At 62.0% G+C, this 57,671-nt stretch carries 39 protein-coding genes (1 of these 39 running past the window's edge); 14 read left to right on the top strand and 25 right to left on the bottom strand.

Features of this window, described 5'->3' with window-relative positions; genetic code table 11:
• A protein-coding gene (locus tag HMPREF2894_RS00210) for a flavodoxin domain-containing protein (RefSeq protein WP_049327782.1) crosses the window boundary here: on the top strand, nt 1-513 show its 3' portion. The gene continues 60 nt to the left of window position 1, outside the view; the window shows 513 of its 573 coding nt (coding positions 61-573); its start codon lies beyond the left edge, outside the window; it ends in the stop codon at nt 511-513.
• Between the two features lie 629 nt (nt 514-1,142).
• Nucleotides 1,143-3,089: a GH25 family lysozyme gene (locus HMPREF2894_RS00205; RefSeq protein WP_070677280.1), complete on the top strand. Its 1,947-nt coding sequence runs from the start codon at nt 1,143-1,145 to the stop codon at nt 3,087-3,089.
• 954 nt (nt 3,090-4,043) lie between these two features.
• Here the strand turns inward: HMPREF2894_RS00205 and adhP are convergent.
• The 6 genes from adhP to HMPREF2894_RS00175 all read right to left on the bottom strand — a co-directional run bounded on the left by adhP (nt 4,044) and on the right by HMPREF2894_RS00175 (nt 13,963).
• A complete protein-coding gene (gene adhP / locus HMPREF2894_RS00200; protein ID WP_012903352.1) occupies nt 4,044-5,084 on the bottom strand; it encodes an alcohol dehydrogenase AdhP in 1,041 nt (346 codons plus the stop codon).
• A gap of 422 nt (nt 5,085-5,506) precedes the next feature.
• Nucleotides 5,507-6,889, bottom strand: coding sequence for a phosphoenolpyruvate synthase (locus HMPREF2894_RS00195; protein ID WP_070605398.1), 1,383 nt, complete (start codon nt 6,887-6,889; stop codon nt 5,507-5,509).
• 323 nt (nt 6,890-7,212) lie between these two features.
• Nucleotides 7,213-8,256, bottom strand: a complete 1,044-nt coding sequence (lgt, locus tag HMPREF2894_RS00190; RefSeq protein ID WP_070677277.1) for a prolipoprotein diacylglyceryl transferase — start codon at nt 8,254-8,256, stop codon at nt 7,213-7,215.
• A complete protein-coding gene (trpA, locus tag HMPREF2894_RS00185; protein ID WP_012903349.1) occupies nt 8,256-9,110 on the bottom strand; it encodes a tryptophan synthase subunit alpha in 855 nt (284 codons plus the stop codon). Before trpA ends, lgt begins: the two co-directional genes overlap by 1 nt.
• Nucleotides 9,110-10,444 (bottom strand): tryptophan synthase subunit beta, encoded by a 1,335-nt coding sequence (trpB, locus tag HMPREF2894_RS00180; protein WP_070666365.1) that lies wholly within the window; start codon nt 10,442-10,444, stop codon nt 9,110-9,112. The genes trpA and trpB overlap by 1 nt, the downstream gene beginning before the upstream one ends.
• 219 nt (nt 10,445-10,663) lie before the next feature.
• Nucleotides 10,664-13,963, bottom strand: coding sequence for a chromosome segregation SMC family protein (locus HMPREF2894_RS00175; protein ID WP_083309892.1), 3,300 nt, complete (start codon nt 13,961-13,963; stop codon nt 10,664-10,666).
• A 321-nt stretch (nt 13,964-14,284) separates the two neighbouring features.
• On the opposite strand from HMPREF2894_RS00175, the gene HMPREF2894_RS00170 reads away from it, so the two are divergent.
• The 3 genes from HMPREF2894_RS00170 (at nt 14,285) to HMPREF2894_RS00160 (ending at nt 19,693) form a co-directional block, all read left to right on the top strand.
• Nucleotides 14,285-15,337 (top strand): 3-oxoacyl-ACP synthase III, encoded by a 1,053-nt coding sequence (locus HMPREF2894_RS00170; RefSeq protein WP_049352453.1) that lies wholly within the window; start codon nt 14,285-14,287, stop codon nt 15,335-15,337.
• A gap of 84 nt (nt 15,338-15,421) precedes the next feature.
• The gene (locus tag HMPREF2894_RS00165; RefSeq protein ID WP_070677274.1) at nt 15,422-18,418 is read left to right on the top strand and encodes an alpha/beta fold hydrolase; all 2,997 of its coding nucleotides are present in this window, start codon (nt 15,422-15,424) and stop codon (nt 18,416-18,418) included.
• A 33-nt stretch (nt 18,419-18,451) separates the two neighbouring features.
• The gene (locus tag HMPREF2894_RS00160; RefSeq protein ID WP_070677271.1) at nt 18,452-19,693 is read left to right on the top strand and encodes an NAD-dependent epimerase/dehydratase family protein; all 1,242 of its coding nucleotides are present in this window, start codon (nt 18,452-18,454) and stop codon (nt 19,691-19,693) included.
• A gap of 131 nt (nt 19,694-19,824) precedes the next feature.
• Here HMPREF2894_RS00160 and mutM read toward each other — a convergent pair whose 3' ends face one another.
• From mutM to murA, 14 genes are all read right to left on the bottom strand, one after another.
• Nucleotides 19,825-20,907 carry a bifunctional DNA-formamidopyrimidine glycosylase/DNA-(apurinic or apyrimidinic site) lyase gene (mutM, locus tag HMPREF2894_RS00155; protein WP_070677268.1) on the bottom strand — a complete coding sequence of 361 codons (1,083 nt, stop codon included), beginning with the start codon at nt 20,905-20,907 and terminating at the stop codon, nt 19,825-19,827.
• A 75-nt stretch (nt 20,908-20,982) separates the two neighbouring features.
• On the bottom strand, nt 20,983-21,672 hold the full coding sequence (gene rnc / locus HMPREF2894_RS00150; protein ID WP_070677266.1) for a ribonuclease III: 690 nt from the start codon (nt 21,670-21,672) through the stop codon (nt 20,983-20,985).
• Nucleotides 21,673-21,688: 16 nt separating this feature from the next.
• Nucleotides 21,689-21,892 carry a 50S ribosomal protein L32 gene (rpmF, locus tag HMPREF2894_RS00145; protein ID WP_005505656.1) on the bottom strand — a complete coding sequence of 68 codons (204 nt, stop codon included), beginning with the start codon at nt 21,890-21,892 and terminating at the stop codon, nt 21,689-21,691.
• A gap of 30 nt (nt 21,893-21,922) precedes the next feature.
• Nucleotides 21,923-22,531, bottom strand: coding sequence for a YceD family protein (locus tag HMPREF2894_RS00140; protein WP_012903341.1), 609 nt, complete (start codon nt 22,529-22,531; stop codon nt 21,923-21,925).
• Between the two features lie 222 nt (nt 22,532-22,753).
• Nucleotides 22,754-23,230, bottom strand: a complete 477-nt coding sequence (gene coaD / locus HMPREF2894_RS00135) for a pantetheine-phosphate adenylyltransferase (protein ID WP_012903340.1) — start codon at nt 23,228-23,230, stop codon at nt 22,754-22,756.
• 132 nt (nt 23,231-23,362) lie between these two features.
• Nucleotides 23,363-24,016, bottom strand: a complete 654-nt coding sequence (gene rsmD / locus HMPREF2894_RS00130; RefSeq protein WP_070677263.1) for a 16S rRNA (guanine(966)-N(2))-methyltransferase RsmD — start codon at nt 24,014-24,016, stop codon at nt 23,363-23,365.
• Between the two features lie 105 nt (nt 24,017-24,121).
• Entirely contained in the window at nt 24,122-27,745 is a 3,624-nt protein-coding gene (locus tag HMPREF2894_RS08885; RefSeq protein WP_083309891.1) for an ATP-dependent DNA helicase RecG, read from the bottom strand.
• Nucleotides 27,742-29,025 (bottom strand): DAK2 domain-containing protein, encoded by a 1,284-nt coding sequence (locus HMPREF2894_RS00120; RefSeq protein WP_070677260.1) that lies wholly within the window; start codon nt 29,023-29,025, stop codon nt 27,742-27,744. The genes HMPREF2894_RS08885 and HMPREF2894_RS00120 overlap by 4 nt, the downstream gene beginning before the upstream one ends.
• Before the next feature lie 264 nt (nt 29,026-29,289).
• A complete protein-coding gene (locus HMPREF2894_RS00115) occupies nt 29,290-30,645 on the bottom strand; it encodes a thiamine-phosphate kinase (RefSeq protein WP_070677257.1) in 1,356 nt (451 codons plus the stop codon).
• Nucleotides 30,646-30,723: 78 nt separating this feature from the next.
• Nucleotides 30,724-32,514 (bottom strand): hypothetical protein, encoded by a 1,791-nt coding sequence (locus HMPREF2894_RS00110; RefSeq protein ID WP_070677254.1) that lies wholly within the window; start codon nt 32,512-32,514, stop codon nt 30,724-30,726.
• A 530-nt stretch (nt 32,515-33,044) separates the two neighbouring features.
• On the bottom strand, nt 33,045-34,163 hold the full coding sequence (locus tag HMPREF2894_RS00105) for a D-alanine--D-alanine ligase family protein (RefSeq protein ID WP_070677251.1): 1,119 nt from the start codon (nt 34,161-34,163) through the stop codon (nt 33,045-33,047).
• A gap of 226 nt (nt 34,164-34,389) precedes the next feature.
• A complete protein-coding gene (locus HMPREF2894_RS00100) occupies nt 34,390-35,508 on the bottom strand; it encodes an NAD(P)H-dependent glycerol-3-phosphate dehydrogenase (RefSeq protein WP_070642638.1) in 1,119 nt (372 codons plus the stop codon).
• Nucleotides 35,509-35,619: 111 nt separating this feature from the next.
• Nucleotides 35,620-36,477 carry a lysophospholipid acyltransferase family protein gene (locus tag HMPREF2894_RS00095; protein ID WP_049347432.1) on the bottom strand — a complete coding sequence of 286 codons (858 nt, stop codon included), beginning with the start codon at nt 36,475-36,477 and terminating at the stop codon, nt 35,620-35,622.
• Nucleotides 36,477-37,910 carry a UDP-N-acetylglucosamine 1-carboxyvinyltransferase gene (gene murA, locus HMPREF2894_RS00090; protein WP_049347430.1) on the bottom strand — a complete coding sequence of 478 codons (1,434 nt, stop codon included), beginning with the start codon at nt 37,908-37,910 and terminating at the stop codon, nt 36,477-36,479. Before murA ends, HMPREF2894_RS00095 begins: the two co-directional genes overlap by 1 nt.
• Before the next feature lie 691 nt (nt 37,911-38,601).
• On the opposite strand from murA, the gene HMPREF2894_RS00085 reads away from it, so the two are divergent.
• A complete protein-coding gene (locus tag HMPREF2894_RS00085) occupies nt 38,602-40,050 on the top strand; it encodes a transcriptional initiation protein Tat (RefSeq protein ID WP_070677248.1) in 1,449 nt (482 codons plus the stop codon).
• 154 nt (nt 40,051-40,204) lie between these two features.
• On the opposite strand, the gene leuD is transcribed toward HMPREF2894_RS00085, so the two are convergent.
• Nucleotides 40,205-40,798: a 3-isopropylmalate dehydratase small subunit gene (gene leuD / locus HMPREF2894_RS00080; protein ID WP_005505627.1), complete on the bottom strand. Its 594-nt coding sequence runs from the start codon at nt 40,796-40,798 to the stop codon at nt 40,205-40,207.
• A 26-nt stretch (nt 40,799-40,824) separates the two neighbouring features.
• On the bottom strand, nt 40,825-42,267 hold the full coding sequence (gene leuC / locus HMPREF2894_RS00075) for a 3-isopropylmalate dehydratase large subunit (protein WP_049356655.1): 1,443 nt from the start codon (nt 42,265-42,267) through the stop codon (nt 40,825-40,827).
• Nucleotides 42,268-42,677: 410 nt separating this feature from the next.
• Between leuC and HMPREF2894_RS00070 the strand changes: the two genes are divergently transcribed.
• Entirely contained in the window at nt 42,678-43,574 is an 897-nt protein-coding gene (locus HMPREF2894_RS00070) for an IclR family transcriptional regulator (protein WP_371325804.1), read from the top strand.
• Between the two features lie 127 nt (nt 43,575-43,701).
• On the opposite strand, the gene HMPREF2894_RS00065 is transcribed toward HMPREF2894_RS00070, so the two are convergent.
• Both HMPREF2894_RS00065 and HMPREF2894_RS00060 read right to left on the bottom strand, forming a co-directional pair.
• Nucleotides 43,702-45,579 (bottom strand): GTPase, encoded by a 1,878-nt coding sequence (locus HMPREF2894_RS00065; protein ID WP_070677241.1) that lies wholly within the window; start codon nt 45,577-45,579, stop codon nt 43,702-43,704.
• Nucleotides 45,580-45,627: 48 nt separating this feature from the next.
• Nucleotides 45,628-47,526 carry a dynamin family protein gene (locus HMPREF2894_RS00060; RefSeq protein ID WP_070677238.1) on the bottom strand — a complete coding sequence of 633 codons (1,899 nt, stop codon included), beginning with the start codon at nt 47,524-47,526 and terminating at the stop codon, nt 45,628-45,630.
• Nucleotides 47,527-48,177: 651 nt separating this feature from the next.
• Between HMPREF2894_RS00060 and HMPREF2894_RS00055 the strand changes: the two genes are divergently transcribed.
• The 7 genes from HMPREF2894_RS00055 (at nt 48,178) to epsC (ending at nt 55,775) form a co-directional block, all read left to right on the top strand.
• Complete coding sequence (locus HMPREF2894_RS00055) at nt 48,178-49,005, top strand: DUF6318 family protein (protein ID WP_246826987.1); 828 nt, start codon at nt 48,178-48,180, stop codon at nt 49,003-49,005.
• 267 nt (nt 49,006-49,272) lie between these two features.
• Nucleotides 49,273-50,439 carry a DUF6318 family protein gene (locus tag HMPREF2894_RS00050; RefSeq protein ID WP_070677232.1) on the top strand — a complete coding sequence of 389 codons (1,167 nt, stop codon included), beginning with the start codon at nt 49,273-49,275 and terminating at the stop codon, nt 50,437-50,439.
• A gap of 293 nt (nt 50,440-50,732) precedes the next feature.
• Nucleotides 50,733-51,590 (top strand): DUF6318 family protein, encoded by an 858-nt coding sequence (locus HMPREF2894_RS00045; RefSeq protein WP_070677229.1) that lies wholly within the window; start codon nt 50,733-50,735, stop codon nt 51,588-51,590.
• A gap of 106 nt (nt 51,591-51,696) precedes the next feature.
• On the top strand, nt 51,697-52,662 hold the full coding sequence (locus HMPREF2894_RS00040) for a DUF6318 family protein (RefSeq protein WP_070677226.1): 966 nt from the start codon (nt 51,697-51,699) through the stop codon (nt 52,660-52,662).
• Between the two features lie 117 nt (nt 52,663-52,779).
• Complete coding sequence (locus HMPREF2894_RS00035; protein WP_070677223.1) at nt 52,780-53,556, top strand: DUF6318 family protein; 777 nt, start codon at nt 52,780-52,782, stop codon at nt 53,554-53,556.
• 400 nt (nt 53,557-53,956) lie between these two features.
• Entirely contained in the window at nt 53,957-54,892 is a 936-nt protein-coding gene (gene cysK, locus HMPREF2894_RS00030; protein WP_005505601.1) for a cysteine synthase A, read from the top strand.
• 298 nt (nt 54,893-55,190) lie between these two features.
• Nucleotides 55,191-55,775 (top strand): serine O-acetyltransferase EpsC, encoded by a 585-nt coding sequence (gene epsC / locus HMPREF2894_RS00025; protein ID WP_005505599.1) that lies wholly within the window; start codon nt 55,191-55,193, stop codon nt 55,773-55,775.
• A 234-nt stretch (nt 55,776-56,009) separates the two neighbouring features.
• Here the strand turns inward: epsC and gndA are convergent, their stop codons facing one another.
• Nucleotides 56,010-57,482, bottom strand: a complete 1,473-nt coding sequence (gene gndA, locus HMPREF2894_RS00020) for an NADP-dependent phosphogluconate dehydrogenase (protein WP_070677220.1) — start codon at nt 57,480-57,482, stop codon at nt 56,010-56,012.
• Nucleotides 57,483-57,671 lie beyond the last annotated feature (189 nt).

Genomic DNA, 57,671 nt, shown 5'->3' with positions numbered 1-57,671 from the left:
ACCTGGCTGGCAGAAGATCTGCGTGCACTCCCGCAGGCCCCCGAGGTTGAGACTGTCCCCGCCTCCAAGGTCACCCCCGAGCAGGCTGAGGCATTCGACGCTTTCGTCATTGCCGGCAGCGACTACGGTGGATTCCTCAACGGCGCACCGGCACTTCGCAAGAAGATTCTGCCGATTATTGCGCCCAAGAAGAACCGCACCGCATTCTTCACCGTCTCCTTCACCGGTGAATACTCCAAGAAGCTGCTGGACAAGGCCGTCGCCAAGAGCTACACCCCCGAACTGACCGAAGGTCGCCCCGTCTACCACCTGCGTGGCGGCATCGACTTCGACAAGATTTCGCTGGCTCACAAGACCGCCCTGAAGGGCCCGGTGCGCGCATGGCTCATGGCTAACCCGCACCCGAACGAGGGTATTCAGCAGATGCTCGAATGCTACAAGACCGGCAAGGCTGAGTACATCGATCGCGAGACCCTCAAGCCGCTGGTCGAGGACATCGCAAAGTTCCTCTAAGCCTTTCGGGAAACACAAGCTTTCGCCTCTTCCCACCCGTCTCTTTCAGCCGGACATCAGAACCTGAAGGAGCGGGCGGGAAGAGCCGAGATAAACGTGCCAACAGGCACCATATACGTGGTCGATGACTCTTCATCTCTCCTGCATCGACCATGCAACTCCGGGTGCCGGTGCGAGGCCGCGCCAGATACAGTACCCGGAACATGAGGGGTGGGTCTTTGTGTGTGCGGCCCACCCCTTTCCTTATGCCCGCAAGCCAAAGCCCCTGCAGCGTCCCCTCCGACAGAGCAGTCCACAGAATGAAATTCGCAATGCCCCGGCGTGTCACCCACCTAAAATTTTTCGCAAAAAACTGAGCCCATAAATGCACCGACAAGCCGCAAAACTAAACAGGTCCCCCAAAGACCCCAAATTACTGTGCACTCTGCGAAAGATATGCCGCCAGAATGACATGCCAAATCATTGCGCACAGCGGTGCAGGTACCGTACGCTGTTAGCTGTGTCAGCCGCTTGACATACCCGGCAGCCGACACACACATCACTTCAACTACCCCACATATTCACTCGTGTCAGAAGCCCCCACACAGGGCCACATCGACACATCCACCTCTCAAACACAGGCAAAATCTATGAAGAAACTCCAGACTGCCGCACGCTCCGCGGCAGCCCGCTCCATCATGGCGTCCGCAGGTGCACTCTCCCTCGTCGCCGCATCCCTCACCTCCGTTCCCGCAGCCTTCGCCGCCCCCAGCGCGAGCGCAGCCACAGAGGTCAACCTCGGCGCATCCTACGAGGAGCTCAGCTACGCCCCCGCCCCGGATGCATCCCTGGTCGAACGCTCCAACCCCGCCATGGGTGCGGGCGAGCGCGAACGACTGGGCACCGCGAACGCACGCACCGGAGCCACCTCCCCCGCTTCTACCGCAACTCTGAGCGGTATTTCCGCAACCCAAAGCTCCGCGCAGGGTCTGGGAGCTGGTCGAGCTCCGGCAGCCGGTCAGGCACTGGCACCCGGTCAAGCGCTGGCACAGGGCCGCTCCGCATGGACCCCGAGCGGCGGCACCCTCGGCATGGATGTCTCCTCGCACCAGCAGAACGTGGACTGGGCGAGCGCCTACGCCGCAGGTTCCCGCTTCGCCTACGTGAAGGCAACCGAGGGCGGCTACTACACCAACCCCTACTTCGGTCAGCAGTACAACGGTTCGGCACAGGTCGGCATGGTGCGCGGCGCCTACCACTTCGCAAACCCCCGCACCTCCTCGGGCGCCGATCAGGCACGCTACTTCGTGCAGAATGGTGGCGCGTGGACTGCCGACGGCAAGACCCTGCCCGGCCTGCTGGACATCGAGTTCAACCCCTACCCCGCCTACGGCAACACCTGCTACAACATGACCCCGGCGCAGCTGACCGCTTGGACCCGCGACTTCGTGGACACCTACCGTTCGCTGACCGGTCGCGCCCCGATGGTGTACACCGCAACCTCCTGGTGGTCGCAGTGCGTGGGTTCGCAGCAGTTCGGCGCTCTGCCACTGCACCTGGCGAGCTACTCAACCGTGGTCGGTGCAATTCCGGCGGGTTGGAGCGGCTACGACATTTGGCAGTTCACCGATTCGGGCCCGTTCGTGGGTGATTCGAACTTCTTCCCCGGCACCGTGAACGATCTGAAGGTTCTGGCGAAGAACCCGAAGGCTGTGCACCGCAACTGGTCGAACGGCCAGGACCGCGCAGTTGAGGACCGTGCGGCAGAAGACCGCGCGGCACAGGATTCGAACGTGGTGACCACCGCAACCGGCTCCATTGATATTCGCACCGGCATCGGTAACTTCTGGAATAAGAATCGTTCCTTCTACGGCAACCCAATCGGCACCGAATACACCCTCGGCAACGGCGTGTACGCGCAGAAGTTCACCAACGGCAAGACCATCTACTGGACGAACTCCCACGGCTCGCACTGGCTGGTCACCAACGGCGGCCTGGATCATAAGTTCCGCTCGGACGTGGCACGATTCCGCGGTCTGACCACCAACGAGGAAACCCGCTCCGACACCATCGCGGTATCCTTCGCCAACGGTGAGGGCGCCTACTGGTCCAACGCCTACGGCACCCACATTATCAACGAGCGCGGCTCCATCTACGCGACCTGGCGTGCAGCTGGCATGAGGGGTGTGCCCACCACCGATGAGCAGAACCTGGGCAACGGCCTCATCAAGCAGGAGTTCACAGGCAGCACCACCTACGTGTGGTCCGCACGGACCGGCACCCACCGCATGCACACTGGCGGCGCGTTCTACCACCGCTTCCTGCAGCACCGCGGCACCTGGGGTGCCCCGGTGACCGACGAAACCGCCACCTCCACGGGTGCTCAGGTGCGATTCGCCTCCGGCAAGGTGCTGCTCTGGTCGGATGCGTACGGTGCGTACGAGACCAACGGTAACGGCGCAATCTTCAAGCACTGGGAGAAGAATACCGCCCGTTACGGTGCGGCACGCGGTGACGAATCCTACGTGAACGGCGTGTACTACATGGACTTTGAGCGCGGCACGATCCGCTGGACCGCGCAGCGTGGAATCTACTAAACAGCGTGGAATCTACTAAACAGCGTGGAATCTACTCAACAGCACGGCAGCTAATAAACACTACAACGTGCATATAAAAACGAGGGGCACCTGGCAGAGGTGCCCCTCGTTCTTTTGCTACAGGAAGCATCTTCTGAACAACACAAAAATCAAGATGCGTTCTGCAGCGGGTGGGTTACCGAGTGAGTAGAGAACCCGGCTATGTTACCCGTGCCGGCAGGTAAATTTATAGCGTGGCGGGTGTGCCGCCTCGAAGTCATGCAATGTCCTAAAAGCCCCGGATTAGTGTGGCGGACATAGTCCCCATTGACTATGTCCGTGGGGCCCACACTAATCTTGTGAGACCTCACCCCGAAGGTGTCTAGAGGGGCGCCTGACCGGAAGTAAGGACTCAACGGTGAATAACGGCACGGTACGAAGATGCTGAAATTCACCCGGGTATGGCGTTCCGGGAGAAGGAATCGATATCTAGGAGGGCCGAAACCTTCACACGTCATATCCCGTTACATCTAGGGTAGGTGTAGGCGCACGCGAAACCTATCTCTTCGGCAAATATTACGCCTCAACCAGTGGTTGAATGTTTACAATACAAGTATGCATTTTGAGGCCTATAGATGTCAAACAAAATGCTATATTGAACTAATTTAGTGAGAATTTTGAGATAATCCACCGGATATTTCAAAAATAAATTCCCACATATATTACGTTTAGGTGCCTAGTACTCACAGAGGAATTCGGCTCCTCACGATAACGACTCTCAACAACCCGGAGCCCTAAAACGCCGCATTAAAAACACTAGGACGCACCCCGCGTCGTATGCACAGCAGAAAGAGTACCCCTACTCCCCCGCCACACGGGATGCGCCCTAGGCGCTATAACCATCGAAACTACCGGCAAGACCCCAGCCGAGTGAGATCTTGAAGCCCTACCGGGCGCCTCGAACCATCCGCTAGCTTAGAGGCTAGCGAAGTCCAGAACCATACGGCCGGTAATCTTACCCGCCGCCATTTCCTCGAAGACAGCCGGTGCCTCGTCAACCTCACGCAACTGAACCACCGGAACCACGATGCCGTCAGCACCGAACTGGAACGCCTCCGCCAGATCCTGACGGGTACCCACCAGGGAGCCCACCACGCGGATGCCGTCCAGAATAATCTTCACAATGGACAGCTCCATCATCTCCGAAGGCAGGCCAACAGCCACCACGGAACCGCCTGCGCGAACCGACTCAACAGCCTGGTTGAACGCAACCTTCGACACCGCGGTCACCACAGCAGCGTGAGCGCCGCCGCCGGTCAGCTCGCGAATACGAGCCGGAACATCCTCAACCTCACGGCCGTTGATGACGTGATCAGCACCGGTCTCACGAGCCAGAGCCAGCTTGTCGTCGTTGATATCAACAGCAATAACCTTGGCGCCGAAAACCTTCTTAGCGTACTGAACAGCCAGGTTACCCAGACCGCCAGCGCCGTAAGCAACCAGCCACTGACCCGGGCGAACCAGCGACTCCTTGATTGCCTTGTAGGTGGTCACACCAGCGCAGGTAATGGAGCTTGCCTGTGCCGGGTCAAGACCCTCGGGAACCTTCACAGCGTAATCAGCGGTCACCAGAGTGTACTCACTCATGCCGCCATCGACCGAGTAGCCTGCATTCTTCACCGAACGGCACAGGGTCTCACGGCCCGAGGTGCAGTACTCACAGTGGCCGCAGCCCTCGAAGAACCAAGCCACCGACACGCGATCGCCTTCCTTCAGGGACTCAACACCCTCACCGACCTTGACGACACGACCAATGCCTTCGTGGCCCAGAATACGACCCGGAACCTCACCGAAGTCACCGGAAGCCACGTGCAGGTCAGTGTGGCACACGCCCGAGTACTCAATCTTCACGAGCGCCTGGCCGTGACCGACAGCCGGAACGGGAACCTCACGGACAACAACCGAACCGTCAACCTTCTCAGGGACAACAACAGCCTTCATGGTTTCCTTGCACATGATCTAAACTCCTTAGTCATCGGTGGTCGCGCTCAAACCGCAATCTGTAATCTGCGCTGTGCAACCTAGCGGGGTGAGCGCGCGTATTCTTTACATTTCCACCGTAAAATGAGGAGCCCCCAATCTAAAGGACCTTCCCCGAATATGACAGAGGGGTTAGATAGAGGCATTCTCACGAGCAAGGATGATCTTTCGATAAGGTCTATTCCGACCAATGCGCTAAACCGCCAAAGGTTGATATGACGCTATGACGAAACAACACAGAAGATGAGAATGCCTCCCAAATAAGCGGTTTGGGAGGCACTCAGAAAAAATTTAAATATTAAGTTTGAGGCGCATACCACCCTAAAGAAAGGGTTCAATCTACACCTATACGATTCCTACAGGCTTATAGGAACTCTTAACCGATGAGACTTAGCTGCCTAGAAGCAGAAAGCAACCTCAATATAGCCAGCGCCGCGCTCACCCGGACCATTCGGAGCGTTCAACGCCCACCCCAGATCCATGATGCGCACCGTAGAATCCATGAACGTACCGCCGCCAGCGCCACCGCCAGCCAGCTGCACCGAACCCACCGCATAGCGGGCACGAGCCGAATCGTTATTCCACTTCTGCGACACCACACGAGCCGAAACGCTCAACGCAGCACCGGAGCCGCCGCCGCCATAACCGGCGCCACCGCCTCCAGAAACCACAGACTGGTAGCCGTTAAACAGCTCGCCAGCGTTCGACGGGCGGTTATCGGTACCCTCCGGAGTCTGATCCCACTGGTACGAATAGCTCGCCACACCATCGGCGCCCTTCGCGCGGAAACCGCTCGCACCCGCCGCACCGGCAGTCGCAGTGCTCACCAGCTTCTGGGTGGAGGTGCTCGAAAAACCAATCACCGAACCATCAACAGTCGGCGGGTTCAGCTTCTCACCGCCAGCACCGCCCACACCACCGGCGGCACCCGAACCCGGGTTCACCGTCAGAATCGGCTCAGACTGCGCCTCATACGAGGTGAAACCAACAAAACCGGGCGAACCGTCGCCGTCACCCGAACCAGCGCCACCACCGGTGCTGAACTGGTGCTCGCCACCGGAGCTATCAAGCGAATAGTGCGCAGTTGGGCGCACAGCACCCGCATTCGCGGGGTTCGGCAGAACCGTCGCATACGACGCCAGCACACCGGCACCGCCGCCGCCGCCGGCAACAATCATCGGCACGCCATCCACCTCAATAGCGGACGAACCACCGCCGGACGCCGAATACAGCACAGCGCTCATGCCGCCGCGACCGGTCACACCGCCAGAAATGCGGGTCAAAGCATTAATCGCAGAAACAACATTCGCGGGAACCGGCGAAGAAGCCTTCGAGGAGCCGCCCACACCGTAGCCGTCGCCGCCCTCAGCGGGCTTCAGCTCACCATTACCGATACCACCCGAACCGGCAGTCAGAGTAATAGTCTGGCCGCCGCGCACAGCCATAGAACCCTCCACCATGGCACCGGAACCGGCATCAGCCACAGTGTAGTTCGTGCCACCGGCACCGCCCACAGCGGTAAAACGCATACGCTTAGCGCCCGCAGGAACCGTCAGCACGGCAACCTTCTTTACGCCGTCACCGGCAGTGATCATCGTCGAATCCTCGTAAGGTCCGGTGCACTCGCCTTCCTCATCAGAAGCCGCATACGCCGGAATCACCGACGACGCCACAACAACCGGGGCAGCCCACGCCGCACCAGCCACAAGACGACGACGGGTCAGACCCGGACGAGAAGAAGGAGAAACGGGGCGCGAAGAATCGCCGGCAGAAGAGCTCACGATAAAAATCCTGTACGTTGAGTGGGTGTTTCTAAACGCAGACGCGACGGGCACTCAAAGAGCCTCATACTCCTTACACGGAGCCTCATGCCCCTTACGCGGGTGCCCGCCACACGCAATACCTCTATTATGCCTTCTCAACAGCCCAAATCCGTACAGGGTCCCGGCGCATGCCACCATGAGAACATCCACCAGCAAGAAGCAGACAGCAAGCACAAATAGCGGGCATAAAAAACCGCCGGACGGGGGCACTCCCCCATCCGGCGGTTTTTCTATGAAATTTAGATGGAGCTAGAAGATGAAAGCTAGGAGCCCTTTGTCAGCTAGGAGCCCTTCGTCGAAGACTCAGAAGAGTCAGAATCCTCGGCGGGCTCTGCCTTCTCAGATGCCTTCTCGGATGCCTTCTCGGATGCCTTCTCCTCAGCGCCCTCTACAGACTCATCTGCGGCAGGCTTCGGAGCGAACTCCGCCGGAGCCGGCTCAATACCTGCAGCAGCCTTCGCCGCAGCACGACGACCAGCCACCACAAAACCAGCAGCACCCAGCAGAACCAGCAGCAGAGCAGTCCACACGTGAATACGAACGCCCCAGAGCATCTCCGAGGTATCAATACGCAAGAACATCTCAATGAAGAGGCGACCCACACCGTAGTAGAACACGTACAGCCACAGGGTCTGACCCAGCTTCAGCACGCCCTTACGGCCCAGCCACAGCAGCAACGCCACACCCAGCAGGTTCCACAGCGACTCGTACAGGAACGTCGGATGGAACAGCGTACCCGCCGGATACTGCGACGGAAAATTACCGCTCGACGCGCTAATCTCCAAGCCCCACGGCAGAGTCGTCGGCTTGCCGAACAGCTCCTGGTTGAACCAGTTACCCCAGCGGCCAAACGCCTGAGCCAGCAGAATACCCGGCGCTACCGCATCCGCAAAAGCAGGGAAATTCATGCCATAGCGGCGGCAACCATACCAGGCGCCCAACGCACCAACCGACACGGCACCCATAATGCCGATGCCGCCCTCCCAAATCTTCAGGAAAGCCCACGGATCAGCAACATTCGGACCGAAATAGCTACCCGGGTCAGTAATCAGCACATGGTAGGCGCGGGCACCAATAATACCCGCCGGAATAGCCCACATCGCCACGTCAAAAACGCGCTCAGGGGTACCACCCGCCGCCTTCCAACGGCGAGAACCCAGCCACAAGCACACCGCCATACCCGCAAGAATACACAGGGCATAGAAATGCACACGGAACGGACCCAGCTGCAGGTACGAAACGCTCGGCGAAGGAATCGAACCCAGCGGAATCGAAGCCAGCACGTTAGCTACCGGCACGCTCGCCAGCGACAGCACATCAGACATTAGCCTTCACGCCCCGCCAGCTCACGGGTCAGCTTAGCCACCGCCTCAACACCGCCAGAAGCCAAAGCCTTCACTAGCGCAGTACCGACAATCACGCCGTCCGCATACTCGCCAATCTCCTCAACGTGGGCACGAGTCGAAACGCCCAGACCCACGCACGCACGAGGCGCACCGGCAGCCTTAATGTCCGCAACCAGGGTGCGAGCCGCCTCCGACACGGAGGTGCGGGCACCGGTCACGCCCATCACCGACACGGCGTACACGAAGCCGCTCGACGCCTTCGCAATAGTCGCCAGACGCTCCGGCGAAGAAGACAGAGCAGCCAAGAAAATACGGTCCAGACCGTACTCATCAGAAGCTTCAAACCACGACGACGCCTCATCAGGCACCAGGTCCGGGGTAATCATGCCCGCACCGCCGGCAGCCGCCAAATCACGCGCAAAATTCTTCACACCGTACGCCAGAACCGGGTTCCAGTACGTCATCACGACAACCACCGCGTCGGTCGCCTCGGTAATGCGGCGGACCGCCTCAAACAGCTGAGGAAGCTTGAAACCGTTCTCCAGCGCCACGCCGGTAGCCTTCTGAATCACCGGGCCATCCATGACCGGATCAGAATAAGGCACGCCCAGCTCAATAATGTCCGCGCCGTTATTGCCCAGAGCAATCGCCGCGTCAATCGACTCGTCCAGGGTCGGGAAGCCCACCGGCAGGTAGCCAATCAGCGCCGCACGGCCCTGCTTCTCGCACTCAGCCAGACGAGCCGCCAGAGGCGACTGCGCATTCGGAGCGGGGAAAGAACCATCCAGCACCGTAAAAGGTGCCGCCTGAGAAATAGCGTCCTGGTAGCTCATTACTTAGCCTCACTTTCAGCCTGTGCGTTCTGTGCAGCGGATGCGGCAGCTTCCTTATTACCGGTCATCAGGGTCGAGGACGGAATCGCCTTACCCAGACCGAACCACTTCAGCGCGGTCTCCATGTCCTTATCGCCACGACCCGACAGGCAGACAATCATCGTCTTCTCACGTGCCGCCTCCGGATCCTCAGCAGCCCAACGCTGGCACACGCGCAGCGCACCGGCAAGGGCGTGCGAGGACTCAATCGCCGGGATAATACCCTCGGTGCGGCAGAGCAGACGCAGAGCGTCCATCGCCTCGGTGTCAGTCACCGGCTCGTAGGTCACGCGACCAATATCGGACAGGTAGGAGTGCTCCGGACCCACGCCAGGGTAGTCCAGACCAGCCGAAATCGAGTGGGACTCAATGGTCTGTCCGTCCTCGTCCTGCATCAGGTAGGTCATCGCGCCGTGCAGCATGCCCGGGCGGCCCAGAGTAATGGTCGCCGCGTGACGGCCGGTCTCCACGCCGTCGCCGCCAGCCTCAAAACCGTAAATCTCAACCGTTGCATCGTCCAAGAACGCGTGGAACAGACCGATCGCGTTCGAACCGCCACCCACGCAGGCAGCAATACCATCGGGCAGGCGGCCGGTCTCAGCCAGAATCTGCTCGCGCGCCTCAGAACCAATAGCGTCGTGGAAGAAACGCACCATCGCCGGGAACGGGTGCGCACCCGCAGCGGTACCCAGCAGGTAGTGGGTGTTCTCAACGTTCGAAACCCAGTCGCGCAGCGCCTCATTAATGGCGTCCTTCAGGGTGCGGGAACCGTTCTGAACCGCAATCACCTTCGCGCCCAGCAGCTGCATACGAGCCACGTTCAGCGACTGACGCTCGGTGTCTTCCTCGCCCATGTAGACCACGCACTCCATGCCGAACAGGGCCGCAGCGGTCGCAGTCGCAACACCGTGCTGACCCGCACCGGTCTCAGCAATCAGGCGGGTCTTACCCATGCGCTTAGCCAGCAGAGCCTGACCAATCACGTTATTAATCTTGTGGCTACCCGTGTGATTCAGGTCCTCACGCTTGAGGAACACACGCGCACCAGCATGCTCAGAGAACTTCGGAACCTCAGTCAGCAGCGACGGACGGTTCGAATACTCAGCAGAAAGACGCTGGAACTCGGCAATGAACTCGGGGTCGTTCTTCGCCTCATTAAAGGTTGCCTCCAGCTCATCCATGGCGGCAATCAGCGACTCGGGCATCCACCGCCCGCCGTACTCACCAAAATAGGGGCCGGGGGCATTCTTCAACGACTCGCCGTTGAGGAAAGCATCTGCCAGGTTCTCGCTCATCACTATTCCTTCCCTGGATGGTTGCCGCCGGATGCGCACCGCGGGTAGGGCGGGGCATCAGGCCTGATCACAGCGAAACACCACGCCAACCGCGAATAGGTGGGCGGTGTTCGCACATATCCCCCTATAGTACCCGGGCACGGGCAGTGAACAGTACCCCGGGGTGCACATGACCATTCCTAGGACATGTGACGTTCGCCGGGGTGGGCACGCGGCGGGCTACAGCAGCTCGCGCAACTCCTCCATCTGCTGAGAAAGCACCATCGACACACCACCGCGCATCGACACCCCGTACAAGGTCTCCGCAATCTGCATCGTGCGCTTCTGATGCGTCACCACAATCAGCTGCGAACGCTCCCCCAACTCACCAATTACCTGCAGCAGGCGCGAGAGGTTGCGGTCATCCAGCGCCGCCTCAACCTCATCGAGGGCGTAGAACGGCGACGGGCGAGACATATAAATCGCAATCAACAGCGCCAGCGAAGCGAGCGAACGCTCACCTCCGGAAAGCAGCGACAGGCGCTTAACCTTCTTACCCGCCGGGCGCGCGTGAATCTCCACACCCGAATTCAGCGGATCGGACGGGTCGTCCAGCTCAAGGTGGCCCTCGCCTCCCGGGAACAGGGTCTCAAAGATGCGGCGGTAGTGGGTGTTAATGTCCTCCATTGCGGCGGTGAACACCTCCGCAATGTGACTGCTAACCTCGTCCATGACCGTGTTCAGGTCGCGGCGGGTCGCCTTCAAATCCTCAATCTGCTGGTTCAGGTAGGCGTGGCGTTCAGACAGCGCCTCGTACTCCTCCAGCGCCAGCGGGTTAATGGCGCCCAGCGCCTCCAATTCGGCGCGGGTTGCCTTGAGGCGAGCGCGCACGCTCTCGGTGGAGGCTTCGGTAGTCTCTGATGCCGTTTCGGTAGCAGTATTTTCGGAAGCGGTGTTTTCGGAAGCCTCATCTGCGGGCACGTCAACCGGCAGCTGTTCGGAGTATTCCTCCTCCAGCTGCTCCAGGGTCAAACCGGTCACCAGGCGGGCACGCTCAGCCAGCGCCTGCACACGCTCCTGCACGCGTGCCGCCTCCGTCTGGGTGCGCGCCAGCAGGGTCAGCGCCGCCGCGTGCGCCGCCTGCAAATCCTGCACCTCATCATTTGTGCTGGTCAAGCCCTCCTGGGCGTTCTTCAGGGCGCCGCTCAGCTCGTGCAGCTGCTGCTCACCCTCGCCCACCTGCTCGGCAAGCACCTCACCCAAACGCTGGGCGCGGCGCTCAATTGTCGCCGCGGGAGCCTGCTCCCCCGTGCCCGCCAGGTAGGAATCCTCGCGGGTGCGCGCCGACTCGTAGGCGGTGCGCGCTTCGGCTACGGACTCCTCCGCGGCGGTGAGGCGCTCGTTCAGGCGGGCGCGCTCATTCTGAATGTTCTGCGCGGAGGCTTCCAGGGACTCCGCCTGGGCGCGGGCGCGGGCATGCTCGGCGCTCGCCACGCCCGCTGCCTTCGCTGCCTCGCGTTCTGCTTCGACCGCCGATTCTGCCGCGGTCTGAGCCTGCTGAACGGTCTGTTCGGCTTCGTCCAGTTCGGCGCGGGTGAGGGTCACGACCTGGGAGGCGGCGCGGTATGCGGCGGCAAGTTCCAGGGGGCTGGCACCCTCAGCCGGGTAGAGCAGGCTGTAGCGGGTGTGCTCGGTGCCTGCGGGGTCAAAAATACGCCACATAGTGCGCTGACCTGCGAGGGTACTCTCTGCGAGCAGGTGCAGGGCTTGCTCTGCGGCGGCGGCATCCGGCGCGAACAGCACACCCGCCAGGCGCTCACCCAGCGCCGCGGTGACGCGCGCCAGGGCGTGCTCGTCGATGCCGGCGAGCGCGGCGGCGTCCTCGCTGAGCGGTTCAATCATCTCGGTGGCGGGGCGGATACCCAGCTCGCGCAGCTCGGTGGCACAGGATTCGGGCAGGGTGGTTTTGGGCAGTTCTGTTGAAAGTTCCTTCGCGGCAGATTCGCTGCTTTCATCACCCTTATCACCGCGTAGCTGCGACACCTCGGCGCCCTCAACCGGCACGCTCAACGCCGCGGTCGCCAGCGAGGTCAGCGCCGCAGACGCCGCGCGCGCATACTCGGGGTCAATCTGCACGGCGTCCAGCACGCGCAGCAGGCTCGCGCTCTCGCTCGAAGGCTCCACGAGCTCACCGGTCTCGGGGTCGAACACCGCCTCGGCAGATTCAGTGTCCAGTTCGGCGGATGCTTCACCCAGGCTCTGGCCCAGCGCCTCACGCAGGGTTGCGGCACGCTCAGCCGCCGCCGCGTAGGCGCGGGTCGCCTCCACCGCAGCGGCGCGGGCGGCATCCAGCTGGGCCTGCGCGCGGGCACGAGACTGCGCCGCCTCACCCGAGGCGCGCTCAGTCTGCGCCACCTCGGACGCCGCCTTCTCAACGTTCTTCAGCGCCGCATCGTAGCGCTCCTCAAAGCTGGCGTAGCTTTCCACCGCGCGCTCTGCCTCTTCGCGGCGTTCCTCCAGCAGTTCCAGGGCGCGTTCGTATCCGGCGCGGGCGGCGGCGGTCGCCTCGGTCAGTTCCACGCGGTAGGTGCGCACGCGCTCAGCGGCGATGGACTGCACGGTGCGCACGCGCGCGGCGGACTCGCGCAGGGTCGACACGGCCTTCTGACAGGCGGTGACCTCCGCGTTCAGGCGGTTCTGCTCCTGCTGATGCTTCGCGGATGCTGCACGTGCCGCCTCCAACTGTTCTTTCAGGGTTTCGGCGCGGCGGGTGCCTTCCGCCTCGGAGGCGAGAGCCTGCGCCTGCTCAGCCTGCAGAACACCCAGCTGACGAGCCAAAAGCACCGCCTCCAGCTGGCGGATGCGCGCCTGCAGCTGGCGTGCAGTCGCGGCGGATTCTGCCTGCTCGCTCAGCGGCTGCAGCTGCGAATCCAGCTCGGCAACCAGGTCGCTCAGGCGGGTAACGTTCGATGCCACAGATTCCAGCTTGCGGCTGGTCTTCTCCTGGCGGCGGCGGTACTTGACCACGCCCGCCGCCTGCTCGATCATGTCGCGGCGCTGCTGCGCGGTGGCGTGCAGGACCGCATCCAGCTGACCCTGGCCGACGAGCACGTGCATCTGCTGACCCAGACCCGCCTCCGAGAGCAGGTCCTGAATGTCGGCAAGGCGCGCCGGGGAACCGTTAATCTCGTACTCGCTGCCGCCGGAGCGGAACATGGTGCGCGAAATCTGCACCCGATCAGCGGGAATGCTGAGGGTGCCGTCAGAATTATCGAAAGTCAGGGTGACTTTGGCGCGGCCCAGGGGTGCACGCTGGGCGCCGTCGCCCGAACCCGCTTCGCCGGAGCCCGCGAAGATAACGTCCTTCATGCTGCCGCCGCGCAGGCTCTTAGCGCCCTGCTCGCCCATAACCCAGGCGAGCGCATCCAGCACATTGGACTTGCCGGAGCCGTTGGGGCCGACCACCGCATTAATGCCGGGGGTGAACTCAAAAGTGGTTGCGGAGGCGAAAGACTTGAACCCGCGCAGGGTCAGAGACATCAGGTGCACAAGGGGCCTTTCTGCAGAAGAACTGGTGTGTGCCGGGCACGTTCTGTGGTACGTGGCGGCATCCCTCTAGTGTACGCGGTGCGGCGGGCGGGCGGCGTGAACGTGCACGGGGTGAAGGGGGTTCAAAGTTCCTCATTCTGCATCATCTTACGCGCGGGGTGAACGGGCGCGTTCATATTGGGTCTACGGATACGGGTTCGCCCGGTCGGTGCGGTAGATTGGAATGAGCATCACGAATTCTGCGGGGCCGCTGTGCGCATCCCCGCCGTCTTTGTATCCCACTGACTTCTATTTACAAGGGCCACACCATTGATGAATGCATCCGCCGATAAGGTCGGCACAAACTCTGACATTCGCCACGCTAACGCAGCTCTGCTGTCTATTACCCATGAGCTGCCTCCGGAGGTCGTCACGAGCGACTACTTCGATGAGCAGCTGGCCCAAACCTATAAGCGTCTGCGTATGCCGAAGGGCCTGCTGGAGCGTCTAGCCGGTATTAGCACTCGCCGCGGTTGGGCTGAGGGCCAGACCTTCGAGGACGGCGTTGTTGCCGCAGCCGAGAAGGCTATCGAACAGGCGGGTATTGACCGTTCCCAGATTGGCCTGCTGATTAACGCTTCGGTGACTCGCGATAACTTTGAGCCCGCCGTTTCGGTGGGTGTGCACGACCGCCTGGACCTGCCGCGTCACGCCCTGAACTTCGATATTACGAACGCATGCCTGGGCTTTGTGAACGCGATGACTGTCGCCTCCACCATGATTGATGCGGGCGCTATCGACTACGCCCTGATCGTCGCTGGCGAGGACCCCTCCCCGTGGCACCGTACCGCGGTGCGCATCCTGAACAACCCCGATTCGACCCGCGAGGATGTGCTGGCTCAGTTTGCGACCCTGACCCTCGGTTCGGGCGCGGCGGCGGCTGTGATTGGCCGTGCTGACCGCCACCCGGAGGGTCACCGCATCGTCGGTTCGGTGTCCCGCGCGGGCACTGAGCACCGTAACCTGTGCATCGGTGGCGAGGCGGATCAGGGCATGAACACTGACGCTGAGGGCCTGCTCAAGCACGGTCTGGAGCTGGTGGCGCAGGCGTGGGAGCAGGCGCATCAGGACGGCTGGGAGTGGAACGATATGACCTCCTACGTGACCCATCAGATTTCTAACGCCCACACAAACGCCATTATTGAGGCGGTCGGTATTGAGCGTGAGCGCATCCCCTTGACCTTCCCGAAGTGGGGCAATGTGGCTGCGGCGGCTCTGCCGATGACTCTCGCCGAGTGCGCGCCGACCTACACGAAGGGCGACCGTATTCTGTGCATGGGTGTGGGTTCTGGCCTGAACACTGCCCTGCTTGAGATTCAGTGGTAACCCGTTAGCCAGCAGCCCTTAGCCGGCAGCCCTTAACCTCTGTGCGGTAGACATTCACCGATTCGATCCGGAAGGATTCCCAGCATGCGCCATTTGAACTTCCCTAAGGCTCAGCCCCCGTATAACCCGGAGGAATGGGCGGGCGTGAACCCGCGCTACTCCCACCTTCTGGAGGTGCCCACCTCCGCCCCCATTGAGCAGCGGGCGCAGCAGGCTGGCGCGCGCCGCTGGCACTACCTGGATAACCTTCCGGTGCTGGTCGAGCAGGGTTTGGAGCCGATTGGCACGATCCTGTGCGTGCACGGTAACCCGACCTGGTCGTACCTGTGGCGTACCGTGCTGGATGCGGGCGTGAATGAGCGCGCCCCGTGGCGTGTGGTTGCGGTTGATCAGATTGATATGGGTTATTCGGAGCGCACCCACCTGGATTTGGAGGGTGAGCGCCGCTCCCTGACCGACCGTATTGCTGACCTGGGTGATTTCACGAAGGCACTCGGTCTGGATGAGACCGATAAGCCGGTCGTGACCCTCGCTCACGACTGGGGTGGGCTGGTGTCCTTTGGTTGGGCGCTGGAGCATCGCGAGATTCTTTCGGGCGTGATGCTGACGAATACCGCGGTCTACCATGACGGCATTGAGAATATCCCTGCCGCCCTGCGCCTGGCGTTGGGTGTGCACGAGTGGGGTACTCACGATTCGACCGCATTTATTGATGTGACCTTGGGTTTGGCTCAGAACGAGGGCCGCCTGCCCGCGCCGGGTTCTGCCGGTGCCGGGGCGCTTGATGGTGCCCTGCCGCAGCCGGTGGGTCAGCAGCCTAAGCGCCTGTACCCGAGCCCTCTGAACGAGGCGATTTACCGCACCTACCGCGCGCCGTACGCTCATTCGGCGTGGCGTGAGGGTGTGCGTAATTTTGTGGGCGATATTCCGACCGGCACCGATATTCCTTCCTATACGCCGATGCAGCGTATTGCCGAGCAGATCCGTGACCTGGACGTGCCCGCGTTCTTCCAGTGGGGCACGAAGGACCCGGTGTTCCAGCGCCGCTACCTGTTCGACCTGATGGAGCGCATGCCGCAGGCGAAGGTGCACCGCTACGAGAAGGCCTCGCACCTGGTCATTGAGGATTACGATATTGCCTCCCCCATGATTTCGTGGCTTGCCCAGACTTTCGGCGCGCTGGAGGACGGCGTGCAGGTTCCGGCGCGTAATGCGGAGGCGGAGCATCGTGCCGCCCGCGCGCGCCGCCACGGTCTGGTCGCCGGCGAGGGCGCTGCCGCTGATGGTACCGTTCCCGCGGCGTTCCGCCCCATGCTCGCCGCCCTCACCGAACGCGCCGACGACATCTCCACCGCCGTGGTGGACATGGACCCCAAGGGTGACGGCACCTCCGTGTCCGTGACCCTGACTTGGGCTGAGCTGAATCAGCAGGTCAACGCCGCCGCGACCCGCTTGCATGCCCTGGGCGTGCGCCCGGGTGACCGCGTGAACCTGATGGTGCCTCCGGGTGCCCGCCTGACCACCCTGATTTACGCGTGCATGAAGCTGGGTGCGGTCATTGTGGTGGCTGATACCGGCCTGGGTCTGCCGGGTCTGACTCGCGCGTTGAAGGGCGCTAACCCGAGCTTCCTGGTGGGTATTCCCGCCGCGCTCAGTGCCGCCCGTACCCTGCTGTGGCCGGGTGTGCGTATTTCTGTGGAGCCGCTGGGTTCGGTGCAGGAGAAGCTGCTGGGTGTTGCCGGTTCGGTGTTTACCGCGCCCGCCGCTGACGGCACTCCGGGTGCGCCGGTGCCCACCCCGACCGTGGTGGAGTTCCCCTCCCCCGTGCCGGATGCTGATGCGGCGGTGCTATACACGTCCGGTTCGACCGGCCCGGCTAAGGGTGTGGTGTACACGCAGCGTCAGCTGGCGGGTATGCGCGATGCCATTGCGAATACGTACGGTTTTGCGCCCGGTAGCGGTCTGGTGGCTGGCTTCGCGCCGTTTGCACTGTTGGGCCCGGCACTGGGTGCTACCAGCGTGACCCCGACGATGGATGTGACCCGCCCGAAGACCCTGACGGCTTCGGCATTGGCGTCGGCTGCGGCGGCTATTGATGCGTCGGTCGTGTTCGCTTCCCCCGCCGCCCTGGTAAATGTGGTGGCGACCGCCGATGAGCTGAACGCTGAGCAGCGTGCGGCGTTGGCTAAGGTTCAGACCGTGCTGAGTGCTGGCGCGCCGATTCCCGTGCCGCTGCTGGAGGCGCTCTCCGCCCTGGTGCCGAACGCCTCCCTGCACACCCCGTACGGCATGACCGAGGGTCTGCCGGTGACCGATGTGTCTTTCGAGATGATTCGCCAGGCGATTGCTGAGGGCACCCCGAATGCTGCCGGTGAGGTGCTTGACCCGTTCGCCCGTGACGGCGTGTGCGTTGGTTTCGCGGTGTACGGTGCGGCGGTGGCTATTGCGCCTCTGCTGCAGGACGGTTCGGTGGCGGATGAGCTGACCCACGAGCCGGGTGTGACCGGTGAGATTCTGGTGTCGGCACCGCATGTGAAGGACCGCTACGACACCCTGTGGGTGACTGAGGAGCAGTCCATTAGCACTCCGGGTTGGCATCACACCGGTGACGTCGGCCACTTGGACGCTTCGGGTCGCCTGTGGGTTGAGGGGCGCCTCGCGCACGTGCTGCTGACTTCGCAGGGTGTACTGACCCCGGTTGCGGCTGAGCAATCCGCAGAGTCCCTGCCCGAGGTGCGCCGCGCCGCCCTGGTCGCTGTGGGTCCTGCAGGTACTGCCGCCCCGGTGCTGGTCATTGAGGCGTCCGCAAATACTGCCGCTCTGGAGGCGCGCCAGTCAGCATCGGGTCTCAAGCGTGCCCTGCTCGATTGCGTGCCCGGCGCTCGCCGCTTCCCCATTGCGGAGGGTGTGGCGCCCTTCGAGCTGTCGCAGCTGGTGCGTCAGAAGGTTGCCGAGGATACCGGCGTGGAGCTTGCCGCGGTGCTGGTGGTGCACGAGCATCCGACCGATATTCGCCATAATTCGAAGATTGACCGCCCCGCCCTGGGTGAGTGGGCGTCGAAGGTCCTGGCGGGGGCGTAAGCGTCTGCCGGATCCCTAAGTCTAAGGAGTATGATGTCCCCTCATTCTTCGCGTGAGTCCTTTTCCCACGAGCCCGCACCCCGCCTGTCTGCGCCCCGCCTGTCGACTGCGCATGCGGTGACCTCCCCGACGGCTCGGTTCCGCAAGCCGGCGCAGCCGTTGGCGGCACGCTACGCCGACCCCGCCCCGCGTTCGTTGCGCCCGGTTGAGGAGCCCGATTTCGCGCCGCGTATTGGCGAGCGCATCCTCTTTACCGGTGCGAGCGGCTTGCTGGGTCGTGAGAGCGTGCTGGCGTTGCTGCGTGCCGGCTACGATGTGCGCGTTTTTCAGCGTGGCGATTCGGGTATTGCGGCGCTTCTGCCCGATTCGATTCGCCCGCGTTTTGAGCAGGTGCGCGGCGATATTACGAACGCGCAGGCGGTGGCTCTGGCGATGACCGGCGTGAACGGCGTGGTGCATGCCGCGGCGAAGGTTTCGGTCAGCGGCGAGTGGGCTGATTATGAGCGCATCAATATTAAGGGCACCCGCACCCTGTTGCAGGCGGCGCTGAACCATTCGGTGGGTTCTTTCCTGTACATTTCCTCGCCGTCGGTGGCTCATGCCGGTGCGGCGATTGTGGGTGATGGTGCCGGCGTGGCATCCCCGGAGCACGCGCGCGGTAACTATGCGCGTTCGAAGGCTGCCGCCGAGCTGCTGGTTCTGGAGGCGAACGGCACGCCTTTGCCCGGCGGCGGGGTCATGCACACCGGCGCGTTGCGCCCGCACCTGATGTGGGGTCCGGGCGATACCCAGCTGGTCGAGCGTATTCTGGAGCGTTCCGCCGCGGGCCGCCTGCCGCTGCTCTCCGGCGGTACGGGCCTGATTGACACGCTCTACATTGACAACGCCGCCGACGCCGTGGTGCGCGGATACCAGCGCCTCGACGCTTTTGCTGGTCAGGCGCTGGTGGTCACGAACGGTCAGCCGCGCACTATCGCTGAACTACTGGGTGGTTTCTGTGAGGCGGTGGGCGTTCCCGCCCCGCGCTTCTCGGTTCCGGCGAAGGTTGCGGCCCTGGCGGGTAAGGTCATTGAGCGCGTGTGGGAGCGTCTGCCGAAGAACGTGACCGCCGGTGACGAGCCGCCCATGACGGAGTTCTTGGCGGAGCAGCTTTCGACCGCGCACTGGTTTGACCAGCGCCGCACCCGCGAGCTGCTGCAGTGGGAGCCTTCCGTGTCGATTGAGGAAGGCTACGAGCGCCTGGGCCTGTTCTACGGGGATAGGTACAGCCGCTAAGCTGCTTCTTTTTGGGTCGGTTCCCCCAGCCCCTTTCTCAACCCAGCTGTAAACGAATGACGGCGTAGCTACATCCCCCATGGGAGGAACGTAGCTACGCCGTCATATGCATAACTAGCGTGAGTTTGTGCCTATCGAGAGCGTGGGGCCCGCTGGCAGTGCGGGCAACGGTAGGATGAGCGGTTCTGGAACGGCTCGCGCACCATCAGGGTTGTGCGGCCCGCCTCCGCGCAACGAAGGCAGGGCTCCCCGGCACGACCATAGGCGTTCAGCGAGCGCTCAAAGTAGCCCGACTCGCCCAGCACGTTCACGTACAGGGCATCGAAACTTGTGCCGCCCGCCGCCAGGGACTCGCGTAGCACCTGGGTGACCGCCTCCAGCAGTTCACGGGTTTGCGCAGTGCTGAGGGTGCGTGCGGGCTTCGCGTAGTGTAGCCGCGCACGCCACAGCGCCTCGTCGGCGTAGATATTGCCCACGCCGGAGATCACTGACTGATCCAGCAGCACCTTCTTAATGCCGCTGGAGGTGCGCAGGAACTTGCGGCGCACCGCCGCGGGGTCGAAGAATTCGTCCAGCGGGTCGCGGGCAATGTGCTTGACCGCCTCCGGTACTAGAAAATGCTCCGGTACTTCGCTCTGCCCCATTTCATCGGGCGCTGCTTTATTCGTTGCAACCGCTGCGGGTACGTCCGGTACCAGCGGGCTGAGGAACATGCCGCCGAAGATGCGCTGGTCCACGAAGAGCAACCGCTGCCCGGTGTTTGCCCGGTTGGCGCTCGCCGCGCCACCGGTGGCTCCCGCAACGCTGGTAGCTCCCACCGGTCCTAGCTCGAGCGCCACGCGCAGGTGCCGCGGCTGCTCATCAAAGGCCGCGCGAGCCTCAGATTCATTACCCGAGTCACTGCCCGATTCGCTGCCTGAGTCGCCGCCCGGCTCATCGCGCACGAGCAGCTGACCGCTCATGCCCAGATGCACCACGAGCGCCTCGTCGGCAAGCGTGCCGTCCGCCTCGCTCAGGGTCAGCCACAGGTACTTGCCGCGGCGGTAGGCACCGCGCAGCGCCCTGCCGGTGAGTGCCGTCTCAAAGTGGGCGGGACCGGGCAGGTGCCTGCGTAGCGAACGGGCATCGACCACGCGCACCGCCCGCACGGGGCGACCCAACGAATGGTCGGCGATGCCCGCACGAACAGTTTCCACCTCGGGCAGTTCGGGCATGGTTCCCTCCAATCAGCGGGGCTGCAGAATCAAGAGACCGCAGAGCTAACAAACCTGCAGGATGCTTGAATGAGCCTAAACCAGAACGCGGTACGCCTGCTCAGCGGCAAGACGCTCCGCCTCCTTCTTGCTCGGACCCACACCGGTACCGGCCTGCTGGTTCGCCACAATAGCGACCGCAGTGTACACGCGCGCGTGGTCGGGGCCCTCGCCGGTGACCTCGTAGCGCACATCTCCCCAGCCGCGGGCGGTGGCAAGGTTCAGTAGCTCAGTCTTCCAGTCGCGTCCAGAGTTCAGGACCTTCTCATCGTCGAGCAGCGGCGCAATCAGGCGCAGCACCAGGTCGCGAGCCGCCTCGCGACCGCACTCCAGGTAGGTCAGGCCAAAAATCGCTTCCATGGTGTCGGCAAGGATTGAGTCCTTATCGGCGCCGCCGGTGTGAATCTCGCCCTTACCGAGCAGGATGTACTTGCCCAGGTCCAGGTCGCGTGCCACCTTCGCCAACGCCACCGTCGACACCACCACGTGGTGCAGCTTCACGAGCTCACCCTCGGGCAGGTCGGGGTAGCGTCGGTACACTTCTTCAGCGATCGCCAGGGAAAGCACCGAATCGCCCAGGAACTCCAGGCGCTCATTATGCTCCACTCCGGGGTTCTCGAAGGCGTAGGAGCGGTGGGTTAGGGATAGCAAAAACGTCTCGGCGTCGATATCGACTCCGAGACGTTTACGCAACTCCCTAGTATCAACACTAGGAAATTCAGTCATAAGGATTCACCGCTTCTTAGGCGTCTGCAACCTTACGGCCCTTGTACTCCAGGAACAGGGCGTTGCCTGCAGCGTCGGTTACAACCTTTGCCTGGTGGGGCAGGCTGTAGGTCACGCGACCGTTTTCAACGGTCTTAACCAGCTGGGGCACGGATGCCTTCCACTGGGAACGGCGTGCGCGGGTGTTAGCGCGGGACATCTTGCGCTTGGGAACAGCCACAGCTATCTCACAATCTCTAGTAACAACAATTTAGTTTTCGGTATCTGCACCGAGCAGGCCCTGTAGGGCCGACCAGCGCGGATCCAACACCTCGTGATGATGCCCGGGGTCATCCTCCAGGCGCGCACCGCAATCGGCGCACAGACCCTGGCAGGTGTCCCTACAAACAGGCTGGAACGGCAGTTGAAGGATTACTGCGTCCCGCAGAGCCGGTTCAAGGTCGATGGAATCATCCTCAACGGCGTACTGCTCATCTACTTCGTCTTCGGGGCCGCCAGCCGGGGCCTTCTCAAAGACGAAAAGCTCTTGAATATTGGCCGACATCTCGTAATCAATCGGATCCAAGCAGAGGCTACACTCGCCGTGTACATCCACAACGACGGAGCCGGTAACTAGGATACCATCAACAACAGACTCCATACGAATATCGAGGTCAATATCCGAACCCTCTTCCACGCCGATGAGCGTGTTACCCAGGTCTGCCGGTGCGGGCAGAACCTCAGTGAGAGTTTCCATGGTGCCGGGGCGGTGAATCAGGTTAGTAACCGATACCACCAGCGGCGATGCGTCTGCACGTGAAATGGCGTTTCTCCTTACGAAATGTATAAACCAAAGTCCCATTTTAGGGGTCATTCGCACCGTTAATCAAGATTAAGCGCCTTTTAAATCTCTTTAAGTGGCGCTCACCTCTTAAATATCCCCTTAAGGAGGCGCCGCGCGGCTTTTAATCGGACGGTCGGGGCTACTACTGGGGGACTTAAGTGCCCGGTCGGCGGCACAGCTTGCTGTGCCGTGGGCATGTCGGGCGTGTCGGATGGGTGCGCACAAGGTGGTGTGCGCCTGGGTTGATGAGGCGTTTTCCTAGGCACTCTTCAGGGCGCGGGCGACCGCCTCCGGCACGAAGGGAGTCACGTCACCACCCAGCGACGCCACCTCACGAATAATCGTGGACGACACCGCACCGTAGCGATCCTCACCCGCCAAGAACACCGTCTCAACCTGCGCCAGGTGGCGGTTCATGCTCGCCATCGGAGCCTCATAACTGTAGTCCGTCGCCGAACGCAGACCCTTCACCAGCACCTTCGCACCACGCTCCGCCGCGTACTCGGCAAGCAGCACGCCCGGCGGAATCGGTTCCACGCTCACACCCTCAATGCCGAGCTCCTGCAGAGACTCACGCACCAGCTGCACGCGCTCCTCCAGGGAGAAACGGTACTTCTTGGAGCTATTGTGTGCCACGCCCACAATCACCTCGTCAAAGAGCTGAGCGGCGCGGACAATGATTTCCAGGTGGCCGTGGTGCACGGGGTCAAAAGATCCGGGGCAGAGGGCAATCATGGCGGTCCCTTCACGAATAAATATCAGAGGTTGGAATGAGTAGATGCGGGCGAATTTAAGATGCGGGTTAGTGGCATGCGGACGAGCGCAGGCTGAGGTAGCAAGATCGGGCGGTGAGATGCGGCGGCAATCTTAGGCGGCGAGCTCTTCAGCATCCTCGCCAGATTCGTTGCCGAACTCGTCGCCCGCCTGCTCCTCCACCTCGTCAGGTTCCACATAGTAGAGAACCGTCTCGCCGTGCTGACGGGTCGAAAAACAGTACAGGCCCTCGCCCCACACCGGCTCCGCATCGCGCGAAGAACGCTCCACCACGACCACGGCACCCTCGGCGAGCTTGGGGGTGAGCGCCTCCAGCAGCTCACTGACCTGCTCATTCGGCATGGCGTAGGGCGGGTCAACAAACACCAGGTCCCACGGACCGGAAGCGGACTTCACGTAGGTTAGCGCCTGAGACTGCTGTACGCGCGCCGCAGAACCGGTAGCGCCAGAAGAACCGGTGCGGCCCATCGCCTTCTCCACCGCGGCAACGTTCTTGCGGATCACCGCAACAGCCTTCGGGTATGTGTCCAGCAGAGTCACGGAGGCGGCACCGCGCGAGAGCGCCTCGCAACCCAGCGCACCCGAGCCGCCGAAAGCGTCCAGCACGCGGGCGCCACGAATAATGTCGTAGCTCTCCAGCTTGGAGAAGAGGGATTCCTTCACCCGGTCGGTGGTGGGGCGAGTGTTATCCCCCGGAACCGAGACAAGGCGAACGCCTCCGGCGGCACCGGAAATAATACGGCTCATAGGGTCTCTCCTCTGAAGTAGTAAACAGCTAGGTGGTGTGTTGCAGTTGTTTTTGTGCGCGGGTAGTTCAAGGGGTGGGGCAGAGCGCTCTCCCCCGTCGGGCGCCTATCCCCTGCCGAGGAACGCCTCACGGTCAGCGTCCAGGGCGCGGTCAATCGTGCGCGCCAGCGACGGGTGCTTAGCCAGCGTCGGGTCCTTCTCCACCACCGAGCGGGCATCCTCGCGGGCACGCTCAATAATGTCGGCATCGGCGAGCGCCCGCAAGAACCGCAGGGTGCTCTTCGAGCCCGATTGTGCAGCACCCAGAATATCACCCTCTCGGCGCTGCGCCAGGTCGATGCGGGAAAGCTCAAAGCCGTCCGTGGTGGAGGCGACCGCATCCAGACGCTCGCGGGACACGCCCCCCTCCTCCTGGCGGGTCACCAGCAGGCAGGTGCCCGCGTAGCCGCCGCGACCCACACGACCGCGCAGCTGGTGCAGGCCCGAGATGCCGAAACGGTCGGCGTCCATGATGATCATGAGCGTGGCGTTCGGGACGTTCACGCCCACCTCAATGACGGTGGTGCTGATGAGCAGGTCAATCTCACCGCGCTCGAAAGCGGTCATGACGGCGGTCTTCTCCGCCGGGTCCATGCGGCCGTGCAGGGTGCCGATACGCACGCCGACGAGGGCGTCCTCAGCGCTCAGGTAGGAGTACATTGAGGCGACCGAGGTCAGCTGAACCTTGCCGTCGCTGCTGGCGCTACCGCCCTGACCGAAATAGCCCTGGGCAGAGTTGCCCGCACCCGCACCCGCACCGTTCAGGCTGGATGCGCCAAAGAACGCGGCACCCTCCTCCAGGCTGTCGCCATCCTCCCCGATTTTGGGTACGACAACATACACCTGGTGACCCGCGTCGATTTCTTCGCGGGCGCGCCTCCACAGCCGGGACGCCCAGGCGGGCTTCTCGGCAAGGGGCACCACGTGGGTCGAGATTTTCTGTCGGCCCGCGGGCAGGGTGTCGAGCACGGACACGTCCAGATCACCGAACACGGTCATGGCGACGGTACGCGGAATGGGCGTTGCGGTCATGACCAGGCGGTGAGGCAGGGCGCCGCCGGTGCCGCGCAGGCCGTCGCGCTGCTCCACGCCGAAGCGGTGTTGCTCGTCCACGACGACCAGACCCAAATCGTGGAAGCTCACCTCATCGGAAAGCAGGGCGTGGGTGCCAATCACAATCTGGGCGGTGCCGTCGGCGAGTTCTTGCAGTACCTTGCGCTTGGCGCGGGTACCCATGGAGGCGGTCAGCAGGCGCACACGCACACGGCGGGGTTCCTCCCCGCTCCCCGCGGGGATTCCCTCGGCGGAACCGGCGGCTGAATCGTCAAAGTCTTCGGGCGCCGCCATATCCCCCAGAATGTCCAGCACCGAACGCAAATGCTGCTCGGCAAGCACCTCGGTCGGGGCGAGCATCGCGGACTGGCCGCCCGCATCGGCAACCTGCAGCATGGCGCGCAGAGCCACCACAGTCTTACCGGAACCCACATCACCTTGCAGCAGGCGGTTCATGGGCGATTCACTCGACAAATCCGCGGCAATCTCAGCGCCCACCTTCTGCTGCCCCTCGGTCAGCTCGTAGGGCAGAACCTGAATCAGCCGATCGGCGAGGCCGCCCTCCACGGCGGGGCGCGGCTGAGTCAGGTGCGCGGCACGCACCGAATGCAGGCGGGCGAGCGCGCTCTGCAGCACGAACGCCTCGCGGTAACGCATCTGCGCCTGCGCGGCACGCCAAGTGTCCTCCGAATCGGGGGTGTGCAGGGCGCGGTACGTCCACTCCAGCGAGGGCACCTTGCGGGCGCGACGAATCGTGTAGGGTACCGGGTCTTCGAGTTCTTTGAGCGGCACCTTTTCGAGCAGCTGCGCCATGTAGCCGCTAATGCGGTCGGTGGGCAGCTTCACGGGGGCGCGGTAGACGGGCACGGGGGCGGTGGCGGCGTCGGTGACGTCCGCGCCGGAGGCGTCCTTCGAGAGCAGGGCGTAGTGTGGGTTGGTGAGGGTGTATTCGCCGCGGTAGATGCCGACCCTGCCGGAGAACATCATGGTTTCGCCCTCGTGGATTTCGCGGGCGGCGGTCCAGGCGTTGAAGAAGGAGAGCTTCATCTGCGAGCCGATGAGCGCACCGGGATTCGTCATGCTGGGCACGCCAAAGAGGCCTCCCTGCGCGAAATCATCCTGGCCGTAGCTGTCTGCGTAGCCGCTGTAGGAGGCGGGCTGCGCTCCCCTACCCTGTGCCGGGTTCTGGGCAGCTGGGTTCTGCCTGGAGTTAGCGAGCGCGTTAATGCGCGGGTTGTGCATCCCGGTTGCCTGCCAGTTCTGCGCGGGCGCACCGGATACTCTGGATACGCTGGATGCACCGGATACGCCGGATACGCCGGGGCGGTTAGCGCGCCCGGGCACCACGGATACAGGACCGCCAGCCCCAAAACCAGTGGCACCAAAACCGGCAGCCCCAAAACCTGCGGGTGCGTCCTGCCCGGTGGCGTCGGAGAGCCGGTCGGTGATGGTCACTTCCGTGATTTTGCCGCGGCGTGCCGCCATGGTTCGGGTGCTCACGTGCACCACGCGGGCGATGATGGTGACGTCCTGGCCCTCAACGAGTTCGGCGAAGGAGCTGAGCTCACCGCGCGGCAGGTACTTGCGCGGGAAGTATTCGAGCATCTCCCCGACGGTGTGCAGGTCCAGGTGCGTGGCGATTGCCTTAGTGCTGGGTGCGGGAAGGTACTTTTTGAGCGGCGCATTTTCGATGCGGTCTTCGGAGGCGTAGCGCGCCAGGGCACGGCTCTTAGCCTCCGCGGTGGCTGAGGCGGACTTCGCAGCCGCGACTTTCTCGGCCGCAACCTTCTCAGCGGTTGCCTTCTTTGCGGAAGCTTTCTGGGCGAGGGCTTTCTTTGCGGGAGCAGTCTTCTTCGCTACAACCTTTTTGGGTGCAGTCTTTTTGGGCGCGGGCTTTTCAGCTTCCGCCTCGGGCTCGATCTTCTTCGGCGCATTCTTCTGCGGCGCGTTCTTCTGCTCGCCCCCTTCGCTTGCCTTCGTTACCTTTTGCGGGCGCACCGAAGTAGCCCGCGCGGCAGTTTTGCTCTCCTGCGGGATCGGTTCCTTCTGAGCAGGTTCCTTCTGAATTGGCTTCTTCTGAGCCGGTTTCTTCCGAGCGGGTGCTTTCCGGGCAGGTTCCCCCGGCTGATGTACTTCCGGCTGTTTTGCATCCCGCTGAGTTGCCTGCCGCGCCGCCAACGCAATATCGACCAGCTCGTAGATAGCGTCGTCGGTCATGGTGTGCGCGGCGGGGCCCAGCGAATGTTTGAGCGTCTTGAGCGCCTTACGGTAGGGGGCGCTGGCGCGCTGTGCCGCGCGTTCACTCAGCTCGGCGCGGCTCACCTCGCCTCGGGCGTAGGCGGCAAGATCGCGCACGGTCAGCTCGGCGGTGGTGCGGAGCTGCTCATCGCTCAGTAGCGGCGCATCCTTTTTCCGCGGCTGGGTTCGGGTCGTAGAATCAGCACGGGTCGCAGAACCGGCGCGGGCAGGCTCCACAACCGTTGAATCTACGGGCTCAGAATCTACGGGCTCACTCTGCGCTGCCTCAGCTTTCGCGGGCTTAATATTTGTCGGCTTAGTTTTAGCGGGAGCAGGCTCAGGAAGCCCCAAGTCCAGGGCTTCCTGTTGCGGGTTTACGGAATGTCGGGCGGGGCTCATGCGCCACCCTCCGCACCACACGCATGGTCGGCGTGGTGACCATCCGCCAGGGAGGAAATACGCTCATCCGCCCACTGTCCGTAACCCATAATTAGCGCACGGGCGGGCTCAATCTCGGGCACGTGCACGTGCAGTGCCCAAAGCCCAGCCGCCATGTCCAGGGGTGTAATGAGCAGGCTGTCACCCATGGCTTCAAGTTCGGGACGCAATTGTGCCAGGGCGAGGGGCTCACAGGTCAGGGTACCCATGAGCTCCCAGCCGCTCTCCCCCTCACTTTCTGCGCGCTCGGCGGGTTCAGAACCTGCCGCAGAAGCCGCCCGCGCGACAGAACCAGCTGCAGAGGGCGCACGCAGCATGGATTCCACCTGCGCCTCGTTCAGGGTTGCCCCCTCCCAGCGCGGGTTGGAGTGCACCACGGCAAGGTAGAAGCCGAGCGCGCCGGCATCCACGAAACCGGCAAGCTCGGGCGAGGGCGGGAAGTCCGCGGTGCGTTCCAGCGCGGCAAGCATCAGCGCACGTCGACGCTCTTTCAATGCCTCATCGGCAACTTCTGCGTCCTGCGATGCATCGTAGTGCGCGTCCAGTCGGGCGAGCTCCACCATAACCGACAGCATCGTGGAGGGCACCATCTGCTCCCCCACACTGGCGCGAATACGCTCAGCCGCAAACGCCATTGCGCGCGCCTCCGCGTGGGCGTACTCCAGCTTCACTTCGCGATGCTTCGGCTGGGAACCGCCAGCCAGCACACGCTCGTAGTCTGCCTCCAGGGCACGCACGAGCGGCAACTCGGCAGCCGCCTCGCCAAGCTCCTGGGCGAGGTTACCGGGCAGGAACCAGTAGCTGCGCACCGCCTCCAGCGCCCAGGCGCAGAGCAGAGTACCGGAGTTGCCGCGCGCCACGCGGGATGCGCGCATAATCGCGTGCTCGTAAATATCGCCGAGCTGAACCCACAGATGGGCGAGGGATTCTTCCTCGGGGCTTTCCACCGACTCAGCTTCGGGTGCGTACGCTTCTTCCCCGCTGGGTAGATCTCGGTTGGGCAGAATCTGCTCCATGCCCCGCTCAAACTCCTCGGTCAGGGTCAGCAGGGTGTGGGCAATATTGGAGCCTGTATCCTTATCGGGCACGGGGAACCCGTTGAGCTCGTTGAGCGCCTCGCGGTAGCGTTCGATGGTGGTGCGGGCGGCGGTGGACCACGCTACGCCGAAGCGGTAGGCGCGCACGCAGGCGCGGCGGTAAATCTCGCGCTCTTCGGTGCGCTGGTTCTGTTCTGCGTTCACGCTACCCTCCTCGTCGGTTTCGTCAGTTTCGCGTGGTTCTCGGCTGAATTCTCAGCTAGTTCTCGATGCTCTGCACTGCCCGCAGCACGGGCTGAATCTAACCTGTTTCGTACTTCTATTCTAGGTAATTTCGGTTAAATGTACGGTATTGCCGGTCATCTATCCCGCTGGCTGAAAATGCCGGCTAAAACATTTCGCCAGCCCCCGGCAGGGTGCCCGGTAGAGTGCTCAACAGGGTACCCAGCAGAGCACCCGGTAGAGCTCCTACGCGGAAGCCCCGTAGTGTTCCCAGCCCATGCCGTCCAGGGAGCGGCCGTCCATCACGACCGCCGCGCCGGTCACCGCATTGTGGCGGCGCTCGGCACCGTAGAGTTCGGCGCTCAGACCGCGCTCCGGGGCATCCGCAACGCAGGTGCCCAGGGGCACGAACTCTTCGGGCACCTCACCGGGGAAGGTCGCCAGCAGACCGTGGTCTTCCCCGCCAACCAGCACGAAGGTGCGCGCCAGGGATGCGGGGCTCTCCCCCGCCTCGTTGCGCTCACCAATCGCCAGCAGCAGGCGCGCCAACGGTAGCAGCGGCTCGGCGAAAGCATCCACGGCGGCGCGGTCGAGGCGCATCTGCACCCCGGAGGCGGCGGCAACTCGCCCGGCGTCCTTGACGAGTCCGTCGGAAAGATCCAGCATGGAGCTTGCCTTATGCTGGCGTGCCACCTCACCGGCGGGGATGGGGCTGACCGGGTGGTGCTGTGATGCGACGGCGCGCTCGCAGACCGCAATCATGTGCGCGGCATCTTCGGGGGTGAGGGTGCGGGCGAGCTCGATGAGCCCCTCGGGAAGAGCAACAGCCGATCCCTCGCCCTGCTTTTCAATCTGCTTCTGAGCCCACGCCTGTCCCACCGCATCCAGCGCCGCTTCGACTTCCTGGCCTGCGGCGATGGCACGCAACAGTGCCGTGGCGGGCAGGGAGAGCGGGTTGAGTAGCAGGCGCAGACCGGCATCGGACCAGGCGGTACGCCCCGCCAGGGCGATAGTGTCACCGGGGCGCGCGCCGGAGCGTAGCACGGCGCGGTCCGTGTAGCCGAGGGCGGTAACGGTCACCGACATTTCGGTGGAGTCGCCAATATCGCCGCCGCCAATCACGCATTCGGTGGCTCCGCAGGCGTTGATTCCGTCCACAATGCCGTGGGCGAAGCCGTCAATCCAGCCGTAAGGAGTGCTACCGGGCAGGCTCAAGGAGATGAAGAGGCTCGCCGGGCGCGCACCCATAGCGGCAACGTCGGCGAGGTTCTGGGTCGCGGCTTTGCGCCCCACATCGTAGCCGCTACTGCGGGCGGGTTCCAGATTGAACTCACCGTCTTCGCCCGCCCGTGCGATACCGCCGGGCCAGAGGTTCATAAAGTCTTGGTCCTCAACGAGAGTGTCGGTGGTGACCACGGTACGCTGACCGGGCGCGGGCTCGGCGAGAACGGCACAGTCGTCGCCGGGGCCCACCTCGAGGGGTTCGATGCGCCCCGCCTGGCGTGCTGCAGCGGCAACCTGCTCGTTGTGGGCGTTGATAATCGGCATGAAAGCGCGCAGAACGCGGGACTCCCCCAGCTTTGAGAGAGGTGTCTCTCGCATGGGGTTGTCCCGCGTTTCGCTAAAAGTCTGAGGATTCACATCCTCTATTATCGCGTATTCTTACGCGTTATGTTCGCCTTATGCTCCGCGGCTGAAGTAGCGGATTGCCAGAGCAATCAGCACCAGACCGATGAGTGAGAAGAGGATCAGCGGTGCAATGCCGGAAAGTCCGGAATCGTCCGCGTCCGCATTCTTCACGGCCTGCTCCTGGGCGGCGTTCGCGCCGTCAGCCTTTGCCACGCTCTTTGCGGAGCGGCTGGCGCTAGCCGAGGTGGAGGAGCTAGGCGACTTCGAAGCCGATACCGAGCTTGAGGAGCTCGAGGGGCTTACCTCGTGGGAGTGGTCCTCGTCGGTCTTATTGCGCGAGAGGTATCCAGCAACCCAGTCTGCCGCACCCGGGATGGAGTCATTCGAGCCGTTATTGGCTGCAATTCGTCCAAGGGTGGTACCGCCGGAACGCAACGGATCGTCATCGTCGCCATCAAGCCTGTCGCTCGGTGCCTTGCTCGGTGAAGAGCTCGAAGATCCCGAAGAGGAACTTGAGGATTCAGAGGAGTTGCCCGGTCGCGGAAGCTCAATGGAGATGATGACATCTTCCCCAGAGACTTCCTGACGATTGCCGGGGACGGTCACCGGGTTGTTCGCCGGAGGAATCGGAGCAACAGGTTCGGTCTCGATCGGGGTAACCGATTTGGAGTCCGAGCTGTCCTTGTTATCCTCTACCGGAGCTACCGGAATCACGGGGATGACCGCATCCTTGGTCGGCTCCTGCTTAGCTTCCTTGGAGGGCTCCTGAGTCGGATCCTGAACCGGGGCCGGAACAACTGGAACCTGAGAGGGCTCCTGGGTCGGCTCGGGAGTTACGTCCTTAGTCGGCTCGGGAACCGGGACGGGATCCTGGGTCGGCTCCGGATTCGGTTCCGGAGTGGGGTCCTGGGTCGGCTCCGGGGTCGGTTCGGGAGTTACGTCCTTGGTCGGCTCAGGAGTGGGCTCCGGATTCGGTTCGGGAGTTACGTCCTTCGTCGGCTCGGAAGTAGGTTCAGGAGTGGGCTCCGGATTCGGCTCGGGAGTCGGATCCTGAGTAGGCTCCGGGGTCGGCTCGGGAGTTACATCCTTCGTCGGCTCGGGAGTAGGGTCAGGGGTAGGCTCAGGAGTCGGATCCTGAGTAGGCTCAGGAGTTGCATCCTTGGTGGGTTCCGCGGTGGGCTCCACAGTAGGCGCAACGGTCGGCTCCGGAGTGGGAGCAACAGTAGGTTCTGCCGTCGGCTGGACCGTAGGCTCCGCAGTCGGAGCTACAGTCGGAGCTACAGTCGGCTCAGCCGTCGGAGTTGCGGTAGGAGCAACACTCGGTTCGGCACTTGCGCTAGGAGCTACGGTCGGCGTAGCGGTAGGTTCAGCGGTCGCATCCTTAGAGGGCTCTACGCTAGGACTCGCCGTAGCACTCGGGGTTGCGGTAGCACTCGCAGAAGCGGTGGGCTCGGCAGTAGGCTGCGCGGTAGCGTTCGGGGTAGGAGTCGCATCCGGGCTGGGCGTAGCACTTGCGGAAGGCTCAGCACTAGCAGTGGGCTGAGCGCTCGAAGAAGCGCTAGGCTGAGCGGTGGGCTCTGCCTGCGCATTGTCAGTCTTATTGTCCCCCTGAGCGGTGGGCCATGCGCTCACGGTTGCGAGCGTGGGTACTGCCGTCTGAGAGGAAGATGCCGCGTTTGCGGTGGGGTCCAGGGTTAGGCTTGCGGTGCCGACAGGGTTGAGCGGAACCTGAGACGCAGCCTCCTGCACATCTTGAGCAAATGAGGCTACGTATGGGCTTCCGGAAGCAACCAGTGCTGTCGCCAGACTCGCAGAGACCACCTTACGGTTTCGTTTTCCCAAAGGTTGTCCTTGACTTTCTGATACGTTGTGAGTGAATAGATACCCAATCGCTAGGGTAGATTGGATATGCCTTCATCTATTCTACCGAATCGGCTTTTTCTTCATTACTCATTTTAGCGCTTTCATACCAATCTTTGAGCTTCAAGATGTGCAACGACCATCAACAACATCTTTTCATTACCTAGAAGCATCATTTCATGCACTTGTGAGCAGAATTACGTTTTGCCTTATCAATACCACTTTAAAACTTGCACTCCACCATCCAAGCGACCCCGAGGCGAATGTAAGTGATTTTTCTCATGAGTGAAAAACGAGCGATTCTCATAAGCTTTTGGGGCTCAATACGTACCAATTACCCTTCCCACAAAGGCATTAACTTGCCCACCGCGCAAAAAGCGCCCCGGCGCGAATCCCTCAAGAATCCGCACCGAGGCGCCTTACAACAGGGGCTACTCCCCCGCCGTTACGTATTCAATTGCTAAGCGCAGTCAAAACGACGGTGCGCCCAAGAACTAGCGCTACCTCAAGAACTAGCGCAGACCCAGGGGGCGTTCCATCGCCAGGGTCAGCAGCTCGCTAATCAGGTCGGTGTAGGAAATACCGGTGCTCTCCCACATGGTCTTGTACATCGAAATCGGGGTGAAGCCGGGCATGGTGTTCACCTCGTTGATGACCAGGCGGCCATCCTCAGTGTAGAAGAAGTCCGCACGAGACAGACCCTCGCCATCCAGCGCCAGGAACGCCTTCACAGCCAGCTCGCGCAGGCGATCCTGCACATCCTGCGGCAGGTTCGCCGGGCACACGGTCACAGCGGAAGACTCAGAAACGTACTTCGCCTCAAAGTCGTAGAAGCCGTGGTCCTCGTCCACAACCTCAATCTCGCCGGGGTAGGATGCGCGCGGCATCTCGCCGTGGTGGCCATCGAGCACAGCGCACTCGATTTCGCGGCCCACAATACCCGCCTCAATAATGATCTTCGGGTCGTGGCGGCGTGCCTCTTCAATCGCGGGCACGAGCTCCTCCACCGAATCCACCTTGGTAATACCGAAGGAAGAACCTGCGCGGGTCGGCTTCACGAACATGGGGAAGCCCAGCTTCAGCACGCGCTCCAGAATCTGCTCGCGGTCCTCGTGCTCCCACTGGCGGTTGGTGACAACCTCGTAGGGGCCAACCTCCAGGCCAGCGGATTCGAAAGCAACCTTCATGAAGTGCTTATCCATACCCACAGCGGATGCGGTCACACCGCAACCCACATAGTGCAGGTCAGCCATTTCCAGCAGACCCTGCACGGTGCCGTCCTCACCGAAGGGGCCGTGCAGCAGCGGGAACACAACGTCCACCGGTGCGGTGCGGGTAACGTTACCCTCAGCATCCACCAGGGTCAGGAGGGAATCGCCGGCGCCCATCGGCAGGAACACCTGCTGGGTACCCTCGGGGAACTCTGCGGTACCGCGTGTGCCAGCGGTCAGCTCAGCGAGCTGCTGCTCATCGGTCAGGTACCAGCGGCCGTCACGGGTAATACCGATAGTGATGACGTCGTAGGCGGTGCGGTCAATAGCGCCCAGAACGCCGGCAGCGGTAATGAGCGAAATCGGGTGCTCAGAGGAGCGGCCACCGCACAGCAGGGCGACGGTCTTCTTCTCGGTCATATATTTCTCCTAGTCAATGTTCCCCTACCATTAGGTCCGGAAGGTGGAACGGCAATGCGTCAATAATCCTAACGCACGAATACCGTCGCGGTCACTGATGCGTTTCTCACGCACCGGTTTTCCGCAACGGTATCCGTCCTTGGATGTTTACATTCAATCTTCTTCTAGTATGTCCTGGCACACAACCCGAATCAAGGGGTGCCGGCACACCAGAAAGCTTCAAAACCTAGTGGCCCTCATGCTTGAGGCGGCGACCCAGCAGCTGAGGCGCCAACTCCTCAATACCAATACGGCCCGAAAGCACAGCCACCACAGCCTCAACAATGGGCATCTCCACGCCGTGACGACGAGCCAGCTCAGCCACCACCGGTGCCGACTTAATCGACTCAGCCGTCTGGCTCATGTGCTCGTGCAGGCGGTCAGGGGTAACACCCTGAGCCAGCAGGCGGCCCGCCGTGTGGTTACGAGACAGCGGCGAAGAGCAGGTCGCAATCAAGTCGCCCATACCGGCAAGACCGCTCATCGTCGCAGCCTCGCCGCCCAACGCCACCGCCAGGCGGGTAATCTCCGCCAGACCGCGCGTCATAATGGACGCCTTCGAGTTATCGCCATAATTGCGGCCTTCGCAAATACCCACGCAAAGGGCAATCACGTTCTTCACCAGGCCACCAATTTCAGTACCAACCACATCCGTGTTGGTGTAAGGGCGGAAGTAACCGCACGCAATCGCGTGAGCAACAGCCTCAGCCACCGGCAGGGTACGAGCCGCAACCACGGAGGCGGTAGGCTCCTCCCCCATGATTTCCTTCGCCAGGTTCGGGCCCGAGAGCACGCACACGCGGTGCGGAATATGGCCGATCGCGCGCAGATCAGCACCGCGCAGAGCCATGGATTCTTCCAGCTCCTCGGTAATGACCTGCGACATGCGCAGACCCGTACCGGTCTCCAAGCCCTTCGCCAAAGACACCAGCATGGCGTTCGGCTCAATATAGCGGGCGAAGCTCTGCAACTGCGAACGCAGAACCTGCGCGGGCAAGGCAAGAACCACGATATCGGCGCCGGTCAGCGCCGCGGGGGCATCCGCCGTGAAGTGCATGTTATCCGGCAGCTTCATTCCCGGAAAATAGCGGGCGTTCTCGCGGGTGCGTTCGCACTCAGCCATCACCTGCTCATCACGACCGATGAGGGTCACGCGGGTGTCATCGCCGCGCTCGCGGGTAGCGTCCGCCGCGATCTTAGCGAAAGCGGTGCCCCAGCTACCGGCACCGAGCACCGCAATAGACTGTACGGTTGCCGGAGGGGTAAATTCAGGGCTTGCTGCGGGGGTGCGTCCAAAGAAGGTCACGAAAACACCTGCCTCTCTTCCTTGTGAGGTTATTGTGCGAGTCCCTGACAGGCGCCTCAGCAAATAGCCGCGGCTTCTGTCAGGGCCTCTACGATTTTCCCATCTGGGATGCTACTTTTCGTCCGGTTCGCCGAGCGCGCCACCAACCGGACCCGAGGGGGTACCGGGTGCTTCACGACGCTTCGTGCGCGGGTTCCAACGACCCTCAGGAGCCTTCTCACCGCGGATCGTCTCCAGCTCGGCGGTAATAGCGTCCAGCATGGCGTCGGTGACCACGCCCAGTTCGGTGCGGGTGTGCTTAGCCTCGGGGCTGGTATCCTCAACGAGGGAGGCGATATCCAGCGCCTTGCCAACCTTTACGCGAACGGTCTTGCGCGGGAACAGCGAAATCTTACGCTTCTCCTTGATGCGGCCGTCCTCGCCAGCCTCATCCACGTAACCGAGAATCTGTTCATCACCCCAGTGCGCCACCGGGTAGACGGGCGCACCGGTCGCAAGAGCCAGACGAGCCGCGCCGGTACGCGCCTGCATGGGCCACAGCTGCGGATCATGGGTGGTGGTGCCCTCCGGGAAAATCACGACGGCACCGCCAGCCTCAACAATCTTGCGGGCAGTAATCAGGGACTTACGCGCATCCACCGAACCGCGAACCACAGGAATATGCGCGAGCTTGCGCATAATGTAGCCGAGCACGGGGGCGCGGAACAGCGAATCCTTCGCCAAGAAGCGCGGCAGGGCGCCCTCAACGAAAGCAGGGAAAGCCACAGTCACCGGGTCAAGCTCGGTGGTGTGGTTAGCCACGATAATGTACCCGCCGCTCTTAGGCAGGTTCTCACGGCCGGTAATCTCAACGCGCGCGATGAGCTTGTACAGCCCGCGCGCAGCGTTACCGAGCACCTTGTACAGAGCATCACCGGAGGCGGTGGGCTCAATCTCAGGCAGAGCCTGCTTTCCCTGCTGTCCGCTCACTAGTCCTGAACCTCAACTTCCTCGGGCTCAACAACGACGATTGCTGCATCGGGCTTGGGAGCCTTCGACGCCTTGCGTGCCAGCACCTCAAAGTTGGCACCCAGGCCCTTGAGCTTCTCCTCGAAGTTCTCGTAGCCGCGAGCAATCAGCTCAACACCGCTCACGTGAGAGGTGCCCTTAGCAGTCAGAGCAGCAATAATGTGGGAGAAGCCGCCGCGCAGGTCCGGAACCTCAATGTCGGCACCGGTCAGCGGGGTGGGGCCAGAAATAATAGCGGAGTGACCGTAGCCCTTACCCTCGAAACGGCAGGGCGTGCCGCCCACGCAGTCACGCATGACGACAATATCTGCGCCCATCTGCTTCAGCGCGTTGGTGAAGCCGAAACGCTCCTCGTACACGGTCTCGTGCACGATGGACGCGCCCTTAGCCTGAGTCAGCGCCACGACGAGGGGCTGCTGCCAGTCGGTCATGAAGCCGGGGTGCACGTTGGTCTCAAAGACGATGGGCTTCAGCTGAGCTCCGGGGGTGCGCTGAGCCGGGTGGGTAAAGCGGATGCCCTCGGCGGTCACCTCGTACAGGCCGCCCATCTTGCGGAACTGGTTCAGGAACGCGGTCATGTCCTTCTGGGCTGCACCGCGCACGAAAATGTCGCCGCCGGTAGCCAGCGCCGCAGAAGCCCAAGAAGCAGACTCGTTACGGTCGGGCAGGGACGCGTGATCGTAGCCGGTCAGCTCGTCCACGCCCTCAATGACGATGGTGCGGTCCTCGTTAATGAAGATAATCGCGCCCATCTTCTGCAGAACAGCAATCAGGTCAATAATTTCGGGCTCAATCGCTGCGTTGCGCAGGATGGTCTTACCCTTAGCGCGCACACCGGTGAGCAGGACCTGCTCGGTAGCGCCCACGGAGGGGTAGTTCAGCACAATCTCTGCACCCTTCAGACCCTCTTCGGGAACAATCAAGGTGGTGCCGGTTTCGTCGTCCTTCTCAACGACTGCGCCGAACTTGCGCAGCGCAGACATGTGGTAGTCGATGGGGCGGTCACCGATCTTGCAGCCGCCCAGGTTGGGGATGCGTGCGGTACCGAGGGTGTGTAGCAGCGGGCCCACCATCAGAATCGGGATGCGGGAGTTACCACCGAAGAGCTGAATCTCCTCTGCGTTCTTTGCGGCGGTGGTTGCATCCTGTGCGGGGTTGAGGGTCAGAACACCAGCTTCGCGGTCGTAGTCGACCTTTGCACCGTGCAGCTCCACGAGGGTGGTAACGATTTCGACATCGCTCAGGTCAGGGACGTTACGCAGGGTCGAGGGGGTCGAACCGTGCAGTGCTGCGACCATCGCCTTGGGCACCAGGTTCTTGGCGCCTCGAACGTGAACCTCACCAACGAGCGGAGTGCCACCTTCAATGCGAAGCTTGCTGATGTTCTCAGTCATTAAAAATCCTTTGTGGAGTCGGCTGGTTTAGGCCGAACTTTAACAGTGTGCCGATGCGCCGCGTTCTGTCGTGCCGCGCCCCTGCCGGTAGCAGGGCGAAACGGGCGCATATATTCATCATTATTCTAAGCCCTGCGTAAAGGTGCTCCAAACACTGAAGAACCTTTGGAACTCGTGACTGAGATTTTGCTCTGTTGTGTATGTGAAAAACCGCTCTGGCCCCCTCAGATTCAGAGCCAGAAAAACAAAAAGATACACAAACATTCACACTAATGCAAACATTTTCTGTTTCTTCGCCGAAATTTGACGTTAGTTTCGTCTTTTTAACGTCCGAATTTGAACTTGAGAGCAACCTCACCCCTACAATAACGTGCACACTCGTGCCCACTGAACGGCGCCTCCGCTCTCACGGAGGAGCCAATCAGCTCTACACTGCGGCATAGGCGCCGGCACCGACCTTGCACCCGCGCAGTACAGAGCCTCACGGGAGGGCGCGTGGCGTGCATTCACTGCATAAACCTTTGCGATGGTACCCAACCAAAACGGTTCGGCTTCCTGATTCACTTCAACTTCAAAAATTCACTTCAACATCACCGTAAATATTCGAAAGTCAACTAAAAACCAGGGCCCATCGCAACCAACCACAGGTCGCTTCGCGGCTGCATCCGCGAACTACCGGAGGACCCCAAATATGACACATCACAACACTGCATCACGCATTTCGCGCCGTCGCCTCGTACAGGGTGCGGCGTGGAGTGCTCCCGTTATCCTCGCCAGCGCAACCGTCCCTGCATGGGCGGCAAGCGGCGAGCCCACCTGCTCCCCCGCTCTGACCCTCAAGCCGACCGCAACCGGCTTCGACGACAAGGCTGGCGCATACACCGAATGGCTCGTCCCTGAAGGCGTTGGACGAGTACGCTTCGACCTCGTGGGAGGCGCCGGCGGTGCCGCGTCTTCCTTCACTCCTCGCTACCTGACCGACGTCACGAACGCGGCCCTGGCTGGCGGCGGTGCCGGTGCACAGCTCAGCGGTGTTCTTGCGGTCAAGTCCGGCGACATCCTGCGCGTCTGGGCGGGTAACGGCGGCGTCGGCTCCGCAGCTGGCGCACAGCCCGCACTCGGTGGCGAAGGCTACGCAGCAGGCGGCGACTCCACCGGCTCCAGCACCGCAACCGGCGCAGCGCAGGTAGTAGGCACCGATAGCGGCTACGTGTACGGCGCGTCCGGCGGCGGCTCCTCCGCGGTCGAGCTCGTCCGCGACGGCGCAGTCACCGTCGTAGCCGTTGCCGGTGCTGGCGGCGGCGGCGCGCAGCTGGGCACCCTCACCACCCACCAGAGCCTCTTCAACGCCCAGCCCAAGGATCAGCTGAACCCGGCACTGCGCGTGGCGCTGGACGGTCGCGATGCATCCACCACCGCAGGCGGTAGCGCAGGCGGCGACCTGGGCACCGACAACACCGGTCAGGGCGGCATGCTCATGGCAAGCCCCTACCAGGAGTTCAAGCCCCTTGAGGAGGACGACAAGACCCTGGACATGCGCTTCATGGTCACCGGCGGTACCGCTGGCCGCTCCGGAGTGGCGGGTACCCTCGGTGAGGCGCTGGTCGGCATTCTCGACGAGAATAACGAGCTGAAGCTCCAGCCCATGTCTACCTCCTGGTTCGAATCGTACAGCTTCCCGCGCTACTACCTTTACCAGGGCGACTCCGTGCATGAGGGAGAGAAGGGCACCGGCGGTGCGAACGCAACCGGCTCTTACCGCGGTAAGGGCGGCTCCGGCGCGCTGCTTTCCCGAACCCACGGCAAGCTCTCCCTCACCTCCGTAGCATCCGGTGGTGGCGCCGGCTACGGCGGCGGAGGCGCAGGCCTGAACATCTGGACCGTTGGCTCATACTACGAGGGCGTTTTCGGCCGTCAGGTGCAGTTCGAGGGCGAAGGCAACATCTACTCGCTCAGCGCCCTGAGCAGCGGCGGCGGCGCAGGCGGCAGCTACATTAACCACGAGGTGGTTTCTGACTTCGCTCTTGCCACCGCACAGAACGCGAACCCGACCGCGGGTGTGCGCTCCCCCGGTTCGGCGGCGCTGTACAGCTGTACCGAGAACGCAACCTTGAACACCCCCATCACTGAGGGTGCCTAAGCTCTAGGTATTGAATAAATACGCCTCCCCGGAAGTTCCGGGGAGGCACATTCATATGTGTGCCAGGTTTTTGGGTACAGAAAAGCTCGAAGGCGGCGACTGAATCAGTCGCCGCCTTCGAGCTTTATATATCTACGGCTTAGAGTTCCCCTACTTAGAGCTCCTGAGTGCGGGGCATCCAGGAGGGGCGCTTCGCCTCGTACGCTTCAATAGCTTCGAGGTTCTGCAGGGTCAGACCGATATCGTCCAGGCCCTCCATGAGGCGCCAGCGCACGTAGTCGTCAATCTCGAAGGGAACAACCAGCGCGCCCACGGTTACGGTCTTGGACTCCAGGTCAACGGTGATTTCGGTGCCGGGCTCGTGCTCCAGCGCCTTCCAAATCAGCTCGATATCGTCCTGTGCAACCTGTGCGGTGACCAGGCCCTGCTTACCGGAGTTGCCGCGGAAAATATCGGCAAAACGAGCAGAGATAACGACCTTGAAACCGTAGTCGCGCAGCGCCCACACGGCGTGCTCACGCGAGGAACCGGTACCGAAGTCCGGGCCCGCAACCAGCACGCTACCGTGCTTGTAGGGCTCCTGGTTCAGGATGAACTCGGGGTCCTTACGCCAGTTAGCGAAGAGGGCATCATCAAAGCCAGTCTTGGTCACTCGCTTGAGGTAGACGGCGGGGATGATCTGGTCGGTGTCAACATTCGAAGAACGCAGCGGCACGCCAATGCCGGTGTGCTTAATAATGGGTTCCATAATGGCTCCTTAGCTATAGCGGCGTGCTAGGCCACGACGTCGGACGGGGCGGACAGGGTACCGCGCACAGCGGTTGCGGCGGCGACCACCGGGGAGACCAGGTGGGTGCGGCCACCCTTGCCCTGGCGGCCCTCAAAGTTACGGTTCGAGGTGGAGGCGCAACGCTCACCGGGTGCCAGCTGGTCGGGGTTCATGCCCAGGCACATGGAGCAGCCGGCGAAGCGCCAGTCGGCACCGAAGTCCTTGAAGACCTTGTCCAGGCCTTCTGCTTCTGCCTGCGCGCGGACCTTCTGGGAGCCAGGCACGACCATCATGCGCACGTTCTCGGCGATGGTGCGGCCACGAACGATGTCCGCTGCGGCGCGCAGGTCCTCAATGCGGGAGTTGGTGCAGGAACCCAGGAAGACAACATCCACGGGGATTTCCTTCATGGGGGTGCCCGCCTCCAGGCCCATGTATTCGAGGGCGCGTTCTGCTGCGACCTTGTCGTTCTCGTCCTCGAAGTCGTCCGGGGAGGGAACGGCGTGGCTCAGCGGAATGCCCTGACCGGGGTTGGTACCCCAGGTGACGAAGGGTTCGAGCTCGTCAGCGTTGATGAAGATTTCCTTGTCGAAGACGGCGCCTTCGTCGGTGGGCAGGCTCTTCCAGTACTCGACTGCCTTGTCCCACTCTTCACCCTTGGGCGCGTGCTGGCGACCCTTGATGTACTCGAAGGTGATCTCGTCGGGGGCGACCATGCCGGCGCGTGCGCCCGCCTCGATGGACATGTTGCACATGGTCATGCGGCCCTCCATGGAGAGGGAGCGGATCGCGGAGCCGCGGTATTCGAGCACGTAGCCCTGACCGCCGCCGGTACCGATCTGCGCGATGACGGCGAGGATGATGTCCTTTGCGGTCACGCCGGGCTTGAGGGTGCCTTCAACGTTGATTGCCATGGTCTTGAAGCGTGCCAGGGGCAGGGTCTGGGTCGCCATGACGTGTTCCACCTCGGAGGTACCGATACCGAACGCGAGAGCGCCGAACGCACCGTGGGTGGAGGTGTGGGAGTCGCCGCAGACGATGGTCATACCGGGCATGGTCAGACCCAGCTGCGGGCCGACCACGTGCACGATGCCCTGTTCCTCGTCACCGAGGGAGTGGATGCGCACGCCGAATTCCTTGGCGTTGCGGCGCAGGGTCTCGATCTGGGTGCGGCTGGTCAGGTCGGCAATGGTGCCGAAGATGTTGTCGGTGGGGGTGTTGTGGTCCTCGGTGGCGATGGTCAGGTCGAGGCGGCGCAGGGGGCGGTTCTCGATGCGCAGGCCTTCGAATGCCTGGGGGGAGGTCACTTCGTGCAGTAGCTGCAGGTCGATGTAGAGCAGGTCGGGCTTGCCGTTTTCACCGGGGACGACGACGTGTGCGTCCCAGACTTTTTCTGCCAGGGTGCGCGGACGGGTGCCCGCGGTGGTTGCGTTCTGTTCGCTAGTCATGCTTTCTCCTGCTTGATGCGTTCCTACGGTGGATGCGTTCGGTGTGGTGCGTGCCGCAAGTTTGCGGAGTTGAGGGGCGGATTATGTACCCGATGGGACCCTCAAATCGGTATTTCCCTGCGGCGTGTCGCATATTTTTTCACGGATTCTTAGCCTGTGAGACGGCCTAGAAACACCCCGAACTAGCGAGTGTTTTTATGTGGGTTTACTCTATGACTCCAGGGTAATTTTGCGAGATTATTCGCATTTTTCTGCGTCTTTTCGCATATTTTCACCCATAAACCCACACAAACACTTATTATGAAAAGTTCACAATTTATCCCGTAGGGGGTGATTCCATCTTCAGCTCTGCATCTCAAAGAGTCCATGAAGTCCGGGGTATCTTTCATATTCTGAGATAGAATATAAGAATGACTCCTTCCGCCTCACGTTTTAACGCACACGGAATGCGTCACCCCAACGCATCCACACACCACAACGCACCGATTGTTGACCCCGTCAAGCCGCCCGAACACATGGCCGCCGACGAGCAGATGGTAGAGGTACACTCCCACGGCTCCTCCGGCGTTGGCGTGCTCGATAAAGCGACCCTCATTCTTGATTGCCTCGAGGCAGGACCCGTATCTCTGGGTGACCTCGTCAAGGCAACCGGTCTGGCGCGCCCCACCGCACACCGCCTCGCCGTGGCGTTGGCACACCACCGCCTCGTAGCCCGCGACGTGCAGGGGCGCTTCATGCTCGGACCCCGCCTGACCGAACTCGCATCCGCAACCATTGCTGACGAGCTCATCACCGTGGCAGACCCGATTCTGCAGAAGCTTAGCCTCGAAGCTGACGAATCCACCCAGCTGTACCGCCGCCAGGGCGACTGGCGTGTATGCGCGGCAACCGCGGCACGACCCTCCGGCATGCACGAATCCATCCCGGTTGGCACCCAGCTGTCCATGCAGGCTGGTTCCGCCGCCCAGGTTCTGCTGGCCTGGGAAGATCAGAACCGCATTGTTGAAGGCCTGCGCGACGCGCACTTCAGCGCCGCCATGCTCGCGGCTGTGCGCCGCATCGGTTGGGCGCAGTCCGTGGGTGAGCGCGAGCGCGGTACCGCCTCGGTCTCTGCTCCGGTGCGTGCGCCCGGTGGCAAGGTGATTGCGGCAGTGTCTATCTCAGGCCCGATTGACCGCATGACCCGCCAGCCGAACCGCAACTACCCTGAGCTGGTCGTTAAGGCTGCTCAGGCGATTACGGACGGTCTGCGTGAGCTTGCGGCGTCTCAGCAGGCTCCCTGCGGTGAGAGTACTGAAGAGGACTAAGCTTCAGTAGCGTGTAGATTTAACGAAAAGAATCCCTCCCCGCCTCGATTGAGGTGGGGAGGGATTCTTTTGTGCGCTCTTAGTTTGATGCGGGTTGTCCTGATACGGTTTCTCGGATGATACGCCGCTAAATGTCCAGCGCCTTGCGGTAGGCGTTGAGGCGCTTTGCTTCTTGCTGTACCGGGGCGACCACGCAGGACTGCACCGCCTTCTCCACGCCGGTCTGCAGGCGACCCCGCAGCTTACGTGCGTAGTAACGTGAGCCCATGGCGGTAAGTAGCCTACCCACACCCGCCGAGGCGATACCGAGCAACACACCCAGCAGCAGAAGCAGGGTCGGCAGGGGCACTGGGGAGCCTTCGGGGGTCGGGGCGGGCGGCAGCTGAATCTGCAGGTATGCCATGCCGGAAATCAGGGTCAGCCAGCCGACACCTACCAGGGCGCTCAGTAGCGCGATCCATTGCAGGGCATTGAAGATGACCCAGGGGGCGCGGGTGCGACCCAGACCGTAGTCGATGCGCACCATGTCGCGTTCGAGCAGTTCGGGTAGCTCCGCCTCGCGGGAGAGGGCGGCTTCCTTCATGCTGCGCTTCCACGGTTCGTCGATGCGAGCCGCCATCTGCTTGCTGTATTGGCGCACAGCGTTTGCCATGCCAGCCTTCTGCGCGGCGCTCAGCGGGGGTAGCGAGGATGCCACCAGCTCGGGTGCGTTCTCGCTATCGGAACCGAGCATGCCCGCGGACTTCTCAGCCTTAGACGTGCTCTTCGTTTCGTCCTGCTGCCCCAGGTGCAGACGGCGCAGGGGGTCAGCCTTTAGGCGGCTCATCCAGCGGGTGAGAATCCAGCCGGTGTGCTGACCCGCAGTACGGCGGTAGGAGGCGGTTGCCGCCTGCAAAACCTGCTCTGCCTGGCTGGAGGTGTAGCATGCCTTCACGAGCTTCTGCTCCGCGTCGAGGGCGTAGGCTCCGGCGAGTACGGTGCCTTCTCCCCCTGCGTAGGTGCGCAGCTGGGAGGCGGTGGCGTGCAGCTGCGCGTCGGTTCGCTGCAGGGATAGGCTCTTGGCGGCGGCTACCTGGGCGAGCAGGTCGCGGAGCACGTCGATGCCCTCACCGGTTCGCGCGGAGACGGCGATAGGTGCGGAGAGCAGGTGCGCTTCGGTGCCCTCAGCCTGGAGCAGGCGAGTGAGGGATGCGAGCACGGCGGGCACCTCGGCGGGCGCGAGTTTGTCCGCCTGGTTGAGCACGCAGAGCGCCTGCGCGCCGGATGCGGCAAGCGGCACCATGAAGTCGCGGTGGATGACGGCGTCGGCGTATTTTTGGGGGTCGACAACCCAGACGAGTACGTCCACGTAGCGCATCATGCGGGCGGCGAGGTCGCGGTTGGTGGTGGTGACCGAGTCGAAGTCGGGCATGTCCAGCAGGATGAGGCCACCGGTGCGGGTGCGCATTTCGCCGCGTCCACCGATGGCTCGGCGGATGCGGTTGAAGAGTCCGGGTGCCGGTTCGGTGACGGCATTGGGTGCCGCTACTCCCCCGGTTGCCTCATTACCCTCGGTTGCCTCTCCTTCTGCGGCGAGCGCCTGGGTTTGCGGGTAGACACGCTTATCGATGCCGAGCCAGTCAAGTAGCTCTTCGCTGCCTTCGGCTTCCCAGATTGCCGCCTGCACGGAGGAGGTGGTCGGGCGCGTGGGCGCGGAGAGGGCAATGTTCTGTCCGGCGATGGCGTTGAAGAGCGTGGATTTGCCGCTGCCGGTCGCGCCGAAGAAGCCGATGACGGTGTGTTCGGTGGAGAGTTCGCGGCGTTGGCTGAGGCGTTCGAGGGTTGCGGCGGCGTCGAGCAGCACGGTTTCGGGGACTCGTCCTTCGCCGTAGCTGATGGCGTCCTTGAGGGATGCGACGGAGCGCGCGAAGGGCGAGGTTGCCACGGCGGGGGTGGCGCCTCGCTCGGTGTTGCGCTCAGTAGTATTGCGCTCGGCGTTCTCGAGTTTCTTCTCGGGGGTAGTCATAGTGCGTTATTTCTTCGTCTGTGGTGCGGGGTGCCTGTCCGGAGTGGTTTAGCGAGCAACCGTGCCGTTAGTGTGGGCTGCGGCTTGGCTCTGTGTGGTTTGACTCTGGGCGCTCATTTCTGCGGCAATCGCATGCACCTGCTCGGCGGCGCGGTGAATGTCCTCGGCATCAGCCTGTGGGTCGGTTTCTTCGAGTACGGCGGTGAAGGGCTGAGCGTGCTCGGTGAGCAGATCCGCCATGCGTTCGAGCAGGTCGGTGCGGGCGCGGGTTGCCATGCGGCGCACCGCGTCTTCACCGAAGACGGACTCGAGCAGCTTGGTGCCGACCACGCCGCTACCGCCGGCGATACCCGCCTCAATACCGGTAATGCCGCCGGTGAGGCTGAACGCGGCGACCATGAGCATCACGGCGGTGGCGTTCACACCCAGGGAGAGGAAGCGGGCACGCTTGCGCTTATCGGCGCCTTCTTCGCGAATCATTTCGAGCACGGAGCCCTGCCAGAGGCGAATCTGCTCGGCAACGGCTGCGGAGAAGATGTCCTCGGCGGATTGCACCTCGCCCTTAGCTTCTGCGTTCTGTTCGGGCACAGCAGAGGTAGCCTGCGGCGCATCCAGGCGTGCCAGCAGGGAGCGTCCGGCGCGGCTGGCACGCCAGCGGGTGCGGGTGTTTTCGGAGGCGCGGGCGGCTGCATCCAGTACGACGGCGTGGATGCCGCTTTCGAGGGCGTCTTCTACCTTCTGTGCGGCGGCGGGCTGGCCTCGCAGGGCGGAGCCGACGCGGTCGCGCAGGCGACCGATGGTGCTGTCGAGGGAGCGGAAGAAGTCGCCGGTTCCCACGAAGTCGTGCCAGCGCGAGAGCACTTCGCCGCGTAGCAGGGAGCCGTCGGAGAGGGCGCCGTCGATGGTGGTCAGCGCGTCCTCGTATTCTTCGGCGACGATGGTGGCAAGCGACTGGTGCGCCGCCTGCTGGCGTGCCTGTTCGGCGGCGAGCACCTGCAGGTTTCCGGCGAGGGTTTCGACGGCACCGGCGAGGGTCTGCCGGGCGATGGCGGCGCGGGCGGGTGCGTCGGCGCCGAGTTCGCGGATCCACAGGGTCAGCGGGGCGAGGCTGACGGGGGCGAGCATGCCGCTTTCGTCGCGCGGCTGTTCGGTGACGGTGTGAATCAGTACGGCGTGGATTCCCGCCTCGTCGAGCATGCGTCGCAGGTCGTTTTCGATGGCTTCTTCGTCGCCTTCGGGCACGCGGTTGAGTACCACGGCGATGGCGATGGAGCGTGCGGCTGCTTCGTGGAGCAGTTCCCAAGGCACGGCGTCGGCGTAGCGGTTGGCGGTGGTGACAAAGAGCCACAGGTCTGCGGCGGAGAGCAGTTCCTTGGCGAGGGTGCGGTTTTCCTCGGAGACGGAGTCGATATCGGGTGCGTCAATGAGCGCGATGCCCTGCGGTAGCGCCGAGGTAGTAATAGGAATGAGGGCGCGCGCGATCTTCGGGTTGAGGCCGGGTAGTGCCTGCGATCCGGCGTTCATGCCGGAGGTGCGGGTGCGCGGCAGGGTGGGCAGGAAGCGTTCGGGTGATAGCGCCGCTTCGTCTTCTGCGCGGTGCAGGAGTACGGGGTGGCGGGTGGTGGGTCGAATCGCGCCGGACTGGGTGAGCGGTTCGCCGAGCAGGGTGTTGACGAGGGTGGATTTACCGGCGCCGGTGGAGCCTCCGACCACGATGGTGAGGGGGTTGTCGACGCTGGCACTGCGCGGCAGGATGTAGTCGTCGAGTTGGCGTGCCATGGCGGCGAGCAGGGTGCGCGCGGTGGCGGTGCCGTGCTCGGCGGTACCGTCGTGGGTGACGGTGTAGGGGGTGCCGGGGGTTTCGTCGGCTTCTACGTCGAGCGGGAGGGGGATTCGAGTGAGCAGTTCGCGAGCTGCTTTGAGCTGCGCATAGTCGGTGGTAGTCACAGCGCTATTGTCCCATAGGGTGCACCTGCTTCATGCCATGTTTGGGCGTTGGCGCGGTCGCGTTGTAGCTAGATTGTGCGGATGGGGGTGCTGCGGCTGTGCGAGGGGCTGTTTTTGATAGGTGTTTGGACAACCTTAAGGGGTTGAGATACTACTTGCGCACAGGGTGCAACAACTCCAATTTATGATTTATTCACAAGAAGAAAAGATTAGAAAATCCCTAAGTTTCCGCGGGAAAACAGCGCATCTTATTGCGGTTATCTCGAACACATTGGTACGTTTTATAACCCGCATAAAACGGGCAAATATTAAGATTTGATAACTTTTTACCTTTAAGCGCAGATATGGTCATTTTGAACCTGAAAGTACGCTTAGAATCGTTGAGCACGACAACCAGGCAGGTCATAATCCACACCGAATCCCCAGGAGGTTTCTGACCTGCCCTTCGTATCGCATCCGTACTCACCGCGGTATGCCACCCCCATCGGGAACGCTCACCGCCCCCTCACGCAACTGCAATCAACTGCCGTTGAGGTTCACTGCATCCGAGCTACCCGCATACTGTCTGCCCATCTTTACTCTTGCGAAAGGTTGCGTATGTTCGGTTCGCTGTCACGTCGCCATCTTCTTGCTCTTTCTTCCGGAGCAGCATTGAGTGCACTCACAAGCGCCTGCAGTCCCAGCGCAGTTTCTCGCCCTCAACCACTCACTGATCCCTCTCCCACTGATGCCGCACCGGCGCCTCAGGGCACCCAGACTAAATCTGCGACCACCACGCGTAGCATCACCTACGCCGAGCCTCTACCCAAATCCGCTCTGGACGGCCGCGGCCCGGCAATCCTGCCGGATCAGTTCTTTGAGCGCGTCGGCAATTTCTCGAACGGCACTCTCAGCCACCGCGCCGTCAATGTCCCCCGACCCATCATGCCCCCGGAGGCTAAGGAACGTACCGTTGAGGGTCTGCACGCCTTCCTGCAGTACTGGGGTGCGGCGCAGAACTACATGCTCCTCACCGGTGATACCGACCCCTTCATGAGCCTGCCCGGCCAGGAGCACTTTAGCCACATGGCGCAGATGTACCGCGACATTTACCGCTACAACATTGGCTGGCTGGTCTCTAAGAGCAACCACCCCATGTGCATCAATCTAAGCTCCCCGCAGCCGGTACCCGCCACCGAGCAGGACGTCTACTGCTGGAAGGCGACCCTGAAGGTGGACGAGAACGCGTTCCTGTTCAACCATGAGACCCGTCAGCGTGAGCAGCTCACCGGTATCTACGGCAGCAATCAGAAGGCGGATGCTTACGTCTACTTTGGTGAAGAGGGGTGGCAGATGCTGGAGGATCCGAAGTCTTCCCCGAGTGCTACCGCCACCCCTGCGGCTACCACTGAACCGTCCGCGAACGCCCCGAGCGCGCACCCGACCCCGAATGAGAGCACCTCTTCTAAGGCGGCTCGTTATATTCGAGGCTCAGCCTAAAGCTTCTTTACATCCGTGCCTCAAAGAACCCGTCATATTGGGTGATATGAGGCACGGATGAGGGCTTTTATTTGTGTGCCACGCGTGAAATCTATAGGCTAGGGCTAGATGAGGTCCGCTCCTTTTCGCCTCAATACGCCTCTACCCGCCCCGCGGGTGACTGCTTCACGCCCACTTCTAGGGGCGTGATGTTAGGCTGAGGATTAGGGCGTGAGCTCTTCACCTATCACCGATACTTCCGCATACAGCACATTCAAGGGGATCACTATGATTCACAGCCGCCGCCACTTTATTGCGCTTACGGGCACCGCCGCCCTGGGTGCGATGCTTGCCGCTTGCGGTTCCAAAAAGACTGAGGAGGCGACTGCCTCCCCCACTGCTTCCGCTTCGATTGCGGGTGCCTACGACAATCTGTCGGGCGAGCTGAAGTGGACTAAGTACATTGCGGGCAACGGTGCGGCCCCGATGAGCAGCACCGACCCGGAAACCGGTCAGGTGTACACGATTGAGCCGACTGCCGGCCCGGCAAGCGTTGATTCTAAGGCGAGTGCCGTGCCCATCCCGATTGAGGATGAGAGCATGTACGACAAGAACGCCCGCGGTCTGCGCGCCACCTTCGCGTATTTTGCGGCGGCGGTGAACTATGCCCGCATGACCGGTGACCCCGGTCCTGCTCTGCAGGTGGTTCATCAGGATAATTCTGTTCAGCGTGCTTCTTTGGAGAAGCTACGCGCCTTCTATGCGCCCGGCACGAACTGGCTGGTGGGCGGCGAGTGGACGTTCCGTCTGACCGATAAGCAGCCGACGACCCGCGGCACGAAGTATTCGTGGGCGTGCACCGTGACTCAGGCGCACGGTCTGCAGGTTGAGAAGGCGACCAACACGACCAAGCCTCTGGAGGACACTGAGGCGCAGGAGATTAAGGCTCTCTACGCTGAGTACGATGAGGAGGCGAAGCGCTGGTTGGTGATTGCGCCTCAGCAGTACGATCCCGCGTTGACCCCGAAGCCGACTCAGACTCCGCGCGCGCATCCTTCCTCGACCTATACCCCGACGGTGACTGATGACAGCACCGTGGCGGCTAATGCTGGCGCGAATACCGGCGCAAACACTTCGGGTAACGGCGCGGCTCAGGCTCCTGCCGCTCAGAATGGCGCAGGTCAGAGCAGTGCCGGTCAGGGCGGTTCCCGTCAGTACACTGGCTCCCAGAATGGTGGTGCCGCACAGAATGGTGCCGGTCAGGGTTCTGCAGGTCAGGGAGGCGCGGCTCAGGCTCCTCAGCCTGCCGCTACCCAGGCGCCTGCGGCTACCGCTCCCGCGCAGCCCGTGGCGACTCAGCCTGGCGCTGCGACGGCTCAGCCGACCGTAGCACCCGGTGCCGCTGAGCCCGGTGCCGCTGGTGGAGATGTTGCTCCCGCCGGGGGCGCCCAGTAGCCCCTCCCCTATAGACGATCTCTATAGACGATTAACGCGTCCCCTCCTTCGCTATACCCGCTATGCCCCATTCGGCGCGATGCTCCCGCTGGTTCCACTGAGTTCACTGGCTGCGGTAAGTTCGCTGATGGGCGGCATATCACGCTCCTTTGAGCGCTGGTACGCACGGGTGTGAAGGCGGGGGCGCGTTATACTTAGGACTGTCTCTAGAGGGATATCCGCGTGTGATATCCGCTCGTCGAGGCGTTCTCTCACTCGTCTCTCACCTGAGATTCTCACTCGAAAGGTATTCCGTGGCGCTTTTCCCCATGACCTCCGGGCTTCCCAGTTCCACCACCGGCATCAGCCGCCGTACTGCTCTGCGTTACGCGGGTGCGGGCGTTGCGGGCGTATCTTTGAGCGCCCTGCTGGTTGCGTGCGGCGGTAGCTCGTCCTCCAGCGAGACTGCTGATGCGGATACCCCTCAGATTTCCCCTTCGGCTTCTGCGCGTACTGATTTTAGCGGCGAGGTCACCTTCGACAACTATGAGAAGAAGGGTAATTTCGTTCCGGCGACCGAGTCTGCGCCCGCTCAGAACGTGCCGTTCCCCAAGCGTCCGGCGAGCGCGTCGGAGAACTCGGTGCAGGGTCTGTACGATTCGATTGCTTTCGTGTATGCGGCGATCAATTACCTGGTGCTTACCGGTGATGCGGCTCCGCTGCGTGACTCGAAGGCTGATGAGAAATTCATTGCTTCGTTCTCTTCGTTTATGGATGAGTCGAATGAGAGCTCGCAGAATCGTGATTGGTTTGTGTCGCCGAAGGTGACCATGTCTGCGTTCACTGCAGTTCCTGCGCTGGTGAAGAAGAGCGTGCAGTGGACCTTTGACCTGGTGATTGATTTGGGTCCGACCGTGGTGATTGACGGTGCTCCTGCGGAGATGTCTGAGAAGGTGCGCCGCACTGAGCGTGGCTTGGTGGTTACCGGTGTGCGCCACGATAATGACTGGACTCTGACGATTCAGGATGAGTACGAGGCTCAGGCTTCGGCTCAGCCTAAGAATGGTGGCGCTAACGGTGGTGGCACTAACGATGGTGGCACTAACGATGGTAATGCTGACAATTCCGGTAACTCCGGTAATGACGGCAATTCTAATGGTGACAACCTTTAAGCCCTCAGATGGATGAGGCATCATGCCCTAACTCGCACTCGGGTTAGGGCATGATCTGTTTTACTCTGGTAGTAACGAGCTTTCCTGGATTCAAGGTTTTTCTCTTATGTCTTCTTTTTCTCAGTCTTTCTCTCGCCGCTCCCTGATGCGCCTGGGTGTGGGCGTTTCTGCTGTTGCCGGTTCTGCGGCGCTGTTGAGCGCTTGCGGTTCGGGTGAATCTAGCCAGCAGTCTGGTTCTCAGGGTGGTAGCCTGAACGGTTCGAAGTCGAGCGCTAACCCGAATGGGTACAGTGATGATGGTAAGAACTATTCGGGTCTGGTGGAGTACACCCACTATGAGGGTGCAGTGAATTATGAGCAGGGCACGGTGGATCATCCACCGCGTAATGCTCCGAAGCCGCAGGTGACTGACGCTCTTTCGTTGAATACGGTGACGGGTTTTCATGAGGCGATTGCCTATTTTGCGGCGGCTATGGATTATCTGGTGAAGACCGGTAGCACGGATGCGTTCTCGACCGGTATTCAACTGTCGTCGAAGACTCGCTCTGAGGTGGATGCCCTGTCGGCTTCTATTCTTGCGGGTGTGGAGAAGGGGTCCTGGTATGTGAATCCGTCGGCTTCTTATGCTCTGGCGAGCGCTCAGCCGTCGATTATGAGTGATGGCAACCTGCTGTTTAAGGGCAAGTACACTCTGGACTTTGGTACGGAGGCGGTGGCTGAGGGCAAGATCCAGCCGGTGGTTACCTCCGCGAGCGCTTCTGCTGAGCCTTCTGAGGATGCGCTGGTGTCTGACGCGGCATCCCCCACTGCTTCTGCCACGGCTTCTGCGGCGGGTCCGGCTTCTCAGGTGACGGTTCAGGAGTGCGATTTCCGCGGCCGCTACCATGCTGATTCTAAGATGTGGGAGCTGAGCGTGGCGTACGGTGCCACTGTTCAGGGAGGTACCGCCCAGGGAGGCGCATCCACCGCGAGTGCTGCGGCGTCTGGCGCGGCATCCGGTTCGGCTTCTGCTTCTGCCGCCGCTTCTGCTGAAGCTTCTACTGAGGCGTCCGCCACTTCCGCGGCGTCATAGTTCGTCATAACGCTTTTATCTGCGAGGCGCTTCTCACGCTTCGTCCACTCAACTCTGTATCCTGTTGGGTTTGCGGCTAAACTGGTTGCAATCACCGACTGACTGAAAGGTATCACTATGTCCGAGAACCTGACCCGCCGCGCGGCGCTGGGTGTACTGGGCGTCAGCTCCATGGCTTTGCTGGCGGCTTGTGGCTCTAAGGCTACTTCTGAGGCGTCTGCTTCCGCTTCTGGCTCTGAGAGCGCTTCTGCCGCTGCTTCTGAGTCTGCTACCGCCTCGCCGAGCGCTTCTGCGTCGGCTTCGGCGTCTGCTTCCCCTTCTGCTTCTGCGTCGGCTACTGCGACGAGCTCTCCGCTGCCTAACGACAATAAGGATTACAGTGGCGTAGCGAAGCTGGAGAAGATGGAGGATCACGGCGAGTACCAGCCGGGTAACGCTGAGCACCCGCCGCAGAATGTTCCTTCCCCGATTGTTCCGGAGGCTATGCACCAGAATTCGGTGGCTGGCTTCGCGGCGGCTCTGGCGTACTTCGGTGCGGCGTTTGAGTACCTGCTGCGTACCGGCGATATGCACTACATGAACGAGGTCAGCACCGACCAGGAGACCCTGGCGGCGATGAAGAAGTACGCGGATTCCACTAAGACAGGTATTGACGAGAAGAAGACCTGGTACGTGAACCCGACCGCTACCTTGACTATTGGTACTAAGCAGCCGGTTCTGGCGCAGGGCGCGTACAACTGGACCGTGACTCTGAATGTTGATCTAGGTGAGAAGCTGTTCAAGGACGGCAAGGAGCAGACTGTGGCGGCTGATAAGCGTCACGTGAAGATGTTTGGTGAGGCTGTTGGTCGCTACTTGAACAACAAGTGGGATCTTCACATGGACATCAACTAGTCCTCTGAGGCTGGTTTTCTCCCCCGCTTTTAGCGTTGTGCCGTCTCAGGATGCGGTTTTTACTGTTTTTTCCATTGATGGCAATAAAATTTGTGGCTCCAGCTTGCGGTGAACGGAGTTCACCACTACTCTTATATACAGAGGTTGTCTTTTGGGCTACATAATGTTTCTAGAGAGCGCCGCACATTCATCGTCCTTTGTCGAGAAAGGGTTTGTGCGGCGCTTTTCTGTACCCTCTTTCTGAACCTCGTTCCTTGAGGTTTTTCTCTGGCATTATTACGAACTGTGACCGCAGGTTTAAACCTACTGCCGGTGAGTAGTAGAGTTGCCACGTAACCGATTATTCATTGCGGAGACCCCGTCGCGGCTGGCCTCCCCCAAGCTCATGAAGGAGCACCCCATGGCAAAGATTCTCAACAGCATTGTTGAAGCAACCGGCCAGACCCCCCTGGTTAAGCTGAACCGACTGGACGAAGGTCTTCCCGGTAACGTAGCGGTCAAGCTTGAGTTCTACAACCCCGCTGGTTCGGTTAAGGACCGCATCGGCCGCGCCATCATTGACGCTGCTGAGAAGTCGGGTGCGCTGAAGCCCGGCGGCACCATTGTTGAGGGCACTTCCGGTAACACCGGTATTGCGCTGGCTATGGTGGGTGCTGCTCGCGGTTACCGCGTCATCCTGACCATGCCGGAGACCATGTCCGCTGAGCGTCGCGTGCTGCTGCGCGCTTACGGTGCTCAGATTGTGCTGACCCCCGGTACCGAGGGTATGCGCGGCGCTGTGGAGAAGGCTAAGGAAATCGTTGCGACCACCGAGAACGCTATCCTGGCGTCCCAGTTCTCCAACGAGGCGAACCCCACCATTCACTACAACACCACCGGCCCCGAGATTTGGGAAGCAACCGACGGTAAGGTCGACATTTTTGTGGCGGGTATTGGCACCGGCGGCACCATCTCCGGTACCGGTAAGTACCTGAAGGAGCAGAACCCGAACGTGAAGGTTGTTGCGGTTGAGCCGAAGGACTCCCCGCTGCTCTCCGAGGGTCGCGTTGGCCCCCACAAGATTCAGGGCCTGGGCGCTAACTTCGTTCCCGACACCCTGGACCGCGGCATCTACGATTCGGTAACTCCGGTCAGCGCTGAGGACGCTATGCGCACCTCCCGCCTGCTGGCTACCCAGGAAGGTATTCTGGGCGGTATTTCTTCCGGTGCGGCTGTGTGGGCTGCCCTGGAGGAGGCTAAGAAGTCTGAGAACAAGGACAAGCTGATCGTGGCTATCGTTCCCGACTTCGGTGAGCGTTACATCTCTACCGCTCTCTACGAGGATATCCGCGGCTAATAGACCCCAGTCTTCGGCACCCCTCCCCGTGAGGCCGCCATCTAGAACAGTACGCAGTGTTCGACGCTCCGTCCCGGTTGCATGCCGGGGCGGAGCGTTTGCGTTTTCCCGCGATACTCCCCCGCTGAGACCCGCCCGAGCCCGAATATTACGTTCCGCACGCAATTGTGACCGAGATGTTAAAGAGAGCACTCACTATGACGACGACAGAGTTCGGGAATAGGTGAATGAGCACCGTTGTTGGTACCTTTGGAAAGGTCGCATACACAGAGCACGACCGATGAGGGAAAGGGAACCCATGAGTTTTATTGCGCGTCTGCGTGAAGATATTGAGAACGTCCGCCAGCACGACCCTGCTGCGCGCGGCGCTGTCGAGATTGCGCTGAACTATTCGGGTATGCACGCGATTTGGGTTCACCGTCTGACCCATAAGCTCTGGCAGAAGGATGAGACGAAGGCTCTGGCTCGTACTCTCTCGCAGTTTGCTCGTTTTCTGACCGGTGTGGAGATTCACCCCGGTGCGACCATTGGCCGCCGTTTCTTCATTGATCACGGCATGGGCATTGTCATTGGTGAGACCGCTGAGGTTGGTGACGACGTGATGCTGTACCACGGCGTGACCTTGGGCGGTCGCTCCCTGGAGAAGGTGAAGCGTCACCCCACCATTGGTGACCGTGTGACCATTGGTGCAGGTGCTAAGGTGCTGGGCCCGGTGGAGATTGGTGCCGATAGCGCTATTGGTGCGAACGCCGTGGTCGTCAACGATCACCCCGCCGATTCGATTATTACCGGCATTCCGGCGAAGCACCGCCCGCGTACCCCGGAGAAGAAGAAGCCGCTGGTGGACGCTGTGGAGTACATTGACCCCGCCATGTGGATTTAGCGCTTGGCAAGCGTTTTGACCCCGTAGAGGCGCACCTGGCGGCTCCTCATGAGGCTCCAAGCTCCTCACCGGGCTCCGCAGGTCTTCTCCCCTGCTATACGCCCCTCAAGATACCCCTGAGGCATCTCGGGGGCGCCCCGTCAAGACATAACGAACAAGACATAACGAAAGCCCGCCTTCGACCGGATTCTCATCCAGCCGAAGGCGGGCTTTTACGTATTCAGCTACGGGAGCTTAGTGAACGTGAATGTCCGCTGCGTTCACCTCGGAGCGGTCACCGCTCCACATGGTGTGGAAGGCGCCCTCTTCGTCAATACGACCGTAGGTGTGTGCACCGAAGAAGTCACGCTGACCCTGAATCAGGGATGCGGGCAGGCGGTCGCGGCGCAGACCGTCGTAGTAGGACAGTGCGGAAGCGAACACCGGCACGGGGATGCCCAGTGCGGTTGCCTTAGCCACCACGCGACGCCAGGAAGGAACGAGCTCCTCCATGAGGTTCTTGAAAGCGGGTGCCAGAAGCATGTTCGCGGGAGCCTCATCAGCGTAGGCAGCCATGATGTCGCCCAGCAGCTCGGCGCGGATGATGCAGCCTGCACGCCACAGCGATGCGATGGTGTCCAGCTTCAGGTCCCAGCCGTATTCCTTGCCTGCGCGGGTGAGCAGGTCCATGCCCTGTGCGTACGCAACGAGCTTGGAGGCGAAGAGTGCGCGGCGCACGTCCTCAACGAACTCGGGGTCGCCTGCACCGATACCGGTGGTTGCGATTAGGCCTGCGGGCAGTTCGCGCTGTGCCTGCTCGCGCTGTTCACGCTCGGAGGAGGAGAGGGCGCGTGCGAACACGGACTCTGCGATAGCGGAGACGGGGGAACCGAGGTCCAGGCCGGCCTTAGCGGTCCACAGGCCGGTACCCTTCTGGCCCGCTGCGTCAACGATAACGTCGACCAGGGGCTTGCCGGTCTTTGCGTCTACCTGTGCGAGCACCTCTGCGGTGATTTCGATCAGGTAGGAGCTCAGGTCGCCTTCGTTCCAGGTCTTGAAGATTTCTGCCTGCTGTGCCGGCTCAATGCCTGCGATGGAGCGCAGAATGTCGTAAGCTTCGCCGATCACCTGCATGTCGGCGTACTCGATGCCGTTGTGGACCATCTTCACGAAGTGACCCGCACCGTCGGTGGAGATCCATGCGCAGCAGGGTGCGCCGTCCTGCGGTGCCTTCGCTGCGATCTTTTCGAGCAGCGGGCCCAGGTGCTTGTAGGACTCTGCGGAGCCGCCGGGCATCATGGAGGGGCCCCAGAGAGCGCCCTCTTCGCCGCCGGAGACGCCAACGCCTACGAAGTGCAGGCCCTTTTCAGCCAGGGCGTGCTCGCGACGGATGGTGTCGGGGAAGTGGGAGTTACCGCCGTCGATGATGATGTCGCCCTCATCGAGCATGGGGGTGAGCTGCTCGATCACTGCGTCGACGGGTGCGCCCGCCTTGACCATAATCAGGATGCGGCGGGGAGACTCGAGGGAGTCAACGAGTTCCTGCAGGGACTCGGTGCGGATGAAGTCGCCGTCTGCGCCGTGCTCAGCCAGCAGTGCGTCGGTCTTCTCTACGGAACGGTTGTGCAGTGCCACGGTGTAGCCGTTACGTGCCAGGTTGCGGGCGAGGTTTGCGCCCATGACAGCAAGGCCGGTGACACCAATCTGTGCCTTCTTGTTTTCAGTCATGTATATAAGGATACGCGCTTAGGGCAGGCTATATATAGGTGGAGTGCAGTTTTATGCTTGGAGGAATCACAGTTCCGGCTGGATTATCTTCGTGAGCTTCCCGCCGGGCACCCTCGCGGCGGGTAGTGGGTAAAGAAAAACCCCGGCACCTTGCGGTACTGAACTGCCTCCCGTTTCTTGGACAACAAA

The organism is Rothia sp. HMSC066G02, from assembly GCF_001813145.1.
GTDB lineage: Bacteria > Actinomycetota > Actinomycetes > Actinomycetales > Micrococcaceae > Rothia.
Note: the sequence above shows the minus strand (reverse complement) of the source record. Positions and strands in the feature narration are given on the sequence as shown.

Coding starts and splice junctions, on each gene's coding strand:
- HMPREF2894_RS00205 (WP_070677280.1), top strand. CDS start 1,143: ATGAAGAAACTCCAGACTGCCGCACGCTCCGCGGCAGCCCGCTCCATC.
- adhP (WP_012903352.1), bottom strand. CDS start 5,084: ATGTGCAAGGAAACCATGAAGGCTGTTGTTGTCCCTGAGAAGGTTGAC.
- lgt (WP_070677277.1), bottom strand. CDS start 8,256: ATGTCTGATGTGCTGTCGCTGGCGAGCGTGCCGGTAGCTAACGTGCTG.
- trpA (WP_012903349.1), bottom strand. CDS start 9,110: ATGAGCTACCAGGACGCTATTTCTCAGGCGGCACCTTTTACGGTGCTG.
- trpB (WP_070666365.1), bottom strand. CDS start 10,444: ATGAGCGAGAACCTGGCAGATGCTTTCCTCAACGGCGAGTCGTTGAAG.
- HMPREF2894_RS00175 (WP_083309892.1), bottom strand. CDS start 13,963: ATGTCTCTGACCCTGCGCGGGTTCAAGTCTTTCGCCTCCGCAACCACT.
- HMPREF2894_RS00170 (WP_049352453.1), top strand. CDS start 14,285: ATGAATGCATCCGCCGATAAGGTCGGCACAAACTCTGACATTCGCCAC.
- HMPREF2894_RS00165 (WP_070677274.1), top strand. CDS start 15,422: ATGCGCCATTTGAACTTCCCTAAGGCTCAGCCCCCGTATAACCCGGAG.
- HMPREF2894_RS00160 (WP_070677271.1), top strand. CDS start 18,452: ATGTCCCCTCATTCTTCGCGTGAGTCCTTTTCCCACGAGCCCGCACCC.
- mutM (WP_070677268.1), bottom strand. CDS start 20,907: ATGCCCGAACTGCCCGAGGTGGAAACTGTTCGTGCGGGCATCGCCGAC.
- rnc (WP_070677266.1), bottom strand. CDS start 21,672: ATGACTGAATTTCCTAGTGTTGATACTAGGGAGTTGCGTAAACGTCTC.
- coaD (WP_012903340.1), bottom strand. CDS start 23,230: ATGATTGCCCTCTGCCCCGGATCTTTTGACCCCGTGCACCACGGCCAC.
- rsmD (WP_070677263.1), bottom strand. CDS start 24,016: ATGAGCCGTATTATTTCCGGTGCCGCCGGAGGCGTTCGCCTTGTCTCG.
- HMPREF2894_RS08885 (WP_083309891.1), bottom strand. CDS start 27,745: ATGAGCCCCGCCCGACATTCCGTAAACCCGCAACAGGAAGCCCTGGAC.
- HMPREF2894_RS00115 (WP_070677257.1), bottom strand. CDS start 30,645: ATGCGAGAGACACCTCTCTCAAAGCTGGGGGAGTCCCGCGTTCTGCGC.
- HMPREF2894_RS00105 (WP_070677251.1), bottom strand. CDS start 34,163: ATGACCGAGAAGAAGACCGTCGCCCTGCTGTGCGGTGGCCGCTCCTCT.
- murA (WP_049347430.1), bottom strand. CDS start 37,910: ATGACTGAGAACATCAGCAAGCTTCGCATTGAAGGTGGCACTCCGCTC.
- HMPREF2894_RS00085 (WP_070677248.1), top strand. CDS start 38,602: ATGACACATCACAACACTGCATCACGCATTTCGCGCCGTCGCCTCGTA.
- leuD (WP_005505627.1), bottom strand. CDS start 40,798: ATGGAACCCATTATTAAGCACACCGGCATTGGCGTGCCGCTGCGTTCT.
- leuC (WP_049356655.1), bottom strand. CDS start 42,267: ATGACTAGCGAACAGAACGCAACCACCGCGGGCACCCGTCCGCGCACC.
- HMPREF2894_RS00070 (WP_371325804.1), top strand. CDS start 42,678: ATGACTCCTTCCGCCTCACGTTTTAACGCACACGGAATGCGTCACCCC.
- HMPREF2894_RS00065 (WP_070677241.1), bottom strand. CDS start 45,579: ATGACTACCCCCGAGAAGAAACTCGAGAACGCCGAGCGCAATACTACT.
- HMPREF2894_RS00050 (WP_070677232.1), top strand. CDS start 49,273: ATGATTCACAGCCGCCGCCACTTTATTGCGCTTACGGGCACCGCCGCC.
- HMPREF2894_RS00040 (WP_070677226.1), top strand. CDS start 51,697: ATGTCTTCTTTTTCTCAGTCTTTCTCTCGCCGCTCCCTGATGCGCCTG.
- HMPREF2894_RS00035 (WP_070677223.1), top strand. CDS start 52,780: ATGTCCGAGAACCTGACCCGCCGCGCGGCGCTGGGTGTACTGGGCGTC.
- cysK (WP_005505601.1), top strand. CDS start 53,957: ATGGCAAAGATTCTCAACAGCATTGTTGAAGCAACCGGCCAGACCCCC.
- epsC (WP_005505599.1), top strand. CDS start 55,191: ATGAGTTTTATTGCGCGTCTGCGTGAAGATATTGAGAACGTCCGCCAG.
- gndA (WP_070677220.1), bottom strand. CDS start 57,482: ATGACTGAAAACAAGAAGGCACAGATTGGTGTCACCGGCCTTGCTGTC.